Genomic DNA, 56,366 nt, shown 5'->3' with positions numbered 1-56,366 from the left:
GCTGGCGGCGGTGGCCGACTTGCAGGATTCGCTGCTGGTGGCGATGAACGACCTCAAGCGTCTGGAGGGCCTGCTGGACCACGCCACCAACAACCTGCTCGATCGGCTCAACCGCGCCGTGGCCGCCGCCGACGCGTTGCCAGCCGACACGGCGCCCGCCACGGTGGCCGAGTTGCGCGACGCGGTGCGGCTGGCGCTGCTGGAGCTGCAATTTCACGATATGTCCACCCAGCTGCTGGCGCATGTCGGCAAAGTGCTGCGCGGCTGCGCCTACATGCTGGCCGAGCAGGTCATGGAACCCGAAGAAGACGAAGTTGGCGTGGTGGTCACGCACCTGCCGCAGCGACCCAATCCGGTTACGCAAAGCGAGATGGACGCCGGCTCCGTTGAACTGTTTTAAGAAGCATCTTCCCCGAAAAGGTTGGCTCACCATGCACACGATTCTGGCCGTCGATGACTCCGCCTCCATGCGCAAGATGGTTTCGTTCACTTTGGTGGGGGCAGGGTTTCAGGTGGTCGAAGCGGTGGACGGCATCGATGCCTTTGAGAAAGCCCAAAAGCAACGCTTCGACCTGGTGTTGACCGACCAGAACATGCCGCGGCTGGACGGCATCGGGCTGGTGCGCAAGCTGCGCGAGCAGCCGGCGTATGCGCAAACGCCCATTCTGATTCTGACCACCGAATCCAGCGACCAAATGAAGCAGGCTGGCCGCGCCGCTGGGGCCACGGGCTGGCTGGTCAAGCCCTTCGACCCCAACCGGCTCATCGAGGTCATCCGCAAGGTGATCCGTTAAGCCTCGTCAACCCTCATCCTCGGCAGCACGATCATGGCTGACACCGCCACCGACGGCTTCGACCTGACCCAGTTCTACCAGATCTTCTTCGAGGAGGCTGGGGAAAACCTCGAGCACATGGAGCAGCTGCTGCTCAACCTCGATGTGGAGACGGTCGATGATGAGACGCTCAACGCCATCTTCCGCTGCGCGCACTCGATCAAGGGCGGCGCGGCCACGTTTGGCTTTGAGGACGTGGCCGAGCTGACGCACCAGATGGAGTCGCTGCTGGACAAGCTGCGCCGCCACGAGCTCAAGCCGACCGCGCCGATGGTGGACGTGCTGCTGGAGTCCAGCGACGCGCTCAAGGGCCTGCTGGCGCGCCACCAGGGGTTGGGCGGCGAGCCGCCGGAAACCTCCGGCCTGGTGGCGCGCATCCGCGCGCTGGCCAGCGGCGAGGCTGCGCCGGCTGCGTCGCCGGCGCCAGCGACGCCCCCATCGCCCGCGCCGGCGCCGGCCCCAGAACCCACGCCCACGCCTCTGGCCGCTGGCGGCATGCCCGCCGCCAGCCCGCCCGGCGCGCCGCGGCGGCTGCGCGCGGTGATCGGCCCCTTGGATCGGTTGGAATTGGCCGATCCAATCAAGGATTTGTTCCGCGACATCGCCGGCCTGGGCGCCATTTTGGCCGAGCGCACCGAAGGCCAGCTGCGCATCTACGAAATCGACACCTCCAGCAGCGACGACGAGCTGCTCGACCTGTTCTCGTTCCACGTCGCGCGCGAGCAGATCCGCCTGGAGCCGCTCGACGGCGGCGCCGCGCCAGCGGCCCCTGCCGAAGCGCGGCGCGAGGCGCCCGAACACAGCCGCGACGTGATCGAAGAGGGCTACGGCCTGTTTGCTGGCGCGCCGGGCAGCCCGGTGGCCGGCATGCGACCGGATGCCAGCGGCGCGTTGGCCCCTGCGCCGGATGAGGTGCACGGCTACGGGTTGTTTTCAGGGGCCCCGGGCAACCCGGTCACGCCGGCTGAGCACGCCGCCGCGCTGCAAGCGGAGGCTCAGGCAGCCATGGCGCACGCCGGTCAGGCTGGCCAGCCCAGCTCAGCGGCAGCCAGCGCCGATGCACGCGCGCGCGAGGCGGCCAAGCAGGCGCGCCAGGCCGCCAGCGCGCAGCTGGAAACCACCACGCTGCGGGTGTCGGTCAGCAAGATTGACCAGCTCATCAACCAGGTGGGCGAGCTCGTCATCACGCAAGCCATGCTGGCGCAGTACAGCCGCAACCTCGACGCCACGCTGCACCAACAGCTGCTGGCGGGCCTGGCGGATCTGGAACGCAACACGCGCGACTTGCAGGAATCGGTGATGTCGATCCGCATGATTCCGATGTCGGTCGTCTTCAGCCGCTTCCCGCGCATGCTGCGCGATCTGGCCACCAAGCTGGGAAAAAAAGTGGAGCTGGTCACGCACGGCGAGGCCACCGAGCTCGACAAGGGCCTGATCGAAAAAATCACCGATCCGCTGACGCACTTGGTGCGCAACAGCTGCGACCACGGCATCGAGCCGCCCGCGGAGCGCATCGCCAAGGGCAAGCCCGAAGTGGGCACGATCACGCTGTCGGCGGCGCACCAGGGCGGCTCGATTCTGATTGAAGTGCGCGACGACGGCCGCGGTCTGTCGCGCGAAAAACTGCTGCGCAAAGCGCGCGAGAAAGGCATTCCCTGCTCCGACGACATGAGCGATCAGGAAGTCTGGCAGCTGATCTTCGCGCCGGGCTTCTCCACCGCCGAGGTCGTCACCGACGTGTCGGGCCGCGGCGTCGGCATGGACGTGGTCAAGAAAAACATCGCCGCGCTGGGCGGCACGGTGGAGCTTGACTCCGCCGAGGGCTACGGCATGAGCGTCAAGGTGCGGCTGCCGCTGACGCTGGCCATCATGGACGGCATGACGGTGCGCGTGGCCGATGAGGTCTATATCCTGCCGCTGTCGTCGGTGGTGGAGTCGTTCCAAGTCGAATCGACCAGCATCAACACCGTGGCGCAAAGCGCCCAGCTGGTTAAGGTGCGCGATGAATACATGCCGGTGATCGCGCTGGATGAGCTGTTTCAGGTGCCGCGCAAGAGCCACGACGGCGCCAACGGCATCATGGTGGTGATCGAGTCCGACGGGGCGCGCGTGGCCTTGATGGTCGATGAGCTGCTGGGACAACAGCAGGTCGTCATCAAGAACCTGGAGGCCAACTACCGCAAAGTACCCAACGTTTCGGGCGCCACCATCTTGGGCGACGGCAGCGTCTCGCTGATCCTGGACACCTCGGCCCTGGTGCGGCGCGTGCGCACATGAAGCCGGAGGCCGTCGCCCAGCTGCAGGCGCGCGAGTTCGCGTGGACGCCGGCCGACTTCGAGCGCATCCGCCAGTTGATCTACCGGCACGCCGGCATCAGCTTGCACGAAGGCAAGCAGGCCATGGTCTACAGCCGCATTGCGCGGCGGCTGCGCGAAACCGGCCACGACAGCTTTCGCGCCTACTTGGACTGGCTGGAAAGCAGCCGTGATCCGACAGAGTGGCAAGAATTCATCAACGCGCTGACCACCAACCTGACCTCTTTTTTCCGAGAACAGCACCATTTTGTCGAGCTCGCGCGGCTGGTGCGCGAGCAGCCCGCGCAAGAATGGAAAATCTGGTGCAGCGCCGCCTCCACCGGCGAGGAACCGTATTCGATCGCCATCACGATGGCCGATGCACTGGGCGTAGGCGGGCGCTTCCGCATCTGGGCCAGCGACATCGACACGCGCGTGCTGCAGGTCGCTCAGCGCGGCATTTATAAGCTCGAGCAGCTCAAGCCGCTGTCGCCGGAGCAACTGCGCCGCTATTTTTTGCGCGGCAAGGGCGCCAACGAAGGGCTGGCGCGCGTCAAGCCGGAGTTGCAGCGCCACCTGCAGTTCCTCACGCTGAACCTGATCGACGAGCACTGGCCGCTGCAGGAAACGTTTGACGTCGTGTTCTGCCGCAATGTCATGATTTATTTCGATCATGCGACGCAGCGCAAGGTGCTGGCGCGCATCCACCGCGTGCTCAAGCCCCATGGCACGCTGTTTGTCGGCCACGCGGAGAATTTCTCCGACGTGCGCGACCTGTTTCGCCTGCGCGGCAAAACCATTTACGAAAGATTATGACGTCGTCCGTGCATTCACCCGCGCACGTGCAGGTGCTCAAATCCCGCCCCCGCAAGCCTGGCGAGGCGTCGTTCTTCTTCTTCGACCAGCACTTTCGCTACGCCGCCGCCAAGGTGCTGCCGGGCGAATACTACGTCTCGGATGAAGACATCATCATCATGACGGTGCTCGGCTCCTGTATCGCGGCCTGTATTTGGGATTCACGGCTGCGCATCGGCGGCATGAACCACTTCATGCTGCCGGAAGGCGGCGCTGATACGTCCGGGCGCTATGGCTCGTATGCGATGGAGCTGCTGATCAACGAGCTGATCAAGCGCGGCTCCACGCGCGAATACATGCAGGCCAAGGTATTCGGCGGCGGCGCGGTGATCGCCGGCATGACCACGATGAACGTCGGCGAGCGCAACACCCAGTTCGTGCTCGACTACCTGGCCACCGAGCGCATCCCGGTGGTATCCAAAGACGTGATGGACATCTACCCTCGCAAGGTGGTGTTTTTCCCCGTCACCGGCAAAGCGATGGTCAAACGGCTGGCGCATGCGCATCCGGATGTGTTGGAGCAGCAGGAGCGCCAGGGCACCGCCGCGCGGCTGGCGCAGGCGCGCGCCGGCGGCACGGTCGATTTGTTCTGAAACCCCGCTATCCTCCACGCCATGGCGAAGATCAAGGTGGTCGTGGTCGATGACTCGGCGCTGGTGCGCAGCCTGCTGGCCGAGATCATCAATCGGCAGCCGGACATGGAGTGCGTCGGCACCGCCGCCGACCCGCTGCAGGCGCGCGAAATCATCCGCGAGCGCAACCCCGACGTCATCACGCTTGACGTCGAAATGCCGAAGATGGACGGGCTGGAGTTTCTGGCACGCCTGATGCGGCTGCGGCCGATGCCGGTGGTGATGGTCTCCACCCTTACGGAGCAGGGGGCCGAAACCACCCTCAAAGCGTTGGAGCTCGGCGCGGTGGACTTCGTCGCCAAGCCGCGCATCGGGGTCAGCGCCGGGCTGCAGGAGCTGGCCGACGACATTGTTGAAAAAATCCGCATCGCTGCCAAGGCGCATGTGCGCCGCTTGGCCGCCCCCCCGCCGACGCCCGCCGTGCGCGGCAGCGCCGCCAGCGGCCCTGCGGCGCCAGCTGCGGCTGCCCCCACACCGATTCGCCTCTCCACCGAAAAGGTCATCTGCATCGGCGCCTCCACCGGCGGCACCGAAGCGATCAAGGAAATTCTGATGGAGCTGCCGGCCGATGCGCCGGCGGTGGTCATCACGCAGCACATGCCGCCAGGCTTCACGGCAAGCTTTGCCGCCCGGCTCGACAGCCTGTGCCGCATCCGCGTGGCCGAGGCGCGCGACGGCGAGCGCATCCTGCCCGGCCACGCCTACGTCGCGCCCGGAGGCAAGCAGTTCTCGATCGCGCGCAGCGGCGCCAACTACGTCGCGGTGGTGGACGACTCACCGCCGGTCAACCGGCACAAGCCGTCGGTGGAGGTGCTGTTTCGCTCCTGCGCGCGGGTGCTGGGCCCCAACGCCATCGGCGTGATGCTGACCGGCATGGGCGGCGACGGCGCGCAGGCGATGAAAGAGATGCGCGACGCCGGCGCCTACAACATCGCGCAGGATGAGGCCAGCTGCGTCGTCTTCGGCATGCCGAAGATGGCCATCCAGGCCGGCGCGGTGCACGAGGTGCTGCCGCTCAAGCAAATCGCGCGCGCCATCATGGAGCGCGTCTCCGTCGCCGGAGTGCGGCATCGCATCTAAAGCGGGTCGGCTGGGCAAGACGGCTCAGATCAGCCGATCCACGCGCGGTGCGGGGGGCGCGCTCTGAGCCGATTTGAGCACCGAGCCGTAGCTTTGCTGCGGCTCGCCAGGGGGCAGGCTGGCCAGCGGACGGGCGCTGAGCCGCCGATGCAGCTCTTCCAACTTTTGCGCGCGCTCGGCAGCCGCTTGACGGGCTTCCTCGCCAATCACCATGTCCACCGCAAACCGGCTGGCTTTCCAGAGGTTGGGCAGCAGCTCTTTAATTTGGGTATCCCATGCCTCCAACGCCGGATTTTTGACCGGCGGAAAGCCAGCCTCGTCCTCCGACGACACGCCCCCATCGCGCGCCGCCCGTTGCGGATCGGACGCTGGCGCGTTGGACGCTTCGGCGGCGCGGCTTGGATCGCCCGAGAAAACGCCCCTGTCGGCCTGCCGGGGAGCCGCATCGCGATTTTCTGGCAACGCACGCGCTACCGCGCCCTGAGCCACTGTGGGCGGAGGCAGCCCTGCCCGCTCGGGCGCGGCGGCGTTGCTCTGGCTGTCCGCCGCCTGAGCTTCCTGGGCGGGCAGCACCGGCGCGCGCACGGGCGCCGCCGACGCCTGCACGCGCGCCGCATCCCCTTGCGGAGCGACCTGAGCGGGCGCCACCGCCTCGCGCACCGCCGCCTGCCCGGCGCGAGCCGGCAGCAGCGGCTGCGCGCGCACCACTGGCGACGTTTGTTGCGGCGACGGGGCCACAGAGATGGATGAGAGGGTCAACATGGCGCAATCCTCGGCTGCAAAACCAAACCAAGGGGCACACGCCCTGGTCTCATCCGCGTTATCGGCAGGCTTGAGCCCGACTTTAGGGTCTGATGCGGCTTTTTTGGGGCTAAGCCTGGCCTACAATCGGGTGCTAGTTTCGGTGACAACGTTCTTCCGCGGCGCCCGCGCTGAAACGCCGCCATCCTCATCGTTCAGGATTCCGCATGACACCCCCGCTCCCGCTGCACGACCGCGACGGCAAGATCTGGATGGACGGCGAACTTGTCGATTGGCGCGACGCCAAGGTGCACGTGCTGACGCACACGCTGCACTACGGCTGCGGCGCCTTCGAGGGGGTGCGCGCCTACAAGACCGAGCGCGGCACGGCGATCTTCCGTCTGCAGGAGCACACCGAGCGCCTGTTCAACAGCGCCAAGATCCTGCGCATGAAGATCCCCTTCAGCATGGAGGAGGTCAACGAGGCGCAGCGCGCCGTCATCCGCGCCAACGGGCTGGAAAGCGGCTACATTCGCCCGCTGACCTGGATCGGGTCGGAAAAGCTCGGCGTCAGCCCCAAGGGTAACCGCGTGCACCTGATGGTGGCGGCCTGGGCGTGGGGCGCCTACCTGGGCGAAGAGGGCATGAAGCGCGGCATCCGCGTCAAGACCTCCAGCTACACGCGCCACCACGTCAACATCACGATGACGCAGGCCAAGACGGTGTCCAACTACACCAACTCCATCCTGGCCAACATGGAGGCCACCGACGACGGCTACGACGAGGCGCTGCTGCTGGATCCGGCCGGCTTCGTCTCTGAAGGCGCCGGCGAGAACCTCTTCATCGTCAAGAACGGCGTGATTTACACGCCGGATCTTTCAGCCGGCGCGCTCAACGGCATCACGCGCAACACCGTGCTGCACATCGCCAAAGATCTGGGTCTGGAAGTGGTGCAGAAACGCATCACGCGCGACGAGGTCTACATCGCCGACGAGGCCTTCTTCACCGGCACCGCCGCCGAGGTGACACCGATCCGCGAACTCGACCGCATCCAGATCGGCGCCGGCCAGCGCGGCCCCGTCACCGAGCGCATCCAGAGCGCCTTCTTCGACATCGTCAACGGCCGCAACCCGAAGTACGCCCACTGGCTTACGCCGGTGTGAGGTCTTTTTTCCACCTTGGTCACCATGAGCGCCACCGCCACGCACGCCCCCGCGGTCGTTGAGCTGACCGCCAGCGACCTCAACGCCCATGGCGGCATCCACTGCCCCCACCCCAAGGCCGGCATGGAGCTTTGGAACAGCCACCCGCGCGTCTTTCTCGACGTCAGCAAGACCGGGGAGGCGCAGTGTCCGTACTGCGGGACGGTGTATCGGCTGTGCGAGGCCGCGGGCGCTTCTGGACGGAGCCATTGAGCCGCCGCGGCGCGCGGTCGCGCCGCCCGCCAAGCGCCTGATGCTTGCCGACGTCAGCCCCAAGCTCTCGCAGGTCACGGTTGTGCTCGTCACGCACAACAGCCGTCATTGCCTGCCGGCGCAACAGCCACTGCTGGATGCCTGTCCTCACGTGATTGTGGTTGACAACGCCAGCGAGGACGACACCGTGGAACGGGCACGGGGCTTATGGCCGCACGCCCAGGTGCTGGCGCTGCCGCGCAACCTCGGTTTCGGCGCGGCCAACAACCGGGCGCTGCAGCGCGTCCAAACCGAATGGGCGCTGTTGCTGAACCCCGATTGCACGCTGGAAGCAGCCTGCCTTGAACGGCTGCTGCACTGGTCGCAGGTCTGGCCCGAAGCCGCTGTGCTGGCGCCCCAACTGGTGGACGCCCGCGGGCGGCCTCAGGTGAACTACCGCTGGGCGCCGCTGAGCTGGCCTGGCCGCGGCGGGCCGGCTGAAGGCCCCGTCTGCGTCGGGTTTGCGTGCGGCGCGGCGCTGCTGCTGCGCCGCTCGGCGGTGCCGCAGCCGCTGTTTGACGAACGCTTTTTTCTCTACTACGAAGACGACGATCTGTGCCTGCGGCTGTTTCAACGGCGCTTGCCGATCATCGTCGTCCCTGACTGCCGCGCCCAGCACCGCTCGCGCGGCTCGGTGCGCACGCGCTGGCCGTGGCGGGCGGAAATGCGCCGCGGCTACCATCATGTTCAGTCCAAACTGACCTTCACCGCCAAACATCGCGGATTGGCTGCGGCCCGACGGGGACGCCGCAGGCTGCTGTTGGCGACAGTGCTAAGCCTGCCGCTGCGTTTGCTGTTGCTGCATCCTAAGGGGATGGCACGAGCGTGGGGGCGGCTGCGTGGGCTTTGGCAGTGGCAACCTCATGACGACCTCCTCCACCCCAACCGGTCGGCCCACCTTGTGCGTGGCCGTGCTGACCCTCAATGAGGCCGCGCGCATCGAGCGCTGTCTGCGCAGCGCCACTTTCGCCGATCAATGGCTGGTGGCCGACAGTGGCAGCACCGACGACACCTGCCAGCGTGCCGCCGCGCTGGGCGCAGAAGTGCATGTGTTTGCCGACTGGCAAGGCTTTGCCCAGCAGCGCAACCGGCTGCTGCCCTTCATCCGCACCGATTACGTGCTGTGGCTTGACGCCGATGAAGTGATTCCTGACACGCTGCGGGATGAGATCCTGGCGTTGCTGCAAACCCGTCCAGAACCTTTTGTCGGACGCATCGCTTGGCTTGAACATGCGTTTGGGCGACCCCTGACGCATTTTCAGCGCCGTGGGCTGCCGCGGCTGTTTCCCGTTGCCGAACTGGTCGGATTCGAAGGGGTGGTGCACGAGGGCCCGCTGTTGAAGCGCCGGCTGCCGGTGGTGGAGCTGCGCGCCCCGCTGCACCACCACTCGCGCGAGACGGTCTACGACAGCCTGCGCAAGCTGGCGCAGTACACGCAACTGGGTGCCGCCAAGCGGGCCCAGCGCGGCCAACGCGGCGGAGTGCTGCGGGGTCTCGCTTCGGCCAGCGCGATGTTCATTCGCTTGTATGTGTTTCGGCGTGGCTTTACCGGAGGGGGGGCGGGCTTCTTGTTCTGCCTGCTGATCGCGCTGGAGTGCCTGTTCCGCTACGCTGCCCTGGCTTACGACCGTGATCACCTGGAAACGTTGGCCAAGCGCTGAGGCGCTGCTGTGGCTGCCGCTGTTGACCGCCACCGCGCTGGCGCCTGCGGTGCCCAAGATGATGGGCTTGGCCTTGTTGCTGGCCTGGTTGCTGGCTTGGGTGCAAGCCAGGCGCCAGCCTGCGAGCTCCTCACCGCCTTCAGCCTGGCGGCAGGCTTTGGCCGCAGCCGCCCTATTGATCGGGCTGCGGTTGCTGGCGGCGGCCTGGCACGGCGATGGCTTGGCTGAGCGGCACTGGGAGCTGAAGTGGCTGATCACGTCGCTAGCCCTCGCAGTCGTGCTGCGTCGACCTGGCGGGCCCGAGTGGCTCTTGCGGCACGCCGCGACGCTTTGGGTCGGCACGCTGACCGCCATGGCGAGCGTGGGCATGACGGTGGCGCTGGTGGTGGAGCGCGGGAATTTGGTCACCAACGCCATCCCTTGGGCAAATGTGATGGGTCTGGTGGCCGTGGCGTTGGTGGCCCAAGCGCTGCACAGCCCCACTTCACGCCTGCGCTGGTGCGCCGGATGGGGAGCCACTTGCGCCAGCGTCGCAATCATGGCTTCGCACACGCGAGGGGCTTACACAGCAGTGGTGCTGACGCTGCTGGCCTGGAGCTGGCTGCTGTGGCAACGGGTCTTGCATCAGGCGCGTTGGGGGGCGCTGCTGGGGGTTGCTGCTTTGGTTTTTGCGATGAGCTCAACCCCATGGATGCAAGAAGCCGTCCAGCACCGCTGGCTGCAAAGCGTCGAAGAATGGCGCGCCGTTCACCAGCAAGCTCCGACCGCCTCGGAAACCTCGGTGGGCGCGCGGGTGCTTCTATGGCAACACGCCTGGACGGCCGTGCAAAGCGAGCCTTGGTGGGGAGTCGGCATCGAGGGGCGGCGGGCCTTGATTCGCCAGTGGGCCGATCTGCACGACTCCGCCACGCTGCGCGCGCTGGGGCATGTGCATCATGAATACCTGCACGCCTGGCTCGATCATGGCTTGGCCGGACTCGGGGTGGCGTTGGCCATGGTGGCGGTGCCGCTGGCGTTGGCGTTCAGGAGCCGACCTATGGATCCAGCCACGCGCTGGACGCTTGTCGGCTGGGCCGTGGTGGTCGGCGTCGGCGGCCTGACCAATGTGAACACGGCCCACAACTACTACACCAGCGGAATATGCCTGCTGTGGCTGCTGCTGGCGATGCTGCAGCTGCAACCCAACCTCGGGCGTTCAGCCGCGAGCCCCAGCCTGACCGACGGTCAGCCACGCGCTGCCGCTGCGCCGCGTCACGACACGATGTAAGCCGCCGCCCCGGTGGCCAGCAGCTTGCCATCCGTCCCCGAAAACGCCATGCGGGTGGAGGCCACGCGCGAGCCCAGGCGCAGCACCTCGGCCTCCAGCAAAAAGCCCTCGCCGATGGCCGGGCGCAGGTAGTCGATGCGCAGATCGATGGTGCCGAGCTTGGCGAAGCGCTGCAGGCGCTGCGGCACCGGCTCGTCGAGGTGGCGCGCGCCGATGGCGGCCATCACCGCCAGCCCGCCCATCGCGTCCAGCGCGGCGCTGATGACGCCGCCGTGCAGGCGGTTGTAGGCGAAGTGGCCGACCAGTTCGGGGCGCATCGCGATGCGGGCGGTGACGCGTTCGGCCGCGATGTCGGTGACCTGCAGGCCCAGCACGCGGTTGAAGACGATGCGCTCCTCGAAGATCTCGCGCACGCCGGCGACGAACTCGGGCTCGAACGTCACCGGCTCGGCGGGGGGATGGGGGTGGCGCGTCATCGGCTCGGCTCCATCGTCGAGGGCTCCGGCTCCCGGCCCCTCGGCGCCAGCGGGCGGCGCCGGGCGCGCGGCCGGTCGGGCGCCGGTTTCAGCAGCGGCTGAAGTCGGGGGTGCGCTTTTCGAGGAACGCCGCGAACGCCTCCTTGGCCGCGGGTTCGCGCAGCATGCGGGCGAAGACCGCTCCCTCCTCGGCCATACGCTGCAGCACCGCCGGCTGCTGCGCCCCCTTCATCAGGCGCTTGGTCTCCACCAGCGAGGTCAGCGGCTTGGCCGCGAGCTTGCGCGCCACCTGCTGCGCGTGGGCATTGACCTCGCGCGGCGGCAGCACGCGGTTGACCAGCCCCAGTTCCAGCGCCGTCTCGGCGTAGATCGGCTCGCCCAGCAGCAGCGCCTCGGCGGCGCGGTGGTAGCCGAACATCTGCGGCGCCAGCAGGCTGGAGGCCCCTTCGGCGCACAGGCCAAGGTTGACGAACGGCATCGAAAACGCCGCGTTGTCGCCGGCGTAAACCAGATCGCAGTGAAACAGCAGCGTGGTGCCGATGCCGACCGCCGGGCCGCAGACCGCCGCCACGAGCGGCTTGGGGAACGTGGCGATCGCGCGCAGGAAGCGAAACACGGGGCTGTCGGTGCCCGCCGGCGGGGCCTGCAGGAACTCCTCGATGTCGTTGCCGGCGGAAAACATCCCCTCCTGGCCCTGGATCACCGCCACCCGCACGGCAGCGGCGTCCACCGCGCGCTCCAGCGCGTCGGCCAGCGTCGCGTACATCGCGCTGGTCAGCGCGTTCTTGCGCTGCGGGCGGTTGAGCGTCAGCGTCAGCACCCCGTCCTCGGTGTGCTGCAGGATCTCGGCGTTGGCGTTCATTGGCGCTCTCCTCGGCGCGCCATCATACGCGCTCGAAGATGCCGGCCGCGCCCTGCCCCATGCCGACGCACATTGTCACCATGCCGTAGCGCAGGTCGTGGCGGCGCAGCGCGTGCACGACGGTGGCGGAGCGGATCGCGCCGGTGGCGCCCAGCGGGTGGCCCAGCGCGATGGCGCCGCCGATCGGGTTGACCTTGGCCGGGTCGAGGCCGAGCTGGTTCATCACTGCCAGCGACTGCGCAGCAAACGCCTCGTTGAGCTCGATCCAGTCGAGGTCGTCTTGCCTGAGGCCGGCGAGCTTAAGCGCCGCCGGGATGGCCTCCACCGGCCCGATGCCCATGATGTGCGGCGGCACCCCGCGGCTGGCGTAGGCGACGAAGCGCGCCAGCGGCTTGAGGCCGAAGCGCTGGATGGCCGCCTCGCTGGCCAGGATCAGCGCGCCAGCGCCGTCGGAGGTTTGCGAGCTGTTGCCGGCGGTGACGCTGCCCAGGCCGGTGGCGATCCGGTCGGGGCGCATCGGCGTGGCAAACACCGGCTTGAGCTTGGCCAGCGCCTCCAGGCTCGTGTCGGCGCGCGGGCCTTCGTCGAGCTCCAGCACGCGGCGCGTGACGCGCACCTCACCCGCCTCGGCGTCGAAGTGGCGCTCCTCCACCTCCACCGGGGTGATCTCGTCGCGGAACTCGCCGGCCTGCTGCGCACGGATGGCGCGCTGGTGCGACTGCAGCGCGAATTCGTCCTGGGCCTGGCGCGAGACCTTCCACTGCTGGGCCACCTTCTCGGCGGTCAGGCCCATGCCGTAGGCGATGCCGTAGTCCTCGACGTTGCCGAGGTTGGCGAAGATGCGCGGGTTGAGGCTGGGCGTGTTGCCCATCATCGGCACCATGCTCATGCTCTCCACGCCGGCGGCGATCATCACGTCGGCCTCGCCGACGCGGATGCGGTCGGCCGCCATCTGCACCGCCGACAGGCCCGAGGCGCAGAAGCGGTTGACGGTGATACCGCCCACGCTCTTGGGCAGGCCGGCCAGCACCGCGCCGACGCGCGCGACGTTCAAGCCCTGCTGCGCCTCGGGGATGGCGCAGCCGCAGATCACGTCCTCGATGGCGGCGGGGTCGAGCGACGGCACTTGGGCCAGCGCCGCACGCAGCACGTGCGCCAGCAGGTCGTCGGGGCGCACCTGGCGCAGGCTGCCTTTGTGGGACTTGCCGATCGGCGTGCGCGTGGCCGCCACGATGTAGGCGTCTCGAAGGGTCTTCATGTCCGATCGTCTCCGCGGTCAGTTGCGCAGGGGCTTGCCGTCGTTGAGCAGCGCCAGGATGCGCGCCTGCGTCTTGGGCTGCACGATGAGCGCGCAAAACGCCTCGCGCTCCAGTTTCATCAGGTAGTCCTCGGTCACGCGCGTGCCGGCTTCGACCTCGCCGCCGGTGACCACGTGGGCGATGCGCTGCGCGATTTCGAAGTCGTAGGCGGTGATGAAGCCGCCGTCGCGCAGGTTGACCAGCTGGCCGAGGATGGTGGCCTTGCCGCTGCGGCCCGCCACCGCAAACGGCTGCTTCAGCGGCGGGCGGTAGCCGGCCTCGTGCATCGCCTGCGCCGTGCGCACGGCCACGAACAGCAGCTCGTCGCGGTGCGGCACGATCACGTCGCTGTCCAGCAGGTAGCCGAGCTTGCGGCTTTCCAGCGCGCTGGTGCCCACCGTGGCCATCGCCGCGGCCTTGAAGCCCTCGGTCAGGAACGGCAGCAGGTCGGTGCCGGTGCTGGCGCGGGCGTTTTCCGCCGCGCGGCGGGCGAGGTAGGTCAGCCCCCCCGCGCCCGGGATCAGGCCCACGCCGACCTCCACCAGGCCCATGTAGCTTTCCATGTGCGCGACGCGACGCGCGCAGTGCACCGCCAGCTCGCAGCCGCCCCCCAGCGCCATGCCGCGCACCGCCGCCACGGTGGGCACCTGGGCGTAGCGCAGCCGCAGCATGACGCGCTGCATCTCCGCCTCCACCGACTCGATCGCCTGCACGCCCATGGCGGCAAAGGCCGGCAGCGTGGCCTGCAGGTCGGCACCGACCGAAAACGGCTCGTCGCCCGACCACACCACCAGGCCCGCAAAGCGCGCCTCCGCTTCCTCGACCGCGCGGTCCAGCCCCTCCACCACCGCCGGGCTGATGGCGTGCATCTTGGTCTTGAGGCTGGCGATCAGCACGTCGTCCAGCCCGGGGCGCGGCAGCGTCCAGAGGCGGATCGCGTCGTCCTCGTAGATCGTCGCGCCGTCGGTGCGCCAGTCCGGCCCGCCTTCACCGAAGACGCGCTCGCGGTAGAGCTGGCGCGCGTGCACCGGCAGCGTGCGCGGCGGCTCGAAGCGGCCCGTGGCCGGATTCCACGAGCCTTCCGGCTGGTGCACGCCGCCGCGTTCGGCCACCGGGCCTTCGAACACCCAGGCCGGCAGCGGCGCGGAACACAGCGCGCGCCCGGCGTCGATGTCCTCCTGCACCATGCGCGCCACCTCCAGCCAGCCGGCCTGCTGCCACAGCTCGAACGGGCCCTGCTGCATGCCAAAGCCCCAGCGCATCGCCTGATCGACGTCGCGCGCCGTCTCGGCGATCGACTGCAGGTGCAGCGCCGCGTAGTGAAAGCCGTTGCGCAGGATCGCCCACAGGAAGCGCCCCTGCGGCCCCTCGGCGTGGCGCAGCAGCTTCAGCCGCTCGGGCGCGGGTTTCTTGAGCATGCGGCCATAGACTTCGTCGGCCTTGGCCCCGGCGGGCACGTAGTCGCCGCTGGCCAGATCGAAGCGCAGCACGTCGCGCCCGACCTTTTTGTAGAAGCCCGCCTTGGTCTTCTGCCCCAGGTGACCTTTGTCGAGCAGCGCCTGCAGCACCCTGGGCGTCTCGAACGTCGGATAGAACGGATCCGTCTCGGGGCTGAGCTGGGTCTGCATCGTGCGGATGACGTGCGCCAGCGTGTCCAGCCCCACCACGTCGGCGGTGCGGAAGGTGCCGCTGGAGGCGCGCCCGAGCCGCTTGCCGGTCAGGTCATCGACGACGTCGAAGGTCAGGCTATGCCGCTCGGCCTCGATCATCGTCGAGAGCATCCCGGCAATCCCGATGCGGTTGGCGACGAAGTTGGGCGTGTCCTTGGCGCGCACGACGTTCTTGCCCAGCGTCGTCGTGACGAACGCCTCCAGCGCGTCGAGCACGTCGGCGCGCGTCTCGGGCGCGGCGATCAGCTCCACCAGCGGCATGTAGCGCGGCGGGTTGAAGAAGTGGATGCCGCAAAAGCGCGGCCGCAGCGCCGCCGGCAGCGGCTCGGCGAGCTGCCGGATCGGCAGGCCGGAGGTGTTGGTGGCCAGGATGGCGTGCGCGGCCAGGTGCGGCGCCACGCGCGCGTAGAGCTGGTGCTTCCAGTCCATGCGCTCGGCGATCGCCTCGATGACGAGGTCGCACTCCGCGAGCAGCCCCAGGTGCTCGTCGTAGTTGGCCGGCCGGATCAGGTCGGCCTCGTCGGCCACGCCCAGCGGGCTCGGCTTCATTTTCTTCAGGTTGGCAATCGCCTGGCGGGCGATCGCGCTCTTGTCGGCGCCGTCCTTCGGCAGGTCGAACAGCACCACCGGCACGCGCACGTTGACGAGATGGGCGGCGATCTGCGCCCCCATGACGCCGGCGCCGAGCACGGCCACGCGGCGGATCAGGAATCGGGACATGGTGGGTTTTCCTTCGCGGAATTCGGAAACGGGGTGAGGCGCGCTCAGGGCACGCGCACCCAGGTCTGCGTGCGGCCGATGAACAGGATGGAGCCGCGCACCTCCAGCTTGGCCCCGCCCTCCACCGGGGTCAGGCGCACGTGGTAGGTCTTGCCGCTTTCGGGGTCGAGAATGGTGCCGCCCTCCCAGACCGCCTTGCCCGGCACCTGCCGCACGCCGCGGATGATCTCCAGCCCGACGATGGGCTGGTCCTTGCGATCGTCGGTGCAGGCGGTGCAGCGGCGGTTGGGATCGGCGCCCTTGCGCAGCAGCTTCTCGACGCGCCCGGTCAGCACGCCGTCCTGCTCGGTGATGACGACCTCGCTCTTGACCTCCTTGGTCTCGTCGTCGATGGTGTGCCAGCGGCCCACGGGGGTCATCTGGGCCCAGGCGGGCAGGACGGAGGCCAGCAGCGCGCTGGCCACGGCGGTGCGGATGGACATCGGTCGTCTCCTCATCGTGACAGGCGCGGATCGCCTCAGCGGGCGTCCACGCCCAGCGCCTCATCGGTGTCCAGCAGCGCGGCCACGCCGCTGCGCGCCTGGCGCATCAGCGTGGCGGTCTCCGGGAACAGCCGGGCGAAGTAGAAGCGCGCCGTCTGCAGCTTGCCGCGGTAGAACGGATCGGTGCTGCCGGCGGCGATGGCCTTGAGCGCCTCCGCGGCCATGCGCGCGAAGAAGTAGCCGAACACCAGATGCCCGGCCACGCGCAGGTAGGGCACCGCCGCCGCGCCCGCCTCGTCCGGGTTCTGCAGCGCCTTGAAGCCGATCTCGGTGGTGAACTTGGTCATCTGCTCGGCCAGTTGCGCCAGCGGGTTGATGAACTCGCTCATCCGCTCGTTGACGCCCTCCTCCTCGATCAGCTGCTGCACCAGCTTGCCGAACTTCTTCAGCGTCGCGCCCTGGTTGGCCAGCACCTTGCGCCCCAGCAGGTCCAGCGCCTGGATGGTGTTGGTGCCCTCGTAGATCATGTTGATGCGGGCGTCGCGCACGAACTGTTCCATGCCCCACTCGCGGATGTAGCCGTGGCCGCCGAACACCTGCAGGCACTCGTTGACGGCGATGAAGCCGTTGTCGGTCAGGAACGCCTTGGCGATCGGCGTCAGCAGCGCCAGCAGCTCGGCGCTGTCCTGGCGCACTTGCTCGTCGGGATGGTGCAGCTCCTTGTCCAGCAGCAGCGCGCAGTAGCTCAGCAGCGCCCGTCCGCCCTCGGCGTAGGCCTTGGCCGTCAGCAGCATGCGGCGCACGTCCGGGTGGACGATGATCGGGTCGGCCGGCTTGTCCTTGGCCTTCGGGCCGGAGAGGCTGCGCATCTGCAGCCGCTCCCTGGCGTAGGCCAGCGCGTTCTGGAACGCCACCTCGGTCAGCCCGACCGACTGGTTGCCCACACCCAGGCGCGCCGCGTTCATCATCACGAACATCGCCTGCAGGCCCTTGTTCGGCTGACCCACCAGCGTGCCCACCGCGCCATCCAGGATCATCTGGCAGGTGGCGTTGCCGTGAATGCCCATCTTGTGCTCCAGGCCGCCGCAGTAGATGGCGTTGCGCTCGCCCAGGCTGCCGTCCGGGTTGACCTTGAACTTGGGCACCACGAACAGGCTGATGCCCTTGGTGCCGGCCGGCGCATCGGGCAGGCGCGCCAGCACCAGGTGCACGATGTTGGCCGCCAGGTCGTGCTCGCCGGCGGAGATGAAGATCTTCTGCCCGGTGAGCTTGTAGGTGCCATCGGGCTGCGGCTCGGCCTTGGTGCGCAGCAGGCCGAGATCCGTGCCGCAGTGCGGCTCGGTCAGGCACATCGTGCCGGTCCACTCGCCGCTGGTCAGCCTGGGCAGGTAGAGGCGCTTCTGCTCCTCGGTACCGTGCGCGTGCAGGCACTCGTAGGCGCCGTGGCTCAGGCCCGGGTACATCGTCCACGCCTGGTTGGCGCTGTTGAGCATCTCGTAGAACGCCGAGTTGACGACGAACGGCAGACCCTGCCCGCCATAAGCCGGATCGCAGCTCAACGCCGGCCAGCCGCCCTCGACGTAGGCGCGGTAGGCTTCCTTGAAGCCCTTCGGCGCGCGCACCTCGTGCGTGCTCTTGTCCAGCGTGCAGCCCTCGGCGTCGCCGCTGGCGTTGAGCGGAAACGCCACCTCGGCGGCGAACTTGCCGCCCTCCTCCAGCACGGCGTTGACGGTGTCGGCGTCGAGCTCGGCGTGCGCCGGGCAGGCTTTGAGCTCGCCAACGACGTCGAGCACCTCGTGCAGCACAAACTGCAGGTCGCGCATCGGGGGGGTGTAGTGGGGCATCGCGGGTCTCCTTGTGGCAAAGGGGTTGTTCGGATGGCAGGCGGGTTGCGCCAAGACTTAAGCCTGGTAGCGCGCGATCAGGTTGTCAAAGCCGGTGCGGGCTCGCTGCAAGCTGTCGGGATGCCGCAAAAAACGCGCTTCGTAATGCAGCGCCAGGATCAGGCCGTGGATCTCGAACGCCACCTGCGCCGGGTCGGCGTCAGCGCGCAGGTGGCCCTCGTCGATGGCCAGCTGCACCGCCTTGCGCACGGCGGCCTGCCAGGTGTTGACGGTGTCCACCAGCGCGTCGCGCACCGCGCCCGGGCGGTCGTCGAACTCCACCGCACCGCTGATGTAGATGCAGCCCGAGTCGATCTCCAGCGACGTCTGGCGCATCCAATGGTCGAACAGCGCGCGCAGCCGCGGCAGCCCGCGCGGCGCGCTCAACGCGGGCCGGAACACGTCGCGCTCGAAGCGCGCGTGGTATTCGCGCACGACGGCGATCTGCAGCTCCTCGCGCGAACCGAAGTGCGCGAAGACGCCGGACTTGCTCATGCCCATCAGCTCGGCGATGGCGCCGATGCTCAGGCCCTCCAGTCCGACGTGCGCGGCCAGCCCGAGCGCCACGTCGATGATGGCGGCCTTGGTCTGCTGCCCTTTGTGCGGGGCGCGGGCGGCACTTCGCGCACGCGTGCGAGCCGACGCGGGGCGAGCCGCTAGGGTTTCGGCCATGCTGATCTCCAGAAAAAACGAACGTTCGTTTTATTCTAGAGTGCCTAGCTGCGCTGTCAACCCCTGCCAACCCTGGCGATCGGTCAGCCACCCATCGCCAACGCGCCGGCGGGGCTGCCCGCAGGGCCGAGCGCAAACGCCGCCGGCGCTGGCCTCGGCGCGCCGATTAGTGCGAGCGGATCATCGTGCCAAACGGCTGGTCGCCCAGCACCTCCAGCAGGATCGCGTGCGGCACGCGCCCATCGATGATATGCACCGCCTTGACGCCGCTCTTGGCTGCGTCCAGCGCGCCGGCGATCTTGGGGATCATGCCGCCGCTGATGGTGCCGTCGGCCACCAGCTCGTCGATGCGCCGCGGGGTGAGCTCCGCCAGCAGCTGCCCCTGCTTGTCCAGCACGCCGCGGATGTTGGTCAGCATCAGCAGCTTTTCCGCCTGCAGCACGGTGGCGAGCTTGGCCGCCACGACGTCGGCGTTGATGTTGTAGCTCTCGTTGTGCTCGCCAAAGCCGATCGGGCTGACCACCGGGATGAACTGGTCCTCCTGCAGCGCGCGCACGACGCTGGGATCGATCGAGACGATGTCACCGACCTGGCCGATGTCGTGCTCGACGCTGGGATCATTGGCGTCCACCATGCGCAGCTTGCGCGCGCGGATCATCGCGCCGTCGCGCCCGGTCAGGCCGACCGCCTTGCCGCCGGCGCGGTTGATGAGGCCGACGATGTCCTGCTGCACCTCGCCGGCCAGCACCCACTCGACCACCTCCATCGTCTCGGCATCGGTCACGCGCATGCCCTGCACGAAGCGGCCCTCCTTGCCCAGGCGTTTCAGCAGCGTCTCGATCTGCGGGCCGCCGCCGTGCACCACCACCGGGTTGATGCCGACGAGCTTGAGCAGCACCACGTCCTCGGCAAACGCTGCCTGCAGCTCGGGGTCGGTCATGGCGTTGCCGCCGTACTTGATGACCATCGTCTTGCCGTGGTAGCGGCGGATGTAGGGCAGCGCCTGCGCCAGCACTTCGGCGCGGTCGCGGGGCTCCAGGTGCGAGAGATCGCGCGCGGGGTGGATCATGGTGGAATGCAATGGTTAGGATCGTGGTGATGCGTTCGCGGAGGTCATTGTGCCGCAAGAGATCGAGCTCAAATACCGCCTGCCCGGCCTGGATGGCCGCACCGCGCTGCAACGGCTGCGTCGGCACCCTTTGCTGCGCCGCCGAACCATGCAGCGCATGCAGCTGCTCAACCGCTACTACGACACCCCCGACGGCTGGCTAAGGCAGCAGCGCTGCGCCCTGCGCTTGCGCGCCACCGTCGATTGCGACGCCGAGGGACAGCCGTTGCCCGGCGCGGCGCGCTGGGAGCAAACCCTCAAAACCGCGGGCAGCGGCAACGGCGCGCTGAGCGTGCGCAACGAATGGACCACCCCGTTGACCCGCCCGCGACTGCAACTGGACGCGCTACAGGCCACGCCGCTGGGCGCGTTGGAACGCGCCGCCGAGCACCTGGCGCAGTTGACGCTGCAAGCGCAAACCCGCAGCCTGCGCACCACCTGGGTGCTGCATTTGCGCGGCGGGGCGGTGGTCGAAGTCGCGCTGGACGATGGCGAGCTGCGCGCCGGACGGCAGCGCGCGGCGCTACTGGAGCTGGAACTGGAACTGCTGCGCGGCGAGCCGGCAGCGCTGCTCGGGGTGGCCGATGCGCTGGCGGAGATCTTGCCGCTGCTGCCGGCGCGCCCGAGCAAGGCCGAACAAGCCCAGCGGCTGGCGGCGGGCACGCTGCTGGAGCCCGTGCGGGCGACGATCCCCGCCATGCCAACCGGCACCACTGCGCTGGAAGTGGCGCGCGCGGCGCTGGCCGACGCCCTGGGCCAGCTGTGCGACAACCTCGCCCTGGCGATGGCCAGCGACAACCCGGAGCTGATCCACCAAGCTCGCGTTGGCTGGCGGCGCTGGCGCAGCGTAATGCGGCTGGTGCAGCCATGGCTGCCAAGTCCGCCCCCGGACCTCACCCCTCTGCGGCCCTTGCTGGGTACGCTGGGCGTCTTGCGCGACTGGGATGTGGCCCGAACCGACACGCTGCCCGCCTGGGGCCGGGCGTTTGTCGAAGACCCTGCCGTCCAGCCCGCCCGCGCGCAGGCGCTGCGCGCGGCCTTGCGACGGCTGGATCGCGCCGCACAGGCGGCTCGCGCGCAGCTGCGCCAGCACCTGCGCGACCCCGCCGTGGTCGGCGTGCTGCACGCTTTGGCGGCGTGGCTCGTGGCTTTGCCCACCGCAACGACGCCGGAGCCCCCACCCGACTGGGCGTTTGCGCGCTTGCGGCGCTGGCATGCGCGGCTGAAGCGCCAGCTGGCCGCCAGCGACCACGCCAGCCCCGAAGCCATGGAGAGCCTGCATGAAGCCCGGCTGTTGGCCAAGCGGCTGCGTTACGCCGCTGAGGCCCTCGGCGCCGCGCTTAGCCAACGCGAAGCCGAACGCGCCCAGCGCTGGCAGCGCCGCGCGCGCGGCTGGCAGGAACGGCTGGGGCGCTGGCGCGACACCGCGCGCGCCGCTGAGCTGCTGCAGCAAGTGCAGGCCGATGCGGCGCTGATCGGCTTCCTGCGCGGCGTGGCAGCAGCCACACACCCGCTGCGCGCGGCGGACTGAAACGCCCCGCATCACACGGAACCCCGGGGCCGGCCATCCGCTCCAACGGCAAAGACCCTGCCTCGATCATGGACAAACCCAGCCCCCCACCCGACTGGCACACCCTCCCCGCCGACGAGGTGCTGGCCGTCCAGAAGAGCCAGCCGCGGGGCCTCAGCGCCGCCGAGGCCGAGGCGCGCTTGGGCCGCCACGGCCCCAACCGCCTGGCCGAGGCGCCACCGGTGCCGCTGTGGCGGCGCGTGGCGCGCCAGTTCAACAACCTGCTGATCCTGGTGCTGCTGGCGGCGGCGGCGATCACGGTCGGGCTCGGGCACGGCCTGGATGCGGCGGTGATCCTGGCGGTGGTGCTGCTCAACGTCACGATCGGCCTGGTGCAGGAGGGCAAGGCCGAGCGGGCGCTGGCGGCGATCCGGGCGCTGCTGGATCCGCGCGCGCAGGTCTGGCGCGACGGCCATCTGGTCGAGACCGACGCCGCCCACCTCGTACCGGGCGACGTGGTCCAGGTCTCCGCCGGCGACCGCGTGCCGGCCGACGTGCGCTGGCTGCGCGCGCACGAGCTGCGCATCGACGAATCGGCGCTGACCGGCGAGTCGGTGCCGGTCGGCAAGGGCGTCGAGCCGGTGGACGCCGGCGCCGAGCTGGGCGACCGCCGCAGCATGGGCTACGCCGGCACGCTGGTGACGGCGGGCCTGGGCGTCGGCGTCGTCGTGGCCACCGGCATGCGCACCGAGATGGGCCGCATCGGCCACCTGCTGCAAAGCGTTGGCGAGACCACCACGCCGCTGGTGCGGCAGATGGCGCAGATGGGGCGCTGGATCACGCTGGCGGTGCTGGCGGCGGCGGCCCTGCTGTTTGGCTACGGCTGGGGCGTGCGCGGGCTGCCGGCAATGGACACCTTCATGGCGGCGGTGGGCCTGGCGGTGGCGGCGATCCCGGAAGGGCTGCCGGCCATCCTGTCGGTGACGCTGGCCATCGGCGTGCAGCGCATGGCGCAGCGGCGCGCCATCGTGCGCCAGCTGCCGGCGGTGGAGACGCTGGGCTGCGTCACGGTGATCGGCTCGGACAAGACCGGCACGCTGACGCGCAACGAGATGACCGCGCAGACGGTGGTGCTGGCCGGCGGCGTCGTGCAGGTGGAAGGCAGCGGCTACGCGCCGCAGGGCGCGCTGCTGCGCGACGGCACGCCGCTGCAGCCGGCCGAACTCTGGCGCGAGGCGCCGGCGCTGCTGGCGCTGGCGGAAGGCGCGGCGCTGTGCAACGACGCCGAGCTGGTGCCGACCGACGAAGGCGACTGGCGCCTGAGCGGCGACCCGACCGAAGGCGCGCTGCTGACGCTGGCGATGAAGGCGGGGCTGGAGCCGGCGCGGCTGCGCGAGGAGCACCCGCGCGTGGCGGTGCTGCCGTTCGAGTCCGAGCGCCGCCTGATGGCCACCGCGCACACCGACGGCGATGGCACGTGGCGCGTCTGGGTCAAGGGCGCGCCGGAGGCGGTGCTGGCGCGCTGCGCGCAGGCGCTCGGGCCGGATGGCGCGCCGGTGCCGCTGGACGGCGCCTGGTGGCACGCGCAGGCCGAGGCGCAGGCTGCCGAGGGTCGGCGCGTGCTGGCGGTGGCCACCGCGGCGTGGCCGGCCGGCCAGCCGCTGACGCACGAGGCGATCGAGCGCGGGTTGACGCTGGTCGGGCTGGTCGGCCTGATCGACCCGCCGCGACCCGAAGCGGTTGTGGCGCTCGAACAATGCCGCCAAGCTGGTATCCGCGTCATCATGATCACCGGCGACCATGTCGTGACCGCGCGCGCGATCGCCACGCAGCTGGGGCTGGGGGCGCAGCCACGCGCGCTGGCCGGGCACGCGATCGAAGCGATGGATGAGGCCGCGCTGCGCCGCGCGGTGCGCGAGGTGGACGTGTTCGCCCGCGCCGCGCCGCAGCACAAGCTGCGCCTGGTGCGCGCGCTGCAGGCCGAGGGGCACGTGGTGGCGATGACCGGCGACGGCGTCAACGACGCCCCGGCGCTCAAGGCCGCCGACGTCGGCGTGGCCATGGGCCACAAGGGCACCGAGGCGGCCAAGCAGGCCGCCGCGATGGTGCTGACCGACGACAACTTCGCCACCCTCGCGCACGCGGTGGAGGAAGGCCGCACCGTCTATGACAACCTGCGCAAGGTGGTGACCTTCCTGCTGCCGATCAACGGCGGCGAGTCGATCTCGCTGCTGATCGCCGTGCTGTTCGGACTGGCGCTGCCGATCGCGCCGGTGCAGATCCTGTGGGTCAACATGGTCAGCTCGATCGCGCTGGCCATGGTGCTGGCGTTCGAACCGACCGAGGCCGACGTGATGCGCCGCCCGCCGCGGCCGCCGCGCGAGCCGATGCTGACCGGCTTCGTGCTGTGGCGCGTGGCGCTGGTGTCGGCGCTGTTCGCCGCCGGGATCTTCGGCGTCTATCAACGGGCGCTCGAGGCCGGACACGAGCCAGCGCTGGCCCAGACGCTGGCGGTCAATACGCTGGTGGCGATGGAAATCTTCTACCTGTTCAGCGTGCGCTACCTGAAGGCGCCGTCGTTCACCTGGGTCGGCGTGCGCGGCACCCCGCGGGTGCTGGCGGCTGTGGCCGCCGCCTGCGCGCTGCAGGCCGCCTTCACCTACGCGCCGTTCATGAACGCCTGGTTCGGCAGCGCACCGCTGCCGCTGCCGTGGCTGACCGTCAGCGCCGCGGCGGGCGTGGCAGTGCTGCTGGTGCTGGAGCTGGAAAAGGCCCTGCTGCGACGCCATCGGCGCTGAGCGGCCAGGCCGGCCGAAGGAGCGCCAAAGCGCCAACGCGGGAATCGTGCGCGGGCGCCCCGAGACGCCTGCCGGCAGACCCGGCGCGGTTCAGAGCTCCACGTCGGCGTAGATCTCGTCCAGCGTCAGCGTGCCGTCGAGGCACGGCAGCTCGATCGCGCCGTCGGCGTAGCCTTCCAGCACCCAGTCGCGGCTGCGCCGGTACGCCTCGACCCAGCGGCGGTCCTGCGCCACCACCAGGTAGAGTTCCATGCTCGGGATGCGCTGGTAGGCCAGCAGCTTTTCGCGCCGGTCGATGCGTTCGGTGTGCTCCGACAGCACCTCGACGATCAGGCAGGGACGGTCGACGTGGTAATCGGCGCGGTCACGCGGGTCGCACGCCACCATCACGTCGGGGTAGTAGTAGACCTCCTCCCCGCCGTAGTCGATCCGCACCTTCATGTCGGCCACGAACACCTGACATCCGAAGCGGCGCGCCCGCGGCAGCAGGGCGTGCGCCGTGGCCATCGCGATGCGGTTGTGGGTGCGGCTCGCGCCCACCATGGCATACACCTTTCCGGCCACGTATTCGTGGCGCACGTCGCTGACGAGCTCGTCCTGCAGATAGTCCTCGGGCGACAGCCAGGTTTCGGAGCGGGCCAGAGCGGTCATCGGACACTTTCCTCGGGATTGCGGCTGCAGGGATGATAACGACTACCCCCAGCCGCTTACAATGCAGCGCTTTTGCCCAGCCTCTGGATCCACACCACGAACCGCTGCGAGCGACCCCATGACGACCAAAAAGGTTTACATCCGCACCTTCGGCTGCCAGATGAACGAATACGACTCGGCCAAGATGGCCGACGTGCTGGCCGCCGCCGACGGCTACGAGCCAACCGACGACCCCGAGCAGGCCGACCTGATCCTGTTCAACACCTGCTCGGTGCGCGAGAAGGCGCAGGAAAAGGTCTTCTCCGACCTCGGCCGCGTCAAGCACCTGAAGAAAAAGGGCGTGCTGATCGGGGTGGGCGGCTGTGTTGCCAGCCAGGAAGGTGAGGCGATCATCCAGCGCGCGCCTTACGTCGATGTGGTGTTCGGACCGCAGACGCTGCACCGCCTGCCGGAGCTGCTGCGCCAGCGTCAGCAACTGGGGCGTCCGCAGGTGGACGTGAGCTTTCCAGAGATCGAAAAATTCGACCACCTGCCGCCGGCGCGGGTCGAGGGCGCCTCGGCCTTCGTCAGCATCATGGAGGGCTGCAGCAAATATTGCAGCTACTGCGTGGTGCCGTACACGCGCGGCGAGGAGGTCTCGCGCCCGCTGCAGGACGTGCTGGTGGAGGTGGCGGGCCTGGCAGAACAAGGTGTCAAGGAGGTGACGCTCTTGGGCCAGAACGTCAACGCCTGGCGCGGCGAGGACGGCGAGGACTTCGCGCTGCTGCTGGAGTGCGTGGCCGAGATCCCCGGCATCGAGCGCATCCGCTACACCACCAGCCACCCGAACGAGTTCACGCCGCGCCTGATCGAGGCCTACGCGCGCATCCCGCAGCTCGTCAGTCACCTGCACCTGCCGGTGCAGCACGGCAGCGACCGCATCCTGATGGCGATGAAGCGCGGCTACACCGCGATGGAATACAAGAGCACGGTGCGCAAGCTGCGCACGGTGCGGCCGGATCTGAGCCTCTCCAGCGACTTCATCGTCGGCTTTCCCGGCGAGACGGAGGAGGACTTCGCCAAGCTGATGCGGCTGGTGGAGGACGTGGGCTTTGACGCGAGCTTCAGCTTCATCTTCAGCCCGCGCCCCGGCACGCCGGCGGCCAACCTGCCGGACGACACGCCGCACGAGGTGAAGCTGAAACGCCTGCAGACGCTGCAGGCGGCGCTGCAGGCCAGCGCCGAGCGCATCAGCTTGAGCCGCGTCGGCACCGTGCAGCGCATCCTGGTCGAAGGCCCGTCGAAGAAGAACCCGCAGGAGCTGATGGGCCGCACCGCCTGCAACCGCATCGTCAACTTCGACGGCGGCCCTCACGGCCAGCGCCTCATCGGCCAGATGATCGACGTGCGCATCACGCAGGCGCTGCCGCACTCGCTGCGCGGGGAGGTGGTGGTGCGCGAGACGGCCGTGGCCTGAAAACGCGGCGCCAGCCCGGGGCGCCAGCGTGCGGCGGCCCCCGGCGCCGCCGTGGCCATGCCTTCAAGGCCGCGGCCAGACGGCGACTCAGTCTGCCTGGCCGTCCGGCGCGGCCTTCAGCCCCTTCGGCAGCGGAAAGCGCATCGTCTCCACCGGCCCTTGCAACCGCCGCACCGCGGTGGCGCCCAGCGCTTTGAGCCGCCGCACCACGCCCTGCACCAGCGCCTCCGGCGCCGACGCGCCGGCGGTGACGCCGACGCGCCGCGCGCCGTCGAACCAGGCGTCCTGCAGGCCGTCGGCGTCCTCCACCATGTGGGTGCGCACGCCCAGCCGCTCGGCCAGCTCGCGCAGGCGGTTGGTGTTGGAACTGCTCGGGCTGCCGACGACGATCACCACATCGACCTCGCGCGCCAGCAACTTGACGGCGTCCTGCCGGTTCTGCGTCGCGTAGCAGATGTCTTGCTGCTTCGGCTCGCGCAGGTTCGGAAAGCGCCGCTTGAGCGCCGCCAGCATCTGCGCGGTGTCATCGACGCTGAGCGTGGTCTGCGTCACCACCGCCAGCCGCTCGGTCTGCGCCGGCTGCACGCGCTCGACGTCCTCGAGCGTCTCGATCAGGTGGATGCCGCCGTCCACCTGCCCCATCGTGCCCTCGACCTCCGGGTGCCCGGCGTGGCCGATCAGGAAGAACTCGTAGCCCTCACGGCGCAGCTTGGCCACCTCGACGTGCACCTTGGTCACGAGCGGGCACGTCGCATCGAAGATGCGCAGCCCGCGGCGCTGCGCCTCGGCCTGCACGGCGCGGCTGACGCCGTGCGCGCTGAAGATCAGCACCGCGCCCGGCGGCACCGCCTCCAGCTCCTCCACGAACACCGCGCCGCGCCGGCGCAGATCCTCCACCACGTGGCGGTTGTGCACGATCTCGTGCCGCACGTACACCGGCGCGCCGAAGCGCGCCAGCGCCCGCTCCACGATCTCGATCGCGCGGTCCACCCCGGCGCAAAAGCCCCGCGGCTCGGCTAGCACCACCTGCTGCAGCGCCATCGTCACAGCACCCCGATGATGCGCACCGTCAGGCGCACCGCCTGCCCGGCCAGCGGATGGTTGAAGTCCACGCACACCGCGCCGTCGTCGCGCAGCGCGCGCACGGTGCCGGCATAGCTGCCCTGCCCGTCCGGCGTCGGAAACTGCAGCACATCGCCGACCGCCAACGTCTGGCCCGCGGCGCCCAGCTCGTCGAGCAGCCGGCGCGCCACCCACTGCACCTTGGCCGGATCGCGCGGGCCGAACGCCTCGCCGGCGGCGAGCTCGAAGCTCGCCTCGGCCCCTTCCGGCAGGCCGAGCAGCCGCCGCTCCAGCGCCGGGGCCAACTGCCCGTCGCCCAGCGACAGCGTGGCCGGCTGCGCGCCGAAGGTGTCGATCAGCACGGCGCCGTCGGCGCCTTCCAGGCGGTAGTGCAGCGTCAGAAAGGATCCTTCGACCACAACTGGAGCGGACGGCGCGCCCGCAGCAGCGGCGGCGTTAGACTCGCAAGACATGGTTCGATTGTAAGGAGCAGGGAGGAAACCCGATGGTGCGCGAACTGCCGCCGGACGCCCGCCCGCGCGAGAAGTTGCTGAGCCGCGGGCCGCAGGCGCTGGCCGACGCTGAGCTGCTGGCGCTGTTGCTGCGCACTGGGCTGCGCGGCCAGCCGGTGCTGACGTTCGCGCAGGGGCTGCTGGAGCGCTTCGGGGGGCTCTCCGGCCTGCTGCAGGCCACGCCGGCGCAGCTGGCCGCCGTCAAGGGCCTGGGGCCGGCCAAGAGAGCCGAGCTGCTGGCGGTGTTCGAGCTGGCGCGCCGCGCGTTGAGCGAGCGGCTGCGCGAGCGCCCGGTGCTGGATTCGCCGCAGGCGGTGGCCGAGCTGCTGCGGCTGCAGCTGGCCGACCGCGGCCACGAGGTGTTTACGGTGCTGTTTCTCGACGCTCAACATCGCCTGATCGCGCTGGAGGAGCTGTTCCGCGGCACGCTGCAGGAGACGAGTGTCTATCCGCGCGAAGTGGCGCTGCGCGCGCTGCATCACGGCGCGGCCAGCGTCATCTTCGCGCACAACCACCCAAGCGGCGTGGCCGAGCCCTCCGCCGCCGACGCCGCGCTGACGCGGCGGCTGCAGGCGGCGCTGGCGCTGCTGGACGTGCGCGTGCTGGATCACTTCGTCGTCACGCGCGGCGGCTGCACGTCCCTGGCGGCGCGCGGCATGCTGTAAGCCCGATGGCCTGCACCCACCGGCGCGATGCCTTAGGATGCGCGCCGCGATGAAAGTGCAGACGCTGGCCGACCTGAAGCAGCTGCGTCGCGAGATGCAGCGCCGAGCCGAACAGGAGGCTGCCGCGCGCGCGGCGGCCGAGGCGGCGCGCCGCGCCGCGCTGGAGCGCGCCGAGCAGGACCGGCGGCTGTTCGAGCGCGCGGTCGGCCCGGTGCAGCGGCTGCCTCCGCATGGGCGAATTGAACATGCACCGCCGGCGCCGCCGCCGTGGCCGCGCCAGCGCCAGCTGGACGAGCGCGCGGTGATGCGCGAGGCGCTCAGCGACGCCTTCGACGCCGAAACATTGCTGCACACCGACGAGCACCTGAGCTTTCGCCGCCCGGGCCTGGGGCCGGACGTAGTGCGCCGGCTGCGCCGGGGTGAGTGGGCGATCCAGGCCGAGCTGGACCTGCATGGCCTGCGCACCGACGAGGCGCGCGAGCGGCTCGGCGGCTTCATCCGCGACGCGCACCGCCAGGGCCTGCGCTGCGTGCGCGTGGTGCACGGCAAGGGCCTGGGCTCGCCCGGCAAGACGCCGGTGCTCAAAGGCCGCGTGCACGGCTGGCTGGTGCAAAAGAGCGAGGTGTTGGCCTTCGTGCAGGCGCGCCCGGCCGACGGTGGGGCCGGCGCCCTGATCGTGCTGCTGCGCGCCACCAGCCATGGGCGCGCCTAAGAAAAGCTGCTCGAGGGACGACCGCAAGGCCTGAGCGAACCGGCGCTACTCGGCCGCCTGCCGCAGCGTGCGCACCACCGGCGCACGCAGCACGCCGCGCAGCGTCCACCAGCCGGCCAGCAGCGCCAGCCCCGCCCCGCCGGCCACGCCGACCACCGGCAGCCACCACGCCGGCTGCCACGCGAAGCCAAACACCTGCTGCGCCAGCACCGCGCCGACGATGAGCGCCACCGCGGCGGCCAGCGCCCCGGCCAGCGCACCGACGCCGGCCAGCTCCACCCGCTGCATGCGCCGCAGCAGCGCCGCGCGCGCGCCCAGCGCCCGCAGCACCGCCACCTCGCGTTCGCGCTGCGCGCGCGAGGCGCCGACGGTGGCCAGCAGCACCACCACGCCGGCGGCCAGCGTGAACAGGAACAGGAACTCCACCGCGCCGATCACCTGCCCCAGCACCCGCTGCACCTGCGCGATCGCGGCGCTGGTGTCGACGCTCGTCACGTTGGGAAAGCGCGCCAGCAGCGCACGGTCGAAGCCCGGCTGCGCCGGCGCGCGAAACGCCGCGATGTAGGTGTAGGGCACCTGCGGCGGCATCGCCGCCACCGGAAACAGCACGAAGAAGTTGACGTGCATGGAGGCCCAGTCCACGCGGCGCAGGCTGGTGATGCGCGTGTGGTGCACGGCGCCGGCGATGTCGAACGCCAGCTCGTCGCCGAGCTTCAGGCCCAGCTCCTCCGCCAGTCCCGTCTCGACGCTGGCCGCGCCGGCCTCGTCGGGCTGCCAGCGGCCCGCGGCAATCGGGTTGTGCGCGGGCCGCTCGGCGCTGTAGGACAGGTTGAACTCGCGCTCCACCAGCCGCTGCGCGCGCGCCGCCGCGTAGTCCTCGGGGCGCACGGGCCGGCCGTTGACCTCGACCAGCCGGCCGCGCACCATCGGGTACCAGTCGTAGCGCTGCACGCCCGCCTGCGCCAGATGCGCGCGGAACGCCTCGGCCTGATCCGGCTGGATGTTGATGACGAAGCGGTTCGGCGCATCCGGCGGCGTGGCGGCGCGCCAGCTGTCGATCAGGTCGGTGCGCAGCAGCACCAGCAGCAGCAGCGCCATCAGCCCGACGCCCAGGCTGGCCACCTGCACGACCGCGAACCCCGGACGCGCGGCCAGCTGGCGCGTCGCCAGCGTCCACCACGCCGGCCCGCCGCGGCGCAGCGCGCGCCGCAGCAGCCGCAGCGCGAGCCACGCCACCCCGGCGAACAGTCCGACCGCCAGCGCGAACCCCGCCACGGCGATGCCGCCGAGCCGCCAGTCGTCGCTCGCCAGCACCAGCAGCGCCGCCAGGCCCACGGCACCCCCCGCCACCACCAGCACGGTGGCCGCGCGCGGCGCGCCGACGTCGCGCCGGATCACGCGCAGCGGCGGCACGCGCGCCAGCTGCAGCACCGGCGGCAGGCCGAAGGTGGTCATCAGCGCCAACCCCACACCCAACCCCAGCGCCACCGGCGTCCAGCCCGGCGCCGGCAGCTGCACCTGCAGCAGATCGCCGAGCCACCACGCGAACACGAAGTGCACCGCCCAGCCGATCAGCAACCCGGCCAGGGCTGCCGCCAGCCCCGCCAGCCCGAACGCCACCCCGTAGGCGCGCGCCATCGTGCGCTGCGCCAACCCCAGCACCCGCAGCAGCGCGCAGTCGTCCAGGTGCCGCAGCGCGTACTGGCGCGAGGCCACGGCCACGGCCACCGCCGCCAGCAGCGCCGCCAGCAACGCCACCAGGCGCAGGAACTGCCCGGCGCGCTGCAGCGTCTGCTGCAACTCGGGCCGGCCCGACTCCAGGCTCTCGAGGCCGGCGCCGCGCTCGCCGCTGGCCTCCAGCCGCCGCTGCGCCCAGGTCTGGAAGCGCCGCACCGCCTCGTCGTCGCCGGCCACCGCCAGCCGGTACTGGATGCGGCTGGCCGGCTGCACCAGCCCCGTGGCCTGCAGCGCGTCCAGGTGGATTAACACGCGCGGCGCCAACGTCAGGAAGCCCGCGCCGCGGTCCGGCTCGAACGCCACCAGCCGCGTCAGCACGAACGCCTGCTCGCCGAGCCACAGCCGGTCGCCCAACCGCAGGCCCAGCGCCTCCAGCAGCGCCGCGTCGGCCCACGCCTCACCCGGCGGCGGCACGCCACCCGCCGGCGCGCCGTCCAGGTCAGCCGGGTCGGTGGCGGTGCGCAGCTCGCCGCGCAGCGGGTAGCCATCCTGCACCGCCTTCAGCGACACCAGCCGCACCTCCCCGCCCTGCGCGGCGTCGGCGCGCGCCATCGTCGGGAAGGTCAGGTGCTGCGTCAGCGCCAGCCCCAGCGCGCGCGCCTGCTGGGCGTAGTCGGGCGGCAGCGCGTGGTCGCTGCGCAGCACGAGGTCGCCGCCGAGCAGCTGGCGCGCGTCGCGCTGCAGCCCGCCCTGCAGGCGGTCGGCGAAGAAGCCCACCGCCGACAGCGCCGCCACCGCCAGCGCGATGGCCAGCAGCAGCACCGTCAGCTCGCCGGCGCGCGCGTCGCGCACCAGCGCGCGCCAGCCCAGCGCCCACGCCGACGGCGCGGCGCGGATCACGCTGCGATCGTCGACAATCGGCTGAGTCGAAGGACTGTGGGCAAGGTTGCGGACTGAGCTCATCACGCTGGCCCGATCCGCCACGCCGTCATTTGGTTCCGAAGATGCGGTCGCCGGCGTCGCCCAGCCCCGGCACGATGTAGCCGTGGTCGTTCAGGCCGCGGTCCACCGCCGGGGTGTAGATCGGCACGTCCGGGTGGTGGGCGTGGAAGTTGGCGATGCCTTCCGGGCACGCCACCAGACAGACGAAGCGGATGGAGCGCGGCGTCAGGCGCTTGAGCAGATCCACCGCCGCCACCGCCGAGTTGCCGGTGGCCAGCATCGGGTCGAGCACGATGACGTCGCGCTCCTCCATGCCGGACGGCATTTTGAAGTAATACTCCACCGGCTTGAGCGTGGCGGGGTCGCGGTACAGGCCGATGTGGCCGACGCGGGCGCTGGGCAGCACCTCCAGCATGCCGTCCAGGAAGCCGTTGCCGGCGCGCAGGATCGAGGCCAGCACCGTCTTCTTGCCGTCGATCATGCGGCCGGTGGTCGTCTCCAGCGGCGTTTCCACCTCGACCTCGTGCGTCGGCATGTCGCGCGTGACCTCATAGGCCAACAAGGCGCTGAGCTCGCGGATCAACTGCCGAAAGGTCTTGGTGCTGGTGTCCTTGCGACGCATCAGCGTCAGCTTGTGCTGCACCAGCGGGTGGTCGATCAAATGGACGCGTCGCAGGCTGCAGGGCTGGCTCATGGGGTGAAAGTATCCCACACCCTCTTCGTCGCCGGCGCGGCAGGCGACCTTAGACGCATGCGTTGGGCGCCCACTCGCGCCGCACCCGCCCCACGGCGTTGAGCACCAGCCGCTCGCCATCAGGATGCCCATGGACGCAGATCAGCCAAGCCCCAGCTTGAAACGCACCGCTGGCCAGATAAGCGCGCCCGTTGGGAAGGTAAAGCACGTAGCGGCCATCCGTCGCAACAAAGCGCAACCGGTGCGGCCGCGCAGCCTCGTTTTGCACGCGCAAAATCGCTTCGTCCTCCTGCCGGCGACCATCCCGGTTGCCATCGACGAAAATCAGCCAACCCGATGACCAATCGGTGGTTGGCGTGCAGCGTTGCCGATCGACGCTCGGGCAAAGGGTCACCGCTCGGTGACGCAGCAGCGCCGCAGAGCGCGCCAGCGCCAGATCGGTCTGCAAGATGGTGGCCACACGCTCCAGCCGCTGTCGGGCCAGCCAAGCCTGCCAGGCCGGCCACGCCCACGCCGCCAGCAGCGCCCACAACGCCAACGCCACCAGCACCGACACCCAACTCAAACCGTGCGAACGGCCGCACATGCCCATCGGCCCCTCCCTGTGTCGTTCGTCGCTTCGATGCGCGCGTTCATCGAGTCTAAACCCACCACCGAACGCGCCTTCGGCTACGATGGGATCCATGAAGTTGCGTATGCAAAATGCTGGACAGCCACCGCGCGCGGCACGGTTGTGCGCTGCGCACACGGGGGTAACGCTGATCGAAGCCCTGGTGGTGGTGGCCATCTTGGCCATCTTGGCCACCCTGGCCGCGCCCAACCTGCGCGACTTCATCACCCACCACCGCATCCAAACGACCGCCGAAGGCATGCGGTCAGCGTTGGCCTACGCCAAATTCGAGGCCATTCGCCGCAATCAGTCGGTCTATTTTTGCGTAACGCCGCCGAACGGATCCAGCGCTGGCAAGTGGGAAATCAAAACGCCTTCCAGTCCGCTCAATCCATTGCAGTTCACTGCGCTGCGCCAAGGCACGTGGTCATCGTCTTTGACCGTTGAAATCAATTCACAACGAACCCAAGCCTCCCCAGACGGCATCGCCAACGAACGTTGCGTGCAGTTTTTAGCCAATTCCCTGCCGAGGCCCGAGCCAAGCTCGGCTAAGGTTCTGATCGTAAAGGCCGGGGATCGAAGCTGTGGTATTGATGTGCAAAATACTATCATTCAATTAGACAACCCATGTCCCCAAAAACAACCGTAACAACTCGCTGCGGCACCAACCGTTCGGGCTGGCCCGCAAGTCAGCGCGGCGCCACGTTGATTGAAGTCATGGTCGCGGTGCTGGTGGTGGCGGTCGGCGTGGTCGGCATGGCCGCGTTGCAAGCGCAAACGCTGCGCAACGCGCAAAGCAGCGCTCAGCGCACCCAGGCCAGCGTGCTGGCGTATTCGATGTTCGAAACGATGCGCGCCACAATCGACGTGGACGCCGCGCGCGATGCGACCGCCATCTTGCAGGGATTCAACACCGCCAAAATCTGCTCGCTGCAAGACGCCGCCAACCTCAATACCATCTTGCGGCAATGGATCAAAAGCGTCAAAGAAACCATCGGCGATAAAAACGATCCCACCACCTGCGCGCAAATCAACTGCACGGGCCGCACCTGCACCATCAGCATATTCTGGAACGACGAGCGCGGCAGCGGCAAGCGCGGCACGTCCGACGCAGACGATCTACGCAACTTTCGTTACGTAGCCCAAGCCGTCTTTTGATCGTAAGGGTTCATCACGATGGCCAGCCTGATGTTGCCCCAATCCTTCCTGCCCCGGCGTCAGCGTGGCTTCTCGTTGCCGGAGCTTGCCGTTGCGCTGACGATCAGCTCGCTGATTTTGCTCGGGCTGGTGGGTTATTTTCTGGCTCAGCGTCAAACCTCTCAAGTCACGACGCGTTTGGCCGAACAGCAAGAAAGCCTGCGTGTGGCTTACGAATTGCTCGCGCGCGACATCCGGGAAGCGCGCTATCTTCCGTGCGGCGGCGCCGGTAACGCTCAACTGGTCAACGGCACGTTGCTGCAACGGGTGTGGCAAACGCCACTGGAAGTTCTGGCTCGCCCCGACAGCAACTTCCCCGCACCTTCTCTACCCACTCCGTTTGAAGCCTACGACACCAACGGCAGTGCGGCAATTCGCAGGGTGAAGGATACCGATGCTATCGTCGTGCGCTACGCCCGCACCGACTCGATCGTATCCGCAACACGCTCCGGCAATGTTTTAACCCTTGATCTTAGCGCCACCCCCTACAATCTCGCCAAGCTTAATCTCCCCAAGGTTGGCGATTCGGTGGTCGTTTGTAATTTTTGGAATACCGTACAAACCACTGTGACGGCAGTGGGCAGTGGCACCTTAACAGTGGCTGACCTCGGCAATCTTAACAGCCAAATCGATCGTGTCCGCATTGCCAAACTTGAGGAACGCTTGTGGTTCCTCGGAACAACCCCGGAAAATCTGGGAACCACAAACTGCAGTGATGGTAAAGGCAAGTGCTCGCTCTACAGCGTGGTGGCAGGGCAGTCAGCCCAGGAATATGTTTCGGGTGTTGAAGCGATCAAGCTTAGCCGCTGGTGCCATCAAAATGGCGACTTGGTTTTATGTCCTCCCAATGACAACACCAACCTCACTGCGGTTCGCTTTGACGCGCTGGATATCTTGAAACCGGTCTCTGGCGCCAGGGAAGCTCCGAGCACAACCGCGGCGCCCCCAGCCGTCAAGCTCACCAGTCAACCGATGATTGCTGTCCGCAACCCGCTATGAGCTCACTCGTCTCATTGCCCCGCGTCAAGATGCGCCTCGGCTTGGCGCCCCAGCCGCAACGGGGGGCCGCCTTGATCGTAGCGTTGATCATCCTGCTGATGCTGACGCTGATCGGCGCGGCCACGGTGCAAACAGCCATTATTCAGGAAAAGTTGGCGGGCTCCTCGGCCGATCGTCAGCGCACGTTTCAAGCCGCCGAATGGGCGTTGCGTTGGGCTGAACAGTGGGTTTGGAATAACGCCAACTCCATAGATGCGAATAACGTTATCGAAGCATGCGAGCCCGAAACCTCTATCAACGATTCCGCTCAGCCCGCCGGATTTACGTTGCGTTACTGCGCGGGGCGAGCCACCGCGGCGTCAACACCCTGTGGTCCGGCCAGCTCCAATCAACGCCGCTGTGACAGTTTTATCGTCACAGTGCTGGCGCAGCCAGATACCGGCGAAACGGCTGTCAAGCTGGAATCCATTTTGTTACTCGAACAACGGTGACTTTCGAAGGGAGTGCAGGCCTTATGAAAATTTCATGGCGTCGCTGGTCTGCGGTCACGCTCGGTTCATTTTTGTTGCATCACCACGCTTGGGCAGCGCTCAACATCCCGAATGTGCCCTTGCAATTGGTCAGCTCGGTCGATCCGAACGTGATGCTGCTGCTGGACGATTCGGGCTCGATGCAATTTGAAATCATGCCCGAAGAGGAAATTAGGCAGCAGACTTATTACCTCTATCCGCGCAACGACAACACCTACGGCGGCGCCGTTTACGCCAACCGTATCCCATCTTTCGCGGTCAACGCCAACAACCCTTACGGCGCGATCGTCCGCAGCCCCGCTTTCAACACCAACTATTACGACCCGTCGATCACCTATAAACCGTGGGTTCGACATGACGGCTCATCGTGGCCCAACGCCAACCCCGCTTGCGCGCCTAACAATCCGGCTCGCAACGACGCTGGCTGCCGCAACCTCACCCAGCAGCTCACCGAAAGCGCCACGTGGGTCTCGTGCCGAATGAGCAACCCGGCCACCAACACCACATCATGCTCGACAGCCAGTTCACTGACTTATTGGCCGGCAGTCTATTACCGCTACAATGGCGGCGATAAATGGTCACACACCTCTTACACCGCGGTCGAAATTCGACCCACCACCCCCTCCTACACTGGCGACGGCCGTGAGCGCCGCACCGATTGCGTCAACGGCGTCTGCACTTATCAGCAAGAAATTCAAAATTTCGCCAACTGGTATAGCTACTACCGCTCGCGGATTTTCGCCACCCGCGCTGGCACCGGCCGGGTGTTTGCGGCGCAAGGTCCCAACCTGCGGGTTGGTTTTGCCACCATCAACGCGCCTGCTCGTAACGTGGATGGCGTCAACTACAGCCACACCCAGATTCAAGGCGTTCGCCCGTTCACCGGAGACGATCGGCGTAACTTCTTCGACCTTTTGTATGGATGGAACATTCCTGCGGCAGCCACGCCATTGCGCCGCGCCTTGGATGCGGTAGGGCAATATTATTCCCGCACCGATAGCCGCGGGCCTTGGAGCACCACGCCGGGCGTCACTGGCGGCACGGACATCAGTTGCCGCCGCGCTTACACCATCTTGATGACCGACGGTTACTGGAACCAAGGGGAAGCGGATACTGCTGCAGCCCGCGCCGACAACGACAGCGCCAATGGCCCCACCCACACCGGCCCTGGCGGACGCAGCTTCACTTACACCGCACGCAGTCCGTTTCGCGACGGTCGCGCCAACACCTTGGCCGATGTGGCCATGTATTACTGGAAAAACGACCTTCGTCCGGATTTAACCAACAATGTGCCAACAGACGCCAAAAACCCGGCGTTCTGGCAACACATGGTCACCATGACCATCAGCTTGGGGTTGAGCGGCGCGCAAGTCTCCCCGGAAGCGGCGTTTCGCGCCATCCAAACGGGCGAGACGATCAACTGGCCTGACCCTAAAACGTCCGACAACTCCGGCGGCGCGGCCTATCCCGAACGACTCGACGATTTGCTGCATGCCGCCGTCAACGCGCGCGGTCTTTTCGTCAACGCGCAAAACCCCGATGAGCTGGAACGCGCCTTCCGCGAAGCCCTCACTGAAATCTCCAACCGCAACGCCTCCGGCACTGGCCTTGCGGCCAACGCGCGGCGCATTACTGGCAACACCTTGGTCTACCAAAGCCGGTTTGACTCGTCCAACTGGTCGGGCGATCTGGTCGCCTACAAAGTGACGGCCTCCGGCGTCCAAACGCTGCCCCAATGGAAAGCCTCGCAACAGCTGCCGGCACCATCTCAACGTAAAATTTTTACACGCAACTCGGCGGGCACAGGTATCCCGTTCTTGTGGGGCAGCCTTCTGCCGACGGAACGCACGGTCGTGGGCTCAGAAGATATTCTTAACTACATCCGCGGCGATCGCTCCAAAGAAGTCGCCAACGGCGGCACCCTGCGCAACCGCGGCGATCATCCACTGGCGGACTTTATCCATTCCGAACCGGTCTATCACGCCGCCAAAGACGTCGTCTATGTCGGCGGCAACGGCGGCATGCTGCACGCCTTTGACGGCAGCACCGGTCAAGAGCTTTTCGCTTACGTGCCGCGCGCGTTTTGGCCAGCGCTGCGCGATTTGACCAATCCCAATTACAGCCATCGTTATTATGTCGATGGCCATCTGCGCCTGACGACTTACAACGAGATCAAAGATAAAACCATGCTGATCGCAGCGGCAGGCCGGGGCGCGCGCGGCTTCTTCGCGCTGGACGTCAGCAACCCGCGCGGGTTTAACGCCAGCCATGTGGCTTGGGAAGCGCTGGATCCCAGCGACAACGACATGGGCCACGTGCTGGGCCCGTTTGCGGTGGCGCGACTTAAAAATGGGACCGCGGTAATCATCACCGGCAACGGCTACAACAGCCCCAACGGCAAAGCCGTGCTGTTCATCATCGATGCGCAAACGGGTGCGACGTTGCGCAAAATCGACACCGGTGTCGGCGGCGACAACGGCATGGGCCCGCCATCGCCGGTTGACGAAGATGGCGACGGCGTGGTTGATTATGTGTATGCCGGTGACCTCAAAGGCAACCTTTGGAAATTTGATTTGCGCAGCAACCTGCCCACGGCATGGGGCAACGCGATCGCCGGCAACCAGCCGCTGTTTACGGCACGCGATCCGTCCAATCAGCCGCAGCCGATCACTGCCGCACCCGCTTGGGCTGTGGCCCCTGCCTACACGGGCGCAGGGCTGCAAGGTCGTCGCATGGTTTTTGTGGCCACGGGCTCGTATTTCCGCTCGGAAGATCGCAGCGATACCCAAACGCAATCGATTTATGGGCTCATCGATGCCAACAGCAACATTCCCAACCGAGCCGCATTGCTTGCGCGCGGCGCGCCCAACGAAACCCTCGTGGATGGCAAGCCCGTTCGCTACTTCAACGACAGCTCTTACAGCGATTATTTCAACAGCAGCGGCGCCCTTGTTAAACAAGGCTGGGTGATCGACTTTACGACCAAGCCGGGGGAACGCTTCATCCTGCAGCCCGAGCTTGAAAACTCCGTGCGCATGGTGCTGAAAGCGTCGTCGCTGATCCCGAAAGAGGATCCGTGCGAGCCGGCGTTGTCGGGCTACGTCAACTATCTTGATCCTTTTGGTGGCGGCAGGCTGACGTTCGGGTTTGTGGATTTCAACCGCAGCCGCAATTTCGACGACGACAAGATCAACCTCGGCGGCGGACAGAGCGCCTACATCGGCGGCTATCAAACCATCGAAGCTGCCCTGGGCAGCAACCCCGTGTTCGCCACCGGAGGGCAACAAGAGCCTGGCAGCGGCGCCATCAGCAGCGGTTCCGACTTAGCTCCGCCGACGATCAGCCGAATTGCCCGCTGCGAGCAACTGGACGTGGGCGTGCAAGCCAACGGCCCCAACCTGCTGGTTCGCTCCTACAATTGCCGCAGCGCTTGGCGCGAAGTGCTCAATCAATAAAATCAATAAACCCTTCACGCCGTCTGGAGAAACGCCCCATGCTGCCTGGCCGCGCATCGAACAATCGTGGCTTTACCCTAGTGGAACTGATGATCGTGGTGGCGATCATCGGCATCCTGGCCGCGATCGCCTATCCCAATTATCAGGAGCACGTCCGCAGCACGCGGCGAGCGGCGGCTCAGGCGTGCCTGATGGAGTGGGCGCAGCTCATGGAGCGGCATCGGACCGCCACACTCACGTATGCCAATTCAGCTGCAACGCCAGCTTGCACCAACAGCAGTGAAAGCGGCCAGTTCTATGATTTCCGCTTTGATACTGACCAACCCACCGCGAGCACTTACACCCTGGTTGCCGTTCGAAAATCGCCTGGACCGCAAGCTCAAGATCGCTGCGGTGACCTGACGCTGAATCACATGGGTCAACGAAACATTCGAAACGCTCAACCAGGCGTCACGGTTACCGACTGCTGGCGTCAATAGCCCCTCATGTTCACCGGCCTCATCACCCACATCGGCCACATCGAGCGCGTGGAACCTATTGGCGCCGGCCCCGGCCACGGCGTGCGGCTGACCGTGCGGGCGGCGCCGGATTGGCTCGCCGGCGTGCAGCCGGGTGACAGCATCGCGATTCAGGGCGCGTGCATGACCGTGACGACGCTGGACGTCGCCGGCGGGCGCTTCACAGTGGACGTGTCGGCCGAGTCGCTGGCGCGCACTGCCGGGCTAAACCGGCCCGGCCCGGTCAACCTGGAGCAGGCGCTGCGCGCCACCGACCGGCTCGGCGGACACTTGGTCAGCGGGCACGTCGATGGCATCGGCACCGTGCGCTCGCTGCAGCCGGCGGGCGAATCATGGCGCTTGGAAGTGCTGGCGCCGCCAGCGCTGGCGCGCTACCTGGCCTACAAAGGATCCCTCACCGTCAACGGCGTGAGTCTGACCGTCAACCGGGTCGAAGACCTCCACGACGGCTGCGTGGCCACCATCAACCTGATCCCTCATACGATGGCCCATACGACGCTCGGACGCTTGGCGCCGGGCGATCCGGTCAACCTGGAAGTCGATATGATTGCGCGCTATGTCGAGCGCATGCTCTCGCTTGGCATGGGCGCGCCGCAGCCGCTGAGGGCTTGAACGGCCTCCGTCCGTCTGGAGGGGTTGTCCCGGGCGCTTGCCCTGTGGCGCCGGAGCCGACGCGCCTGTTCGATCGATCATGACCGACTGCACATCCCCGTCTGTTCCTCCCACGGCTGCTGAAGACGCCATGGCCCCGGTCGCCAGCGTGGAGGAGATCGTCGCCGAGCTGCGTGCCGGCCGCATGGTCATCCTCGTCGATGAGGAAGACCGCGAAAACGAGGGCGACTTGGTGCTGGCCGCCGACCACGTGACGCCGGAGGCGATCAACTTCATGGCCAAGTATGGCCGCGGGCTGATCTGCCTGACGCTGACGCGCCAGCGCTGCGAGCAGCTGCGGCTGCCGCCGATGGTGCCCCGCAACGGCACGCGCATGGGCACGGCGTTCACCGTCTCGATCGAAGCCGCCGAGGGGGTGACAACCGGGATTTCCGCCGCCGACCGCGCGCACACCATCCGCGTGGCGGTGGCGCCCGATGCCAAGCCGGAAGACCTGGTGCAGCCCGGGCACGTGTTCCCGCTGCAGGCGGTGGACGGCGGCGTGCTGATGCGCGCCGGCCACACCGAAGCCGGCTGTGACCTGGCGGCGATGGCTGGCTGCACGCCGGCGGCGGTGATCTGCGAGATCATGAACGACGACGGCACGATGGCGCGCCTGCCGGACCTGCAGCGCTTCGCGGCGCGGCACGGGCTCAAGATCGGCACCATCGCCGACCTGATCCAGCACCGCAGCCGCACCGAAAGCCTGGTGCAGCGCGTGGCCAGCCGCCCGCTGCTGACGGCGTTCGGCCCGTTCACCGCGCACGCCTACCGCGACCGCGTCGACGGCGGCGTGCACCTGGCGCTGGTGGTGGGCGCGTGGCGCCCCGAGGAGCCGATCCCGGTGCGCGTGCACGAGCCGCTGTCGGTGCTGGACGCGCTGGAGGTGGGCCGCCGGCTGCACAGCTGGAGCCTGGAGGCGAGCCTGCGCCACCTGCAGCAGGCCGGCCGCGGCGTGGCGGTGCTGCTCAACGCCGGCGAAAGCGCCGAGCAGCTGCTGGCGCAGTTTCAGGGTACGGCGCGCGCCTCGGCGGCGCTGGAGCGCGGGCGCATGGATCTGCGCACCTACGGCGTGGGCGCGCAGATCCTGCGCGACTGCGGCGTGCAGCGCATGCGGCTGCTGGGCACGCCGCGGCGCATGCCGAGCATGGCCGGTTACGGGCTGGAGGTGGTCGGCTTCGAACAACCCCCGACGACGGAGGGAACCCCGACATGATGGGAGCCCACAAGGGCGAAGGTGCGGCGCTGGACGGCCGCGGGCTGCGTATCGGCATCGTGCAGGCGCGCTTCAACCAGGGCATCACCGACGCGCTGGCCGCCGCCTGTCGCGCGGAGCTGGCCTCACTCGGCGTGGCCGACGGCGACGTGGTGCTGGAGCAGGTGCCTGGCGCGCTGGAGGTGCCGCTGGCGCTGCAGGCGCTGGCGGCCACCGAGCGCTTCGATGCGCTGATCGCGCTGGGCTGCGTCATCCGCGGCGAGACGTACCACTTCGAGCTGGTGTGCAACGAGTCCGCCGCCGGCATCACGCGCGTGGCGCTGGACCACCACATCCCGATCGCCAACGCCATCCTGACGGTGGAAAACCTCTCGCAGGCCGTGGCGCGGCAAGAGGAAAAGGCGCGCGACGCCGCGCGCGTGGCGGTGGAGATGGCGCACCTGCTGCGTCGCCACCCGCTGGACTGAAACGCCCGCCGGCGCGCCGCGGCCGCCGGCGCAGCTGGGGTCTCTGGGACAATACGGGCCATGGCCAAATCATCGGACAAGTCGGCCCGCACGCGCGCGCGTGAGTTCGCGCTGCAGGGCCTGTACCAGCATCTCGTCGGCCGCGGCGACCCCGCCGACATCGACGCCTTCACGCGCGGCCTGACCGGCTTTCACAAGGCCGACAGCGCCCATTACGACGCCCTGCTGCACGGCTGCATCGCCGAAGGCCCGCAGCTGGACGAGCGTCTGGCACCGCTGCTGGACCGGCCAGTGGCGGAGCTCTCCCCGGTGGAGCACGCGGCGCTGTGGATCGGCGCCTACGAGTTCCTGCACTGCCCGGACGTGCCGTGGCGCGTCGTCATCAACGAAAGCGTCGAGCTGGCCAAAGTTTTCGGTGGCACCGATGGCCACAAGTTCGTCAATGGCGTGCTCAATCGCTTGGCGCCGCTGGTGCGCGGCGAGGAGGTGTTGCGTGACCCCGCCCGCCGCCCCTGAGGTTGCCGCCGCGTTGCATCGCTGGAGGATGCGCATCTACTGGGAAGACACCGACGCCGGCGGCATCGTCTATTACGCCAACTACCTGAAGTTCTTCGAGCGCGCCCGCACCGAGTGGCTACGCCAGCTTGGTTTGCAGCAGCACGCGTTGCGCGAGGCCACCGGCGGCATGTTCGTCGTCAGCCAGGCGCAGGTGCGCTACCTCTGCCCGGCGCGACTGGACGATGAGCTGGAAGTGCAAACGCGCATCGCCACACTGGGCCGCGCCACGTTGGAACTGGAACAAACTGCGCACCGCCGGGATCCGCAAGGCTTGACGCCGCTGTGCGAAGGTCATGTGCGCCTCGGCTGGGTGCAAGGCGCCGAGCTGCGCCCGGCGCGCATCCCGCCTGCCGTCATGCACGCCCTGACCCCGATCGAATCCGCTTCGCCGACGCAACGCCGATGACGCACGATTTTTCGATCATCGAGCTGATGCTCAACGCCTCCTGGGTGGTGCAGGCGGTGGTGTTGCTGCTGGTGAGCGTCTCGGTCATGAGCTGGGCGGCGATCTTTCGCAAGCTGTTTGCGCTCAAGCGCGTGCGGCGGCTCACCGACGACTTTGAGCGCGAATTTTGGTCGGGCGGCAACCTGCAGGATCTGTATCACGCCGCGCTGCACCGCGCTCGCGAAGGCAGCCCGATGGAGCGCATTTTTGCCAGCGGCATGCGCGAATTTGTCAAGTTGCGCGAGCGGCGCATCCACCAACCCGATGCGCTGCTGGATGGCGCCCGCCGCGCGATGCGCGCCGCCTACCAGCGCGAGCTCGACGCGCTGGAGGTCAACCTGTCGTTCCTCGGCTCGGTGGGCTCGGTGTCGCCCTACGTCGGCCTGTTCGGCACCGTGTGGGGCATCATGCACGCGTTCACCGGCCTAGGCGGCATGGCGCAGGTGACGTTGGCCACCGTCGCCCCAGCGATTGCCGAGGCCCTGGTGGCCACCGCCATCGGGCTGTTCGCCGCCATCCCGGCGGTGGTGGCTTACAACCGCTTTGCGCACGACATCGACCGCCTGGCCAACCGGCTGGAGACCTTTATCGAAGAATTCTCCAACATCCTGCATCGCCACGCTGGCGGCCACTGAGGCCCGCCCGCCGACGAAGGAGTCGCGCCGATGCCTGCCATCGCCCCCAGAGGAAACGGACGCCGCGCGATCACCGAGATCAACATGGTGCCGTTCATCGACGTCATGTTGGTGTTGCTGATCATCTTCATGGTCACCGCCCCGCTGATCGTGCCGGGGCAAGTGGAGCTGCCCAGCGTCGGGACGGCGGCGCGCCAGCCGGAGCGCTTCGTGCACGTTAGCGTGGCGCGCGATGGCGCCCTGCGCGTGCGCGACAGCGCCCAAGGCGGCGAGGGCGAGCCGGTCAGCCTGCGCGAGCTGCCCGCGCGCGTGCGCGCTTTGCTAGGCCCTCCCGCCGACGGCGCGCCTGCGGTGCCGGTGGTGATCAGCGCCGACCGACGCGCCACCTACGAGCACGTGATGCAGGCGATGGATGCGTTGCAACGCGCCGGCATCGCCCGCGTGGGGCTGGCGGTGCGGCAAGACAGCGCCCGCTAGCGCTGCGAGGGGCCAGCCATGCACGCCACCGCCGACGAGCAGGACTTCACCCCCCCGCCGCCGCGCTGGGACGCGCGCGCCTGGCTGCTGGCGTTGGGCGCGCACGCCCTGCTGATCGCTGCGCTGGCCTGGGGCATCGGGTGGCAGCACGACGTGCCGGTGGTGGCCAGCGCCGAGCTGTGGGCCAGCGTGCCGAAGGTGGCTGCGCCGCGCGCCGCGGAGCCGCCGCCGGATCCACCTGCGCCCATCCCGCCGACGTCGCCGCGCCTCGCCCCACCCCCGCCCGCAGCAACGCAAGCACGGCCTGCTGACATTGCTGTGCAGCGCCAGCGCGAGGAGCAGCGTCGCCGCGAAGAAGAAGCGCGTCGGCTGGCGCAGGAACGCGCCGAGCGCCAAAAGGCCGAGCAGGAGCGCCAAGCCCGGCTGCAAGCTGAGCGCGAGCGCCAGGCGCGCGAGCATGCCGCCCGGGAACAGGCCGCGCGCGAAAAAGCCGCCCGCGAAGCGCAACAGCGCGAGCGCGAGCTGCAAGCGCAACTGGAGGCCGAGCGCCGACGCAACCTGGAGCGCATCCTCGGTCAGGCCGCCGCCAGTGGCGGCACGCAGGCGCGCGGCGCCGACGCGCACGATGCGGGTCCGTCGGCCAGCTACGCCGGGCGGGTGGTGGCCGCGATCCGGCCCAACATCATCTTCACCGACAGCGTGCCTGGCAACCCGCGCGCGGAGGTGGAGGTGCGCACACTGCCGGACGGCACGATTCTAAGCAGCCGCCTGCTGCGCAGCAGCGGCCACCGGGCCTGGGACGACGCCGTGCTGCGCGCGATCGAGCGCACCGGCCGCCTGCCGCGCGACGAGAACGGCCGCGTGCCCAGCACGTTGATTTTGGGGTTTCGACCCCAGGAATAGGGGTCTGCACCCACGCTCTGCATCCCGAACAACTTCATGATCGATCGCCACGCCTTGCGCCAGCGGGTGCTTGCCCAGTTGCATGAACAAGGTTTTTCGTTGCAGGACGGGCGGCTGCGATGGAGCGGCTCGGTGCGCAACAAAGCGCAACTGCGCGCCTTTCACCAGCTGGCGTGCCAGCACCAAATCGAGCGCGCCCGCAAGGCTTTGGAGCGTCACGAGCCGCAACTGCTGGCGCACATTGCCAACGGCGCCGAGATCGACCCTGCCCGCATCGCGCCGCGCCTCATCGAAGTCCAGCCCCAGACGTCGCACGAACAACTCTTTCGTTACGCCCGGCTGCACTGGAGCATTCCGGTTTCGGCGGGGTACGGAAGGCGCCTGCGCTTTTTGATCTGGGACGACGGGCACGACCGGCTGATGGGCATTTTGGGTTTGGCCGATCCCGTCTTTGCGCTGGGCAGCCGCGACGCCTGGATCGGATGGACAACGCCGCAGCGCCGCGCACGTCTGGGCAACGTCATGGACGCTTTCGTGCTGGGCGCCGTGCCGCCCTACACCCATTTGCTCGGCGGCAAATTGGCGGCGCTGGCAGCCGCCAGCAACGAAGTGCGTCACGCGTTTGAGCGCCGCTACGCCCAGCGCATCACGCTGATCGCCAACCGTCAAACCGGGCCGCTGGCGCTGATCACCACCACCTCGGCGCTGGGGCGGTCGTCAATTTACAACCGGCTGACTTTTCAAGGCCAGCGGCTTTTTCATTCGGCGGGTTACACCCGCGGCTCAGGCGATTTTCCTTTTATCAACGGCGCCTACCACGATCTGCTGCAGCTGGTGGCCGAAGAAAGCGCCGCCACAGCCAAGCACATTCACTGGGGAACGGGCTTTCGCAACCGGCGCGAAGTCGTGCTCAAAGCTTTGGGGTTGCTAGGTCTGCCGCGCGATCTCATTTATCATGGCATTGCCCGCGAGGTGTTTGTCGTGCCGCTTGCATCCAACACCCAAGCCTTTTTGCGTGGGGAGGAACAACAGCTTCAGCATTACGACCGCCCCTTTGCCACGCTGGCTGCGTATTGGAAGCAGCGTTGGGCGCTACCGCGAGCGCAACGCGATCCTCGATACCGAAGTTTTGTGCGCGAAAGTTGGCGGCTGTGGAACCCAGCTCCGTAAACCCATCCAGTCCTTTCGTCGGATTGCCCGCGGCTCTGGTCGAGGAGGTGCTGAATCGCACCACACACGTGGCCCAAGGCTTGCTGGGTTCCTTTTCACGTGCCAAGGAACAGCGCACCGAGTTGCGCCGTCAACTCTGTGAAGCCAAGCTGTTATGGCACCGATCTGAACTTGGCCCTGCGCCGTTTCCGACCGTTTGCGCCACCGACGGCTCGTATGCGATCGAGCGGTTGCTGACCACCGACCTGGTGGCCGCCGCTGCCGTGGCGGTGGAGGGGCTGACACCCCCCAGCGAAACCCGGTATTGGGCCCAGCCGCATCATCACGTTTACGTTCAAGCCGAACCGCACCACGAAGCCACCGCCACCATCCTGCGCGCCATGATGCTGGGGCAAGAGCTGCAACTGGCCCGATGCGCTCCCCATGATTTGGTGCTGCTGGACGGCACGTTGACGCTGCCCATCATTTACTTCAATCAGGCGCTCAACGCCGCTCCACGCGCGCCGCAGCTCCACACCGGGCAAACCTTTTTGGCAGGAGCCGAGCAATATCTTCACGCTTACCGTGAACTGCTGACGCTGACGCGCAACGACAAGCAAATCGTTGCCATGCCTAAGTATTCAACGCGCCGCGAAATCGGTCAACTCCTTGGCTGGCCCGATCAGCAAGACGACCGCGGCTTGCTCAGCGCCGTGTTGCACCCCGGCGAGCTCACGCGTCCGCTACCGCTCCAAGCGCCGGAGCAGCCATGGCACTTCAGCACAGCAGCCCTGCCGCAGCCTTTGCGCGGCGCGATCGACCGGTTGGCGCAGGACGTGACGGCAGCCCTCAACCGGGTACACGTGTTTTATTACAAGCCCCAAACTTGGCTGCCCGCCCTGCGCATCGAAGTGGCCGAAAGCGTGGCTCGCTCGCGTGAGCGAATGGCCATAGTCGTGCAAGGGCTCGATATGCAATGCGCCACCCCCGCGATGCTGGAGCCCTACCCTAATTTTTTGGCCGACCGCATGGTTAAAGCACTGGCCAAAGCGCTGCCCGCGTTTCGACAGGTGGCCACACACCACATCGCCGAGCGGTTTGAAGGCGACGTCGAGGAAGTTTTTTTCGCTATGCACGGCTATCGTTCCGATTCAGGGAGAAAGTAAATGCCCCTTACGCTTGAAACCATGCTGGCCCAAACCGAACGTCTCGGTGTAGTGGGCTCGCCATCCTCTACCACCCATCTGGCCATGGATGTGCTGGGCTGCGCTGTGGGCCGCAAACTGGTTGGCGAGCTGGCGATTTTTCAGTTTCTTCAAGATGGCGCGCCGCATTTTGCGCTTGGACAAATCACGGAAGTTCAATTGCGCAACATCTGGCATGAAGACCCCACCATGCGCAGCTTGGTTCGACAGCGAGGACGCGTCGAAGCGGTCAGCGAGCGCCAGGACACCCACCTCGGCCAAATGGTGCTATCGGCCGTCTTCAAAGCAGGGGTCAAACATTATGAACCCAGCATTCTCGGCACGGTGCCGTCCACCGGGACCACCATCCATGTGGTGACCGACGAGGTGCTCCAAGAGCTGCTGCAGCCTTATCAAGACCAAATCTTTTACCTTGGCCATGTGTATGGATCGACCCCCAAACTACCGCTCTGGTTCAAGCACTTCGGCCGCGGCCCAGACGGGGCAGGCGAAGCCTACCATATCGGCATTTTTGGCAAAACCGGATCAGGCAAATCCGTTCTGGCCAAAATGATCCTTACCGCTTACGCCCGCTATCCTCAAATGGCGTTGCTGGTCATCGATCCGCAAGGCGAATTTGCGCGCGACATGAAGCCCGGCGCTGGCAGCGGCGCCTTCGCACTGCCGCTGGGCGACGTCATGAGAAAGTTGGGCAAGAAGCCCGTGGTGTTAACCGTGCGCAACCTTGTATTGGATCGCTGGGAGCTGTTTGAAAAAATTCTCTATGAGTCCAAGTTTTTTGAACGCCTCACGATGCCCAAAGGAGAAAACCGCGAGGCCGCCTGCTCGATTTTGTCCGAGAAGCTGCAAAAAGCCAAGATTAAGCTTACAGATTTACATAAAAGAGCATCGTTTGATCAAGCCTGGAACTTACTTCAGGACGAAAAAATTCAAAAGGTTTTCTATCGCAGCGAAGCCAGTCGGAACCGCTTTCAAGATGCAATTGCCGAATCCAATATCGAAGAGTTTTACCGCGAATACTGGAGTCCGGCAGCCGAGCTGTTTCGCGAGGATCGCCCCCAGGCCCGCAGCGTCGAACGCGCTTTACAGTGGCTGCTGTCGCCAGAGAATCATCAGCGTTCCGTCTTGGTCATTGATCTTTCCAAAGAACAAGGCTCAGGCCTTCTATGGAATGACCGAATTCAGTCCCTGGTGATCAAACGACTTCTCGAAGGCCTCACCCAGATTGCTGAAAATTTTTATAAAAACGATCAGTATCTCAACACTTTGGTCGTGATCGATGAGGCGCACCGCCTGGCCCCGCGTGAATTGCCGCGCGAAGACGAGGCGGCGCATCAAGTCCGTTCGGCGCTTATTGACGCGGTTCGCACCACCCGAAAGTATGGATTAGGGTGGCTTTTCATCAGTCAAACGCTATCCAGCCTCCATTCAGAAATCCTGCAACAGTTTCGTATTTTCTTTTTCGGCTTTGGCCTTGGTCTTGGGCAGGAATTTCAAGCGCTGCGACAATTGGTCGGATCCTCAGGCCCCTCCTTGGATCTTTATCAGTTGTTTCGTGACCCGCATTCTGCATTTGACATCAGCAGCCGACAATACAGCTTCATGACCGTCGGCCCGGTCAGCCCGTTATCATTCTCGGGCACGCCATTGTTTCTCAACGCCTTCAATCGAAAAGAGGATTTTCTCGCCGCCAACGGGTTGATGTAACGCGAGACTGAAACGATCTGCGGCGCCTTCCTTGGGTTCATTGGCTCCAACGACTCAGGCCGTAGAAAGGGGCGAAACCGAGCCGACCGTGTCGTCAGCCCTTGGCGGGGGTCAGGCGTAAACCACTTCGACCCGCCCTTCGTGCGCCAGCGCGCGCCAGGCCGCGAGCGCTTCATCGGTCGGGTAGAAGCGCGCGCGGTCGTCGAGCTCCAGCTCGACGCGCGTGGTGGGTAACCAGCGCCAGATGCGCACCGCAAGCCCCCGAGTGAACTCGCCCTCCTCGGCCACCACGCGCCGCGGAGGATGGGCCTGCACGATGGCGGCGATGTCCGGCACGGCCTCGCCCGCGTGCACGACGCGCAGGTGCTGGCCGAAGCGGCAGCGCGCCGCCGGCAGGTCCCACAGCTGCTGCACGCGCAGCCGCAGGCCGCCGGAGAAGCGATCCGGCTGTGCCGTCACCTGCGCGATGACGAGCTCGTCGTCCTTCAGCAGCGCGCGGTGCGCCTGGATCAGCGCCTCGTCGGCGCTGGCTTCCAGCACCGCCGTCTTGTCGTCGAGCGTGAAGATGGCAACCTTGCCGCGCTGGCCGTTGACGATGCGCAGCTCGCCGACGATGCCGGCGACGATGAACGGGTCACGGCTGTCCTGCACGTCCGCCAGCCGCACCTTGGCGAAGCGGCGCACCTCGGCCTCGGCGGCGTCGAACAGGTGGCCGGAGAGGTAAAAGCCCAGCGCCGCCTTCTCGTGCGCCAGGCGCTCGCGCACGCTCCACGGCTCGGCGGCCACCAGCGGCGGCTCCGCCCCGCTGGCGTCGGGGCTGGCCTCGCCGAGCAGGTCGAAGAGCCCGGCCTGCGCGGCGTGCGCCTCCTGCGTGGCGGCCCACTCGAACGCCTGGTCGAGCGAGGCCAGCAGCGCGGCGCGGTTCGGCTCGAGGGCGTCGAACGCACCGGCCTTGATGAGCGCCTCGACGGTGCGCTTGTTGACCTTGCCGCGGTCGACGCGGGCGCAGAAGTCGTAGAGGCTCTCGAACGGCCCGGCCTTGGCGGCACGCACCCCGGCGCCGCGCCCGGCGCGGGCGGCGACGATGGCCTCGATGGCCTGCTGGCCGGTGCCCTTGACCGCGCCGAGCCCGTAGCGGATGCGGCGGTCGTCCACCGGCTCGAAGCGCCAGGTGCCGGTGTTGACGTCCGGCGGCTCGAAGGCGATGCCGAACGTGCGCGCGTCGTCGACGAGCACCTTGAGCTTGTCGGTGTCGTCGATCTCGATCGTCATGTTGGCGCAGAAGAACTCGGCCGTGTAGTGGACCTTCAGCCACGCCGTGTGGTAGGCCAGCAGCGAGTAGGCCGCCGCATGCGACTTGTTGAAGCCGTAGCCGGCGAACTTCTCCATCAGGTCGAAAATCTCGTCGGCCTTGGCCTGGTCGATGCCGTTTTTGGCCGCGCCCTCGCGGAAGATCGCGCGGTGCTTGGCCATCTCCTCGGGCTTTTTCTTGCCCATGGCGCGGCGCAGCAGGTCGGCGCCGCCGAGCGTGTAGCCGCCCAGCACCTGCGCCACCTGCATCACCTGCTCCTGATAGACCATGATGCCGTAGGTCTCGGCCAGCACCGGCTCCACCAGCGGGTGCGGGTACTCCACCGGCTCGCGCCCGTGCTTGCGCGCGATGAAGCTGGGAATCAGATCCATCGGCCCCGGGCGGTAGAGCGCATTGAGCGCGATCAGATCCTCCAACCGCGTGGGCCGCGCGTCGCGCAGCATCGCCTGCATGCCGCGCGATTCGAACTGGAACACCGCCTCGGTGCGGCCCTGCTGGAACAGCTCGAAGGTGGCGGGGTCGTCCAGCGGGATGCGCTCGAACGCGAAGTCGCGCTGGTCCGGGTGGCGCGCGACGATGAACTCCTTGGCCAGCTCCAGGATCGTCAGCGTCGCCAGGCCCAGGAAGTCGAACTTGACTAGGCCCACCGCCTCGACGTCGTCCTTGTCGTATTGACTCACGGCGGCGTCGCTGCCGGGCTGCTGGTAGAGCGGACAGAAGTCGGTGAGCCTCCCGGGCGCGATCAGCACGCCGCCAGCGTGCATGCCGACGTTGCGCGTCAGGCCCTCGAGCTTTTGCGCCAGCTCGATCAGCTGGCGCACCTCTTCCTCCTTCTGCACGCGCTCCGCGAGCAGCGGCTCCATCTCCAGCGCGTAGTGGTTTTTGTCGCCTTCGGGTTTGGGGTTCGGCGGATAGCGCAGCGTGACGCTCAAGCCCGGCTTGTTCGGCACCAGCTTGGAGATGCCGTCGCAGAAGCCGTAGGCGAAGTCCAGCACGCGGCCGACGTCGCGGATCGCGGCGCGCGCGGCCATGGTGCCGAAGGTGGCGATCTGGCTGACCGCGTCGCGCCCATATTTGCCCTTGACGTATTCGATGACGCGGTCGCGGTTTTCCTGGCAGAAGTCGATGTCGAAGTCCGGCATCGACACCCGCTCGGGGTTGAGAAAGCGCTCGAACAGCAGGTTGTAGCGCAGCGGGTCGAGGTCGGTGATCTTGAGCGCATACGCCACCAGCGACCCGGCGCCGGAGCCGCGCCCCGGCCCGACCGGGCAGCCGTGCGTCTTGGCCCACTGAATGAAGTCCGACACGATCAGGAAGTAGCCCGGAAAGCCCATCTTGACGATGGTGTCGAGCTCGAAGTCCAGCCGCTGCAGGTAGCGCGGGCGCTGGCGGTCGCGTTCGGCCTCGTCCGGGTAGAGCTGCGCCAGGCGCTCCTCCAGCCCCTGGCGCGCGACGTGGCGGAAGTACGCCTCGGTGTCGAGCTGGCGGCCGTCCACCGGCGGGATCGGGAAATCCGGCAGGCGCGGCTTGCCCAGCGTCAGCGTCAGGTTGCAGCGCTGCGCGACGGCCACCGCGTTGGCCAGCGCCGCCGGCACGTCCGCAAACAGCGCCTGCATCTCGGCGGCGGACTTGAAGTACTGCTCACGGGTGAAGCGGCGCACGCGGCGCGGGTTGGCCAGGATCTCGCCTTCGGCGATGCAGACGCGCGCCTCGTGGGCGTCGAAGTCCTGCGGCGCCAGGAACTGGATCGGGTGCGTGGCCACCACCGGCAGGCCGAGCCGCGCCGCCAGCGGCACCGCCGCCTGCACGTGGCGCTCGTCGTCCACTCGGCCGGCGCGTTGCAGCTCGAGGTAGAAGCGGCGCGGGAAGGTCTGCGCCAGCAGGCGCGCCAGCGCCTCGGCGCGTGCCTCGTCGCCAGCCAGCAGCGCCTGGCCGACCGGCCCCGCCGCCGCCCCGCACAGCAGGATCAGGCCCTCCTGCAGCTCTTGCAACCATGGCCACTGCACGCGCGCCTGCTCGCGCACCACGCCGCGCGTCCAGGCGCGCGTGAGCAGCTCGCACAGGTTCAGATAGCCGCGGTGGCTCTGCACCAGCAGCAGCACGCGCGGCAGCGCGCCGCCCGGCGCTGCTGCGCCGTCGGCCCCCGGCAGACCGGCCAGCCAGACTTCCGCACCCAGAATCGGCTTGACGCCAGCGGCGCGCGCAGCCTTGTAAAACTTGATCGCGCCAAACAGGTTGGCCAAATCGGTCAGCGCCAGCGCCGGCTGGCCGTCGGCTGCCGCGCGGGCCACAGCCTCATCAACCCGAGTGGTGCCATCAACGATCGAGAACTCGCTGTGCAGGCGCAGGTGGACGAACATGCGCCCGCATTGTAGGCGGGCCCCTGCGCGCGGGCCGCCCCGGCAAGGCCGCAGTCAGCGCGCCCAGCGCGCGGCCACCTCGGCGATGCGCTGGCCGAAGCGGCGCGCGGTCTCCAGGTCGCCCGGCAGCATCTCGGCGGGGCTGGCGTCCGCCGGGGTGCTGGCCATCGCGCCGGCGGAGGAGCCGACGTAGTTGACGTCGTTGCGCTGCGCGGCCTTGGTGTTGGACGGCATCATGCCGGTGCCGACCCACACGCCGCCGTGCTGCATCGCCAGCGTGAACAGGTAGTGCAGCGTGGAGAGCTTGTCGCCGTTCATCGTCGCGCTGTTGGTGAAGCCGGCGAACAGCTTGTCCTTCCACGCCTGCGCGAACCAGCGCTTGCTGGAGGCGTCGGCGAACTTCTTGAACTGCCAGCTGACGCCGCCCATGTAGGTCGGGCTGCCCATGACGATGGCGTCGGCGGCGTCGAGCCGCTCCCAGCCGCCTTCGGGCAGGTTGCCGTCGGCATCGATGGCCAGCAGCTGCGCGCCGGCGCCTTCGGCGACCGCCTGCGCCATGCGCTGGGTGTGACCGTAGCCGGAGTGATAAACAACGACGATGTCGGGCATGGGATGACTCCTCGAGGGGTGGGTTGAGGGACGAGACGGAAAGGACGGCGCGTCACGGCGCCAGGTCGAACGCGAGCGCCTCGGCATCAAAGCCGTCGGCCAGCGCTAGGCGCGACCCGTCGTGCACCAGCGCGGCGTCGCCGGGGCCGAGCGCCACGTCGTTGACCGTGAAGCGGCCACGCGCCACGTGCGCACAGGCCAGCCGGCCCGGCGCCAGCGTGCGCTCAGCCCACTGGGCGCTGTCCAGCCGCACCGGCAGCAGCGTCGCATCGGCGTAGCCGCGTTCGTGCGCGGGTCGGACGGTGATCATCGGCGGGTGTCGGGTCAGGGTGACCATGCCCGCACTTTAGACGCCAAGGCCACGTTTTTGTTGCAATCCGAAGCGGCGCCAGCGTGCAAAAATCTTGAAGACTGACCCGATGACCACCCCGCCCGACCCGACCCCGGACGCCGCGCTCGGCCCGGCGCAGCTGGCGTGGCTGTCCGCCATCGCACGCCAAGGGAGCCTGAGCGCCGCCGCGCGCGAGCTCGACCTCGTGCCGAGCGCCCTGAGCTACCGCCTGCGCCGGCTGGAGGAGGCGCTGGACGTGCTGCTGTTCGACCGCCGCGGCGGCCGCGCGCGCCCGACCCCGGCGTGCGAGGAGCTGCTGCGCGGCGGCGCGGAGCTGCTGCAGGAATGGCAGGCGCTGGCGCAGCGCGTGCGGCGCATCGCCACCGGCTGGGAAGCCGAGCTGACGCTGGCCGCCGACGCCGTCATCTGCCCGCGCACGCTTCTGGATCTGTGCGAGCGCTTCGACGCCCTGGGCGCACCGACGCGGCTGCGGCTGCGCAGCGAGACGCTGTCGGGCACGCTGCAGGCGCTGCAGGCCGGCCGCGCCGACCTGGCGCTGGGCGTGCAGCTGGAGCTGGCCGGCCGCGGGGATGTGGCCACCGCGACGCTGGGCGACGTCGCGTTCGTGTTCGTCGTCGCGCCACGGCACCCGCTGGCGCGCGCGCCGCAGCCGCTGACGCCGGCGCAGATCCGCGCGCACCGCATCGTCGCGGTGGCCGACAGCGGCGCCGGCGGGGGCTTGAGCGTCGGCATCCTGCCGGGGCAGGACGTGCTGACCGTGCCGACGATGGAGATGAAGCTGGCGGCGCAGCTGCGCGGGCTCGGCTGCGGCTGGCTGCCGCAGCCGCTGGTGCAGCCGCACCTGGATGCCGGGCGGCTGGTGGCGTGCGCCACGACGCTGCCGCCGCGCCTCAGCCGCGTCGGCTACGCCTGGCGCCAGCGTGCGGCGGGCATGGGGCGGGCGCTGACGTGGTGGCTGCAGCAGCTCGGCGACGAACGCACGCGCGCCGCGCTGCTGCGGCGCCGCGCGGACGCGCCGGACGGTCTGGTAGATTGACGCCCATGCCGCGCTCGACCTCCCCGCCCAGCCATCTGCCGCGCCCGCAACGCCGCCGCCCACGCCCCGCCGAGGCCCCCTCCGCTGCCGCGCGCGCGGCGCGCGTGGCGGTGGTCGGCGCCGGCATGGCCGGCCTGACAGCCGCGCGCACGCTGGCGCGCGCGGGGCTGGAGGTGACGCTGCTGGACAAGAGCCGCGGCCCCGGCGGGCGCATGGCCACGCGCCACACCGAGGCCGGCCGCTTCGACCACGGGGCGCAGTTCTTCACCGTGCGCGACGCCCGCTTCGAGCGCGCGCTGCAGGCCACCCAGGCGCCGGTGGCGCCGTGGCGCGCCACCTTCGTGCGCGTGCTGAGCGCCGACGGACGCCTGACCGGCGCGCTGCCGCCGGACGGCGAGACGCGCTGGGTGCCGGTGCCGGGCATGAACGCGCTGCCGAAGGCGTGGGTGGCGCAGTGGCTGGCCGACCACCCCGGCGCGCGCGCACACTGGAACGCGCCGGTGCAGGCGCTGCGCCGCGAGCGCGACGGCTGGCGCCTGCAACTGGCCGACGGCGACGGCACCACCCCTGCCCCGGCCGGCCCGTTCGACGCCGTGCTGCTGGCGCTGCCGCACCCGCAGGCGCTGGCGCTGCTGACGGCAAGCGCCCTCGCCGCCGACTGGCAGGCGCGCCTGCGCGAGGAAGTCGCAGTGGCGCCGTGCTGGACGCTGATGGCGGCCTGGCCGCACCGCGCAGGGCCGCTCGGGCCGGCGTGGGACGCGGCGCGCTGCCTGCACCCTCGGCTGGCGTGGGTGGCGCGCGAGCCCTCCAAGCCGCAGCGCGGCGGCCCCGAGCGCTGGGTCGCACAGGCCAGCCCGGCGTGGTCGGCCGAGCATCTGGAGGACGACGCCGCGCGCGTGGCCGACCAGCTGCGGCGCGCGCTGGCCGAGGTCACCGGCATCCGCGCCGAGCCGGCGCTGGCGGTGGCGCACCGCTGGCGCTACGCGCAGACGCAGCGCTCGCTCGGCGAGCCGTTCCTGTGGGATGCCTCGGCGGGGCTGGGCGTGTGCGGCGACTGGTGCCTGGGCCACCGCGTCGAGCACGCCTTCCTCTCCGGGCTGGAGTTGGCGCTGGCGGTGGCCGCCGCGCGCTGACCGCGCCGCTTGACTCAGACCCAAGCCCCCTTGGTAGATGGCGTCGATCATGCGCACACTCCTTCAGCGGCAGCGCCGCAGCCAGCACCTGCGCCGACGATTCGAAGTCGAAGCCGCTCAGCTGCAGCAGGTTGCCCAGCACCCGCAGCACCTTCCACGCCGGGCGCGTCTGCCC

General features: G+C 68.3%; 52 protein-coding genes and 1 pseudogene. 35 read left to right on the top strand and 18 right to left on the bottom strand.

Going from position 1 to position 56,366, the window contains the following annotated elements; translation table 11 throughout:
• Positions 1-43 precede the first annotated feature (43 nt).
• From Talka_RS10495 to Talka_RS10470, 6 genes are read left to right on the top strand one after another with little or no spacing between them, the layout of a single operon-like run.
• Positions 44-400 carry a hypothetical protein gene (locus Talka_RS10495; RefSeq protein WP_246100663.1) on the top strand — a complete coding sequence of 119 codons (357 nt, stop codon included), beginning with the start codon at positions 44-46 and terminating at the stop codon, positions 398-400.
• Positions 401-431: 31 nt separating this feature from the next.
• On the top strand, positions 432-794 hold the full coding sequence (locus tag Talka_RS10490) for a response regulator (protein ID WP_143891274.1): 363 nt from the start codon (positions 432-434) through the stop codon (positions 792-794).
• Positions 795-827: 33 nt separating this feature from the next.
• On the top strand, positions 828-3,110 hold the full coding sequence (locus Talka_RS10485; protein ID WP_143891273.1) for a chemotaxis protein CheA: 2,283 nt from the start codon (positions 828-830) through the stop codon (positions 3,108-3,110).
• Positions 3,107-3,943 (top strand): CheR family methyltransferase, encoded by an 837-nt coding sequence (locus tag Talka_RS10480; RefSeq protein WP_143891272.1) that lies wholly within the window; start codon positions 3,107-3,109, stop codon positions 3,941-3,943. The genes Talka_RS10485 and Talka_RS10480 overlap by 4 nt, the downstream gene beginning before the upstream one ends.
• Entirely contained in the window at positions 3,940-4,575 is a 636-nt protein-coding gene (cheD, locus tag Talka_RS10475) for a chemoreceptor glutamine deamidase CheD (protein ID WP_143891271.1), read from the top strand. The genes Talka_RS10480 and cheD overlap by 4 nt, the downstream gene beginning before the upstream one ends.
• A 21-nt stretch (positions 4,576-4,596) precedes the next feature.
• Complete coding sequence (locus tag Talka_RS10470) at positions 4,597-5,694, top strand: protein-glutamate methylesterase/protein-glutamine glutaminase (RefSeq protein WP_143891270.1); 1,098 nt, start codon at positions 4,597-4,599, stop codon at positions 5,692-5,694.
• Positions 5,695-5,718: 24 nt separating this feature from the next.
• Here Talka_RS10470 and Talka_RS10465 read toward each other — a convergent pair whose 3' ends face one another.
• Positions 5,719-6,456, bottom strand: coding sequence for a hypothetical protein (locus tag Talka_RS10465; RefSeq protein WP_143891269.1), 738 nt, complete (start codon positions 6,454-6,456; stop codon positions 5,719-5,721).
• Positions 6,457-6,662: 206 nt separating this feature from the next.
• Between Talka_RS10465 and Talka_RS10460 the strand changes: the two genes are divergently transcribed.
• The 5 genes from Talka_RS10460 to Talka_RS10440 are packed head-to-tail and all read left to right on the top strand — an operon-like array spanning position 6,663 to position 10,817.
• Positions 6,663-7,598, top strand: a complete 936-nt coding sequence (locus Talka_RS10460; RefSeq protein WP_143891268.1) for a branched-chain amino acid transaminase — start codon at positions 6,663-6,665, stop codon at positions 7,596-7,598.
• 24 nt (positions 7,599-7,622) lie between these two features.
• Positions 7,623-7,850, top strand: a complete 228-nt coding sequence (locus Talka_RS10455; protein WP_143891267.1) for a zinc-finger domain-containing protein — start codon at positions 7,623-7,625, stop codon at positions 7,848-7,850.
• Between the two features lie 40 nt (positions 7,851-7,890).
• Positions 7,891-8,817, top strand: a complete 927-nt coding sequence (locus Talka_RS10450; RefSeq protein WP_143891266.1) for a glycosyltransferase family 2 protein — start codon at positions 7,891-7,893, stop codon at positions 8,815-8,817.
• A complete protein-coding gene (locus Talka_RS10445; protein WP_342781067.1) occupies positions 8,801-9,550 on the top strand; it encodes a glycosyltransferase family 2 protein in 750 nt (249 codons plus the stop codon). The genes Talka_RS10450 and Talka_RS10445 overlap by 17 nt, the downstream gene beginning before the upstream one ends.
• Positions 9,519-10,817 carry an O-antigen ligase family protein gene (locus Talka_RS10440; RefSeq protein ID WP_143891264.1) on the top strand — a complete coding sequence of 433 codons (1,299 nt, stop codon included), beginning with the start codon at positions 9,519-9,521 and terminating at the stop codon, positions 10,815-10,817. Before Talka_RS10445 ends, Talka_RS10440 begins: the two co-directional genes overlap by 32 nt.
• Here the strand turns inward: Talka_RS10440 and Talka_RS10435 are convergent.
• The 8 genes from Talka_RS10435 to argB form a co-directional block, all read right to left on the bottom strand.
• Positions 10,802-11,293 carry a thioesterase family protein gene (locus tag Talka_RS10435; protein ID WP_143891263.1) on the bottom strand — a complete coding sequence of 164 codons (492 nt, stop codon included), beginning with the start codon at positions 11,291-11,293 and terminating at the stop codon, positions 10,802-10,804. The genes Talka_RS10440 and Talka_RS10435 overlap by 16 nt on opposite strands.
• An 88-nt stretch (positions 11,294-11,381) precedes the next feature.
• Positions 11,382-12,155: an enoyl-CoA hydratase gene (locus Talka_RS10430; RefSeq protein ID WP_143891262.1), complete on the bottom strand. Its 774-nt coding sequence runs from the start codon at positions 12,153-12,155 to the stop codon at positions 11,382-11,384.
• Positions 12,156-12,177: 22 nt separating this feature from the next.
• Positions 12,178-13,413: an acetyl-CoA C-acyltransferase gene (locus tag Talka_RS10425; RefSeq protein WP_143891261.1), complete on the bottom strand. Its 1,236-nt coding sequence runs from the start codon at positions 13,411-13,413 to the stop codon at positions 12,178-12,180.
• An 18-nt stretch (positions 13,414-13,431) separates the two neighbouring features.
• Positions 13,432-15,843, bottom strand: a complete 2,412-nt coding sequence (locus Talka_RS10420; RefSeq protein WP_143891260.1) for a 3-hydroxyacyl-CoA dehydrogenase/enoyl-CoA hydratase family protein — start codon at positions 15,841-15,843, stop codon at positions 13,432-13,434.
• 44 nt (positions 15,844-15,887) lie between these two features.
• Positions 15,888-16,325, bottom strand: a complete 438-nt coding sequence (locus Talka_RS10415) for a DUF2147 domain-containing protein (protein WP_246100659.1) — start codon at positions 16,323-16,325, stop codon at positions 15,888-15,890.
• Between the two features lie 35 nt (positions 16,326-16,360).
• Entirely contained in the window at positions 16,361-18,169 is a 1,809-nt protein-coding gene (locus Talka_RS10410; RefSeq protein ID WP_143891258.1) for an acyl-CoA dehydrogenase C-terminal domain-containing protein, read from the bottom strand.
• Positions 18,170-18,226: 57 nt separating this feature from the next.
• Positions 18,227-18,880: a TetR/AcrR family transcriptional regulator gene (locus tag Talka_RS10405; RefSeq protein ID WP_143891257.1), complete on the bottom strand. Its 654-nt coding sequence runs from the start codon at positions 18,878-18,880 to the stop codon at positions 18,227-18,229.
• 166 nt (positions 18,881-19,046) lie between these two features.
• Positions 19,047-19,949 carry an acetylglutamate kinase gene (gene argB / locus Talka_RS10400; RefSeq protein ID WP_143891256.1) on the bottom strand — a complete coding sequence of 301 codons (903 nt, stop codon included), beginning with the start codon at positions 19,947-19,949 and terminating at the stop codon, positions 19,047-19,049.
• A 49-nt stretch (positions 19,950-19,998) separates the two neighbouring features.
• Here argB and Talka_RS10395 point away from each other — a divergent pair, with 49 nt between their 5' ends.
• Positions 19,999-21,519 carry a CYTH and CHAD domain-containing protein gene (locus Talka_RS10395; RefSeq protein ID WP_143891255.1) on the top strand — a complete coding sequence of 507 codons (1,521 nt, stop codon included), beginning with the start codon at positions 19,999-20,001 and terminating at the stop codon, positions 21,517-21,519.
• Between the two features lie 68 nt (positions 21,520-21,587).
• A complete protein-coding gene (locus Talka_RS10390) occupies positions 21,588-24,296 on the top strand; it encodes a cation-translocating P-type ATPase (RefSeq protein ID WP_143891254.1) in 2,709 nt (902 codons plus the stop codon).
• 90 nt (positions 24,297-24,386) lie between these two features.
• On the opposite strand, the gene Talka_RS10385 is transcribed toward Talka_RS10390, so the two are convergent.
• Positions 24,387-24,947 (bottom strand): Uma2 family endonuclease, encoded by a 561-nt coding sequence (locus Talka_RS10385; RefSeq protein WP_143891253.1) that lies wholly within the window; start codon positions 24,945-24,947, stop codon positions 24,387-24,389.
• Between the two features lie 118 nt (positions 24,948-25,065).
• On the opposite strand from Talka_RS10385, the gene miaB reads away from it, so the two are divergent.
• A complete protein-coding gene (gene miaB, locus Talka_RS10380) occupies positions 25,066-26,403 on the top strand; it encodes a tRNA (N6-isopentenyl adenosine(37)-C2)-methylthiotransferase MiaB (RefSeq protein ID WP_143891252.1) in 1,338 nt (445 codons plus the stop codon).
• Between the two features lie 87 nt (positions 26,404-26,490).
• On the opposite strand, the gene ispH is transcribed toward miaB, so the two are convergent.
• Both ispH and Talka_RS10370 read right to left on the bottom strand, forming a co-directional pair.
• The gene (ispH, locus tag Talka_RS10375; protein WP_143891251.1) at positions 26,491-27,444 is read right to left on the bottom strand and encodes a 4-hydroxy-3-methylbut-2-enyl diphosphate reductase; all 954 of its coding nucleotides are present in this window, start codon (positions 27,442-27,444) and stop codon (positions 26,491-26,493) included.
• A 2-nt stretch (positions 27,445-27,446) separates the two neighbouring features.
• Positions 27,447-27,938 carry an FKBP-type peptidyl-prolyl cis-trans isomerase gene (locus Talka_RS10370; RefSeq protein ID WP_143891250.1) on the bottom strand — a complete coding sequence of 164 codons (492 nt, stop codon included), beginning with the start codon at positions 27,936-27,938 and terminating at the stop codon, positions 27,447-27,449.
• A 32-nt stretch (positions 27,939-27,970) separates the two neighbouring features.
• Here Talka_RS10370 and radC point away from each other — a divergent pair, with 32 nt between their 5' ends.
• Together radC and Talka_RS10360 are read left to right on the top strand one after the other, a co-directional pair.
• Positions 27,971-28,642, top strand: a complete 672-nt coding sequence (gene radC, locus Talka_RS10365; RefSeq protein ID WP_143891249.1) for a RadC family protein — start codon at positions 27,971-27,973, stop codon at positions 28,640-28,642.
• Positions 28,643-28,691: 49 nt separating this feature from the next.
• Positions 28,692-29,354, top strand: coding sequence for a Smr/MutS family protein (locus tag Talka_RS10360; protein ID WP_246100658.1), 663 nt, complete (start codon positions 28,692-28,694; stop codon positions 29,352-29,354).
• 45 nt (positions 29,355-29,399) lie between these two features.
• Here Talka_RS10360 and Talka_RS10355 read toward each other — a convergent pair whose 3' ends face one another.
• The 3 genes from Talka_RS10355 to Talka_RS10345 all read right to left on the bottom strand — a co-directional run bounded on the left by Talka_RS10355 (position 29,400) and on the right by Talka_RS10345 (position 33,259).
• Positions 29,400-31,931, bottom strand: coding sequence for an ABC transporter permease (locus tag Talka_RS10355; RefSeq protein ID WP_185970135.1), 2,532 nt, complete (start codon positions 31,929-31,931; stop codon positions 29,400-29,402).
• 88 nt (positions 31,932-32,019) lie between these two features.
• Positions 32,020-32,667: a uracil phosphoribosyltransferase gene (gene upp, locus Talka_RS10350; protein ID WP_246100657.1), complete on the bottom strand. Its 648-nt coding sequence runs from the start codon at positions 32,665-32,667 to the stop codon at positions 32,020-32,022.
• A gap of 49 nt (positions 32,668-32,716) precedes the next feature.
• Positions 32,717-33,259: a GspH/FimT family protein gene (locus tag Talka_RS10345; RefSeq protein ID WP_185970134.1), complete on the bottom strand. Its 543-nt coding sequence runs from the start codon at positions 33,257-33,259 to the stop codon at positions 32,717-32,719.
• Positions 33,260-33,350: 91 nt separating this feature from the next.
• Here Talka_RS10345 and Talka_RS10340 point away from each other — a divergent pair, with 91 nt between their 5' ends.
• From Talka_RS10340 to Talka_RS10260, 17 genes and pseudogenes are all read left to right on the top strand, one after another.
• Positions 33,351-33,926, top strand: a complete 576-nt coding sequence (locus Talka_RS10340; protein ID WP_185970133.1) for a GspH/FimT family pseudopilin — start codon at positions 33,351-33,353, stop codon at positions 33,924-33,926.
• Positions 33,905-34,435, top strand: coding sequence for a type IV pilus modification protein PilV (gene pilV / locus Talka_RS10335; RefSeq protein ID WP_143891244.1), 531 nt, complete (start codon positions 33,905-33,907; stop codon positions 34,433-34,435). The genes Talka_RS10340 and pilV overlap by 22 nt, the downstream gene beginning before the upstream one ends.
• An 18-nt stretch (positions 34,436-34,453) precedes the next feature.
• Positions 34,454-35,473: a PilW family protein gene (locus Talka_RS10330; protein ID WP_143891243.1), complete on the top strand. Its 1,020-nt coding sequence runs from the start codon at positions 34,454-34,456 to the stop codon at positions 35,471-35,473.
• Positions 35,470-35,964, top strand: a complete 495-nt coding sequence (locus Talka_RS10325; protein ID WP_143891242.1) for a pilus assembly PilX family protein — start codon at positions 35,470-35,472, stop codon at positions 35,962-35,964. Before Talka_RS10330 ends, Talka_RS10325 begins: the two co-directional genes overlap by 4 nt.
• Before the next feature lie 23 nt (positions 35,965-35,987).
• Positions 35,988-39,458, top strand: coding sequence for a pilus assembly protein (locus tag Talka_RS10320; protein ID WP_143891241.1), 3,471 nt, complete (start codon positions 35,988-35,990; stop codon positions 39,456-39,458).
• 38 nt (positions 39,459-39,496) lie between these two features.
• Positions 39,497-39,937, top strand: a complete 441-nt coding sequence (locus Talka_RS10315) for a type IV pilin protein (protein WP_143891240.1) — start codon at positions 39,497-39,499, stop codon at positions 39,935-39,937.
• A 6-nt stretch (positions 39,938-39,943) separates the two neighbouring features.
• Complete coding sequence (locus Talka_RS10310) at positions 39,944-40,588, top strand: riboflavin synthase (protein ID WP_143891239.1); 645 nt, start codon at positions 39,944-39,946, stop codon at positions 40,586-40,588.
• A gap of 130 nt (positions 40,589-40,718) precedes the next feature.
• Complete coding sequence (ribBA, locus tag Talka_RS10305; RefSeq protein WP_143891238.1) at positions 40,719-41,843, top strand: bifunctional 3,4-dihydroxy-2-butanone-4-phosphate synthase/GTP cyclohydrolase II; 1,125 nt, start codon at positions 40,719-40,721, stop codon at positions 41,841-41,843.
• Positions 41,840-42,310: a 6,7-dimethyl-8-ribityllumazine synthase gene (gene ribH / locus Talka_RS10300; RefSeq protein WP_143891237.1), complete on the top strand. Its 471-nt coding sequence runs from the start codon at positions 41,840-41,842 to the stop codon at positions 42,308-42,310. Before ribBA ends, ribH begins: the two co-directional genes overlap by 4 nt.
• A 36-nt stretch (positions 42,311-42,346) precedes the next feature.
• A pseudogene (gene nusB / locus Talka_RS10295) lies at positions 42,347-42,826 on the top strand (transcription antitermination factor NusB); the annotation flags it as partial.
• A gap of 28 nt (positions 42,827-42,854) precedes the next feature.
• Positions 42,855-43,274 (top strand): tol-pal system-associated acyl-CoA thioesterase, encoded by a 420-nt coding sequence (ybgC, locus tag Talka_RS10290; protein WP_143891295.1) that lies wholly within the window; start codon positions 42,855-42,857, stop codon positions 43,272-43,274.
• Positions 43,271-43,948 carry a protein TolQ gene (gene tolQ / locus Talka_RS10285; protein WP_143891235.1) on the top strand — a complete coding sequence of 226 codons (678 nt, stop codon included), beginning with the start codon at positions 43,271-43,273 and terminating at the stop codon, positions 43,946-43,948. The genes ybgC and tolQ overlap by 4 nt, the downstream gene beginning before the upstream one ends.
• Positions 43,949-43,978: 30 nt before the next feature.
• On the top strand, positions 43,979-44,425 hold the full coding sequence (locus Talka_RS10280; RefSeq protein ID WP_143891234.1) for an ExbD/TolR family protein: 447 nt from the start codon (positions 43,979-43,981) through the stop codon (positions 44,423-44,425).
• A gap of 18 nt (positions 44,426-44,443) precedes the next feature.
• A complete protein-coding gene (gene tolA / locus Talka_RS10275; RefSeq protein ID WP_143891233.1) occupies positions 44,444-45,328 on the top strand; it encodes a cell envelope integrity protein TolA in 885 nt (294 codons plus the stop codon).
• A 36-nt stretch (positions 45,329-45,364) separates the two neighbouring features.
• A complete protein-coding gene (locus Talka_RS10270; protein WP_221933884.1) occupies positions 45,365-46,498 on the top strand; it encodes a Druantia anti-phage system protein DruA in 1,134 nt (377 codons plus the stop codon).
• On the top strand, positions 46,414-47,643 hold the full coding sequence (locus Talka_RS10265; protein WP_221933883.1) for a DNA double-strand break repair nuclease NurA: 1,230 nt from the start codon (positions 46,414-46,416) through the stop codon (positions 47,641-47,643). Before Talka_RS10270 ends, Talka_RS10265 begins: the two co-directional genes overlap by 85 nt.
• A gap of 21 nt (positions 47,644-47,664) precedes the next feature.
• The gene (locus Talka_RS10260) at positions 47,665-49,389 is read left to right on the top strand and encodes an ATP-binding protein (protein WP_221933882.1); all 1,725 of its coding nucleotides are present in this window, start codon (positions 47,665-47,667) and stop codon (positions 49,387-49,389) included.
• Positions 49,390-49,500: 111 nt separating this feature from the next.
• Here the strand turns inward: Talka_RS10260 and dnaE are convergent, their stop codons facing one another.
• From dnaE to Talka_RS10245, 3 genes are read right to left on the bottom strand one after another with little or no spacing between them, the layout of a single operon-like run.
• Positions 49,501-53,061 carry a DNA polymerase III subunit alpha gene (dnaE, locus tag Talka_RS10255; protein WP_143891231.1) on the bottom strand — a complete coding sequence of 1,187 codons (3,561 nt, stop codon included), beginning with the start codon at positions 53,059-53,061 and terminating at the stop codon, positions 49,501-49,503.
• A 54-nt stretch (positions 53,062-53,115) separates the two neighbouring features.
• Entirely contained in the window at positions 53,116-53,670 is a 555-nt protein-coding gene (locus Talka_RS10250; protein WP_143891230.1) for a flavodoxin family protein, read from the bottom strand.
• 52 nt (positions 53,671-53,722) lie between these two features.
• A complete protein-coding gene (locus tag Talka_RS10245; RefSeq protein WP_143891229.1) occupies positions 53,723-54,007 on the bottom strand; it encodes a pirin family protein in 285 nt (94 codons plus the stop codon).
• 82 nt (positions 54,008-54,089) lie between these two features.
• Here Talka_RS10245 and Talka_RS10240 point away from each other — a divergent pair, with 82 nt between their 5' ends.
• Complete coding sequence (locus Talka_RS10240; RefSeq protein ID WP_143891228.1) at positions 54,090-55,058, top strand: LysR family transcriptional regulator; 969 nt, start codon at positions 54,090-54,092, stop codon at positions 55,056-55,058.
• A gap of 5 nt (positions 55,059-55,063) precedes the next feature.
• Positions 55,064-56,191 (top strand): NAD(P)/FAD-dependent oxidoreductase, encoded by a 1,128-nt coding sequence (locus tag Talka_RS10235; protein ID WP_143891227.1) that lies wholly within the window; start codon positions 55,064-55,066, stop codon positions 56,189-56,191.
• The last annotated feature ends 175 nt before the right edge of the window (positions 56,192-56,366 follow it).

The sequence above is a fragment of the Tepidimonas alkaliphilus genome (genome assembly GCF_007556595.1).
GTDB lineage: Bacteria > Pseudomonadota > Gammaproteobacteria > Burkholderiales > Burkholderiaceae_C > Tepidimonas > Tepidimonas alkaliphila.
The sequence above is the reverse complement of the archived record's forward strand: the minus strand, read 5'-3'. Positions and strand labels throughout refer to the sequence as shown.

Coding starts and splice junctions, on each gene's coding strand:
- Talka_RS10495 (WP_246100663.1), top strand. CDS start 44: ATGAACGACCTCAAGCGTCTGGAGGGCCTGCTGGACCACGCCACCAAC.
- Talka_RS10490 (WP_143891274.1), top strand. CDS start 432: ATGCACACGATTCTGGCCGTCGATGACTCCGCCTCCATGCGCAAGATG.
- Talka_RS10485 (WP_143891273.1), top strand. CDS start 828: ATGGCTGACACCGCCACCGACGGCTTCGACCTGACCCAGTTCTACCAG.
- Talka_RS10480 (WP_143891272.1), top strand. CDS start 3,107: ATGAAGCCGGAGGCCGTCGCCCAGCTGCAGGCGCGCGAGTTCGCGTGG.
- cheD (WP_143891271.1), top strand. CDS start 3,940: ATGACGTCGTCCGTGCATTCACCCGCGCACGTGCAGGTGCTCAAATCC.
- Talka_RS10470 (WP_143891270.1), top strand. CDS start 4,597: ATGGCGAAGATCAAGGTGGTCGTGGTCGATGACTCGGCGCTGGTGCGC.
- Talka_RS10465 (WP_143891269.1), bottom strand. CDS start 6,456: ATGTTGACCCTCTCATCCATCTCTGTGGCCCCGTCGCCGCAACAAACG.
- Talka_RS10460 (WP_143891268.1), top strand. CDS start 6,663: ATGACACCCCCGCTCCCGCTGCACGACCGCGACGGCAAGATCTGGATG.
- Talka_RS10455 (WP_143891267.1), top strand. CDS start 7,623: ATGAGCGCCACCGCCACGCACGCCCCCGCGGTCGTTGAGCTGACCGCC.
- Talka_RS10450 (WP_143891266.1), top strand. CDS start 7,891: ATGCTTGCCGACGTCAGCCCCAAGCTCTCGCAGGTCACGGTTGTGCTC.
- Talka_RS10435 (WP_143891263.1), bottom strand. CDS start 11,293: ATGACGCGCCACCCCCATCCCCCCGCCGAGCCGGTGACGTTCGAGCCC.
- Talka_RS10430 (WP_143891262.1), bottom strand. CDS start 12,155: ATGAACGCCAACGCCGAGATCCTGCAGCACACCGAGGACGGGGTGCTG.
- Talka_RS10425 (WP_143891261.1), bottom strand. CDS start 13,413: ATGAAGACCCTTCGAGACGCCTACATCGTGGCGGCCACGCGCACGCCG.
- Talka_RS10420 (WP_143891260.1), bottom strand. CDS start 15,843: ATGTCCCGATTCCTGATCCGCCGCGTGGCCGTGCTCGGCGCCGGCGTC.
- Talka_RS10415 (WP_246100659.1), bottom strand. CDS start 16,325: ATGTCCATCCGCACCGCCGTGGCCAGCGCGCTGCTGGCCTCCGTCCTG.
- Talka_RS10410 (WP_143891258.1), bottom strand. CDS start 18,169: ATGCCCCACTACACCCCCCCGATGCGCGACCTGCAGTTTGTGCTGCAC.
- Talka_RS10405 (WP_143891257.1), bottom strand. CDS start 18,880: ATGGCCGAAACCCTAGCGGCTCGCCCCGCGTCGGCTCGCACGCGTGCG.
- argB (WP_143891256.1), bottom strand. CDS start 19,949: ATGATCCACCCCGCGCGCGATCTCTCGCACCTGGAGCCCCGCGACCGC.
- Talka_RS10390 (WP_143891254.1), top strand. CDS start 21,588: ATGGACAAACCCAGCCCCCCACCCGACTGGCACACCCTCCCCGCCGAC.
- Talka_RS10385 (WP_143891253.1), bottom strand. CDS start 24,947: ATGACCGCTCTGGCCCGCTCCGAAACCTGGCTGTCGCCCGAGGACTAT.
- miaB (WP_143891252.1), top strand. CDS start 25,066: ATGACGACCAAAAAGGTTTACATCCGCACCTTCGGCTGCCAGATGAAC.
- ispH (WP_143891251.1), bottom strand. CDS start 27,444: ATGGCGCTGCAGCAGGTGGTGCTAGCCGAGCCGCGGGGCTTTTGCGCC.
- Talka_RS10370 (WP_143891250.1), bottom strand. CDS start 27,938: ATGTCTTGCGAGTCTAACGCCGCCGCTGCTGCGGGCGCGCCGTCCGCT.
- radC (WP_143891249.1), top strand. CDS start 27,971: ATGGTGCGCGAACTGCCGCCGGACGCCCGCCCGCGCGAGAAGTTGCTG.
- Talka_RS10360 (WP_246100658.1), top strand. CDS start 28,692: ATGAAAGTGCAGACGCTGGCCGACCTGAAGCAGCTGCGTCGCGAGATG.
- upp (WP_246100657.1), bottom strand. CDS start 32,667: ATGAGCCAGCCCTGCAGCCTGCGACGCGTCCATTTGATCGACCACCCG.
- Talka_RS10345 (WP_185970134.1), bottom strand. CDS start 33,259: ATGGGCATGTGCGGCCGTTCGCACGGTTTGAGTTGGGTGTCGGTGCTG.
- Talka_RS10340 (WP_185970133.1), top strand. CDS start 33,351: ATGAAGTTGCGTATGCAAAATGCTGGACAGCCACCGCGCGCGGCACGG.
- pilV (WP_143891244.1), top strand. CDS start 33,905: ATGTCCCCAAAAACAACCGTAACAACTCGCTGCGGCACCAACCGTTCG.
- Talka_RS10330 (WP_143891243.1), top strand. CDS start 34,454: ATGGCCAGCCTGATGTTGCCCCAATCCTTCCTGCCCCGGCGTCAGCGT.
- Talka_RS10325 (WP_143891242.1), top strand. CDS start 35,470: ATGAGCTCACTCGTCTCATTGCCCCGCGTCAAGATGCGCCTCGGCTTG.
- Talka_RS10320 (WP_143891241.1), top strand. CDS start 35,988: ATGAAAATTTCATGGCGTCGCTGGTCTGCGGTCACGCTCGGTTCATTT.
- Talka_RS10315 (WP_143891240.1), top strand. CDS start 39,497: ATGCTGCCTGGCCGCGCATCGAACAATCGTGGCTTTACCCTAGTGGAA.
- Talka_RS10310 (WP_143891239.1), top strand. CDS start 39,944: ATGTTCACCGGCCTCATCACCCACATCGGCCACATCGAGCGCGTGGAA.
- ribBA (WP_143891238.1), top strand. CDS start 40,719: ATGGCCCCGGTCGCCAGCGTGGAGGAGATCGTCGCCGAGCTGCGTGCC.
- ribH (WP_143891237.1), top strand. CDS start 41,840: ATGATGGGAGCCCACAAGGGCGAAGGTGCGGCGCTGGACGGCCGCGGG.
- ybgC (WP_143891295.1), top strand. CDS start 42,855: ATGCGCATCTACTGGGAAGACACCGACGCCGGCGGCATCGTCTATTAC.
- tolQ (WP_143891235.1), top strand. CDS start 43,271: ATGACGCACGATTTTTCGATCATCGAGCTGATGCTCAACGCCTCCTGG.
- Talka_RS10280 (WP_143891234.1), top strand. CDS start 43,979: ATGCCTGCCATCGCCCCCAGAGGAAACGGACGCCGCGCGATCACCGAG.
- tolA (WP_143891233.1), top strand. CDS start 44,444: ATGCACGCCACCGCCGACGAGCAGGACTTCACCCCCCCGCCGCCGCGC.
- Talka_RS10270 (WP_221933884.1), top strand. CDS start 45,365: ATGATCGATCGCCACGCCTTGCGCCAGCGGGTGCTTGCCCAGTTGCAT.
- Talka_RS10260 (WP_221933882.1), top strand. CDS start 47,665: ATGCTGGCCCAAACCGAACGTCTCGGTGTAGTGGGCTCGCCATCCTCT.
- dnaE (WP_143891231.1), bottom strand. CDS start 53,061: ATGTTCGTCCACCTGCGCCTGCACAGCGAGTTCTCGATCGTTGATGGC.
- Talka_RS10250 (WP_143891230.1), bottom strand. CDS start 53,670: ATGCCCGACATCGTCGTTGTTTATCACTCCGGCTACGGTCACACCCAG.
- Talka_RS10245 (WP_143891229.1), bottom strand. CDS start 54,007: ATGGTCACCCTGACCCGACACCCGCCGATGATCACCGTCCGACCCGCG.
- Talka_RS10240 (WP_143891228.1), top strand. CDS start 54,090: ATGACCACCCCGCCCGACCCGACCCCGGACGCCGCGCTCGGCCCGGCG.
- Talka_RS10235 (WP_143891227.1), top strand. CDS start 55,064: ATGCCGCGCTCGACCTCCCCGCCCAGCCATCTGCCGCGCCCGCAACGC.